General features: G+C 72.4%; 32 protein-coding genes and 2 pseudogenes (2 of these 34 cut by a window edge). 16 read left to right on the forward strand and 18 right to left on the reverse strand.

Going from position 1 to position 57671, the window contains the following annotated elements; translation table 11 throughout:
* Positions 1-885, forward strand: the 3' portion of a protein-coding gene (locus tag ACFYXM_RS02220; protein WP_389286036.1) for a DMT family transporter. It extends 30 nt beyond the left edge of the window; only the last 885 of its 915 coding nucleotides appear in the window; its start codon lies beyond the left edge, outside the window; its stop codon occupies positions 883-885.
* Here ACFYXM_RS02220 and ACFYXM_RS02225 read toward each other — a convergent pair.
* From ACFYXM_RS02225 to ACFYXM_RS02235, 3 genes are all read right to left on the reverse strand, one after another.
* The gene (locus ACFYXM_RS02225; protein WP_389286038.1) at positions 855-2363 is read right to left on the reverse strand and encodes a transglycosylase family protein; all 1509 of its coding nucleotides are present in this window, start codon (positions 2361-2363) and stop codon (positions 855-857) included. The genes ACFYXM_RS02220 and ACFYXM_RS02225 overlap by 31 nt on opposite strands.
* Before the next feature lie 664 nt (positions 2364-3027).
* A complete protein-coding gene (locus ACFYXM_RS02230; RefSeq protein WP_389286040.1) occupies positions 3028-3225 on the reverse strand; it encodes a hypothetical protein in 198 nt (65 codons plus the stop codon).
* A complete protein-coding gene (locus ACFYXM_RS02235; protein ID WP_389286540.1) occupies positions 3218-3811 on the reverse strand; it encodes a TetR/AcrR family transcriptional regulator in 594 nt (197 codons plus the stop codon). The genes ACFYXM_RS02230 and ACFYXM_RS02235 overlap by 8 nt, the downstream gene beginning before the upstream one ends.
* A 194-nt stretch (positions 3812-4005) precedes the next feature.
* On the opposite strand from ACFYXM_RS02235, the gene gndA reads away from it, so the two are divergent.
* The 3 genes from gndA to ACFYXM_RS02250 all read left to right on the forward strand — a co-directional run bounded on the left by gndA (position 4006) and on the right by ACFYXM_RS02250 (position 7627).
* Positions 4006-5448 carry an NADP-dependent phosphogluconate dehydrogenase gene (gndA, locus tag ACFYXM_RS02240; RefSeq protein WP_389286042.1) on the forward strand — a complete coding sequence of 481 codons (1443 nt, stop codon included), beginning with the start codon at positions 4006-4008 and terminating at the stop codon, positions 5446-5448.
* Positions 5449-5762: 314 nt separating this feature from the next.
* Entirely contained in the window at positions 5763-6830 is a 1068-nt protein-coding gene (locus tag ACFYXM_RS02245) for a Dyp-type peroxidase (RefSeq protein WP_389286044.1), read from the forward strand.
* Positions 6830-7627, forward strand: coding sequence for a family 1 encapsulin nanocompartment shell protein (locus ACFYXM_RS02250; protein ID WP_389286046.1), 798 nt, complete (start codon positions 6830-6832; stop codon positions 7625-7627). Before ACFYXM_RS02245 ends, ACFYXM_RS02250 begins: the two co-directional genes overlap by 1 nt.
* A gap of 599 nt (positions 7628-8226) precedes the next feature.
* Here the strand turns inward: ACFYXM_RS02250 and ACFYXM_RS02255 are convergent.
* Positions 8227-8550, reverse strand: a pseudogene (locus ACFYXM_RS02255) (aspartate 1-decarboxylase); the annotation flags it as partial.
* Between the two features lie 1102 nt (positions 8551-9652).
* Between ACFYXM_RS02255 and ACFYXM_RS02260 the strand changes: the two are divergent.
* The 5 genes from ACFYXM_RS02260 to sbnA all read left to right on the forward strand — a co-directional run bounded on the left by ACFYXM_RS02260 (position 9653) and on the right by sbnA (position 18814).
* Entirely contained in the window at positions 9653-12205 is a 2553-nt protein-coding gene (locus ACFYXM_RS02260; RefSeq protein ID WP_389286048.1) for a Pls/PosA family non-ribosomal peptide synthetase, read from the forward strand.
* Positions 12206-12244: 39 nt separating this feature from the next.
* Positions 12245-15499: an amino acid adenylation domain-containing protein gene (locus ACFYXM_RS02265; RefSeq protein ID WP_389286050.1), complete on the forward strand. Its 3255-nt coding sequence runs from the start codon at positions 12245-12247 to the stop codon at positions 15497-15499.
* Between the two features lie 23 nt (positions 15500-15522).
* Positions 15523-16527, forward strand: a complete 1005-nt coding sequence (locus ACFYXM_RS02270; protein WP_389286052.1) for a TauD/TfdA family dioxygenase — start codon at positions 15523-15525, stop codon at positions 16525-16527.
* Positions 16524-17594, forward strand: a complete 1071-nt coding sequence (gene sbnB, locus ACFYXM_RS02275) for a 2,3-diaminopropionate biosynthesis protein SbnB (protein ID WP_389286054.1) — start codon at positions 16524-16526, stop codon at positions 17592-17594. The genes ACFYXM_RS02270 and sbnB overlap by 4 nt, the downstream gene beginning before the upstream one ends.
* Positions 17595-17806: 212 nt before the next feature.
* The gene (gene sbnA / locus ACFYXM_RS02280) at positions 17807-18814 is read left to right on the forward strand and encodes a 2,3-diaminopropionate biosynthesis protein SbnA (RefSeq protein WP_389286056.1); all 1008 of its coding nucleotides are present in this window, start codon (positions 17807-17809) and stop codon (positions 18812-18814) included.
* A 246-nt stretch (positions 18815-19060) separates the two neighbouring features.
* Here sbnA and ACFYXM_RS02285 read toward each other — a convergent pair whose 3' ends face one another.
* Genes ACFYXM_RS02285 through ACFYXM_RS02320 form a run of 8 tightly spaced genes read right to left on the reverse strand, consistent with a single transcriptional unit; the run spans position 19061 to position 44109 of the window.
* Positions 19061-29806, reverse strand: a complete 10746-nt coding sequence (locus ACFYXM_RS02285; RefSeq protein ID WP_389286058.1) for an amino acid adenylation domain-containing protein — start codon at positions 29804-29806, stop codon at positions 19061-19063.
* On the reverse strand, positions 29799-37895 hold the full coding sequence (locus tag ACFYXM_RS02290; protein ID WP_389286060.1) for an amino acid adenylation domain-containing protein: 8097 nt from the start codon (positions 37893-37895) through the stop codon (positions 29799-29801). Before ACFYXM_RS02290 ends, ACFYXM_RS02285 begins: the two co-directional genes overlap by 8 nt.
* A gap of 38 nt (positions 37896-37933) precedes the next feature.
* The gene (locus ACFYXM_RS02295) at positions 37934-39757 is read right to left on the reverse strand and encodes a non-ribosomal peptide synthetase (RefSeq protein WP_389286062.1); all 1824 of its coding nucleotides are present in this window, start codon (positions 39755-39757) and stop codon (positions 37934-37936) included.
* A 5-nt stretch (positions 39758-39762) separates the two neighbouring features.
* Positions 39763-40692 carry a 3-hydroxyacyl-CoA dehydrogenase family protein gene (locus ACFYXM_RS02300; RefSeq protein WP_389286064.1) on the reverse strand — a complete coding sequence of 310 codons (930 nt, stop codon included), beginning with the start codon at positions 40690-40692 and terminating at the stop codon, positions 39763-39765.
* Positions 40685-41761 carry an HAD-IIIC family phosphatase gene (locus ACFYXM_RS02305; protein WP_389286066.1) on the reverse strand — a complete coding sequence of 359 codons (1077 nt, stop codon included), beginning with the start codon at positions 41759-41761 and terminating at the stop codon, positions 40685-40687. The genes ACFYXM_RS02300 and ACFYXM_RS02305 overlap by 8 nt, the downstream gene beginning before the upstream one ends.
* Positions 41758-42924 (reverse strand): acyl-CoA dehydrogenase family protein, encoded by a 1167-nt coding sequence (locus tag ACFYXM_RS02310; RefSeq protein WP_389286068.1) that lies wholly within the window; start codon positions 42922-42924, stop codon positions 41758-41760. Before ACFYXM_RS02310 ends, ACFYXM_RS02305 begins: the two co-directional genes overlap by 4 nt.
* Complete coding sequence (locus tag ACFYXM_RS02315; protein WP_389286070.1) at positions 42908-43177, reverse strand: acyl carrier protein; 270 nt, start codon at positions 43175-43177, stop codon at positions 42908-42910. Before ACFYXM_RS02315 ends, ACFYXM_RS02310 begins: the two co-directional genes overlap by 17 nt.
* A complete protein-coding gene (locus tag ACFYXM_RS02320; RefSeq protein WP_389286542.1) occupies positions 43174-44109 on the reverse strand; it encodes a 3-oxoacyl-ACP synthase in 936 nt (311 codons plus the stop codon). The genes ACFYXM_RS02315 and ACFYXM_RS02320 overlap by 4 nt, the downstream gene beginning before the upstream one ends.
* A 488-nt stretch (positions 44110-44597) precedes the next feature.
* On the opposite strand from ACFYXM_RS02320, the gene ACFYXM_RS02325 reads away from it, so the two are divergent.
* Both ACFYXM_RS02325 and ACFYXM_RS02330 read left to right on the forward strand, forming a co-directional pair.
* On the forward strand, positions 44598-45365 hold the full coding sequence (locus tag ACFYXM_RS02325) for an SDR family NAD(P)-dependent oxidoreductase (RefSeq protein ID WP_389286071.1): 768 nt from the start codon (positions 44598-44600) through the stop codon (positions 45363-45365).
* Between the two features lie 291 nt (positions 45366-45656).
* Positions 45657-46259, forward strand: a complete 603-nt coding sequence (locus ACFYXM_RS02330; protein ID WP_389286073.1) for a hypothetical protein — start codon at positions 45657-45659, stop codon at positions 46257-46259.
* On the opposite strand, the gene ACFYXM_RS02335 is transcribed toward ACFYXM_RS02330, so the two are convergent.
* The 4 genes and pseudogenes from ACFYXM_RS02335 to ACFYXM_RS02350 all read right to left on the reverse strand — a co-directional run bounded on the left by ACFYXM_RS02335 (position 46249) and on the right by ACFYXM_RS02350 (position 51427).
* Complete coding sequence (locus tag ACFYXM_RS02335; protein WP_389286075.1) at positions 46249-47178, reverse strand: NAD(P)H-binding protein; 930 nt, start codon at positions 47176-47178, stop codon at positions 46249-46251. The two genes, ACFYXM_RS02330 and ACFYXM_RS02335, sit on opposite strands and share 11 nt — an antisense overlap.
* Positions 47179-47333: 155 nt before the next feature.
* A pseudogene (locus ACFYXM_RS02340) lies at positions 47334-48112 on the reverse strand (FAD-dependent oxidoreductase); the annotation flags it as partial.
* 290 nt (positions 48113-48402) lie between these two features.
* Complete coding sequence (locus tag ACFYXM_RS02345; RefSeq protein WP_389286544.1) at positions 48403-49197, reverse strand: SDR family oxidoreductase; 795 nt, start codon at positions 49195-49197, stop codon at positions 48403-48405.
* A 382-nt stretch (positions 49198-49579) separates the two neighbouring features.
* Entirely contained in the window at positions 49580-51427 is a 1848-nt protein-coding gene (locus tag ACFYXM_RS02350) for a glycoside hydrolase family 15 protein (protein WP_389286076.1), read from the reverse strand.
* A gap of 365 nt (positions 51428-51792) precedes the next feature.
* Between ACFYXM_RS02350 and ACFYXM_RS02355 the strand changes: the two genes are divergently transcribed.
* The 4 genes from ACFYXM_RS02355 (at position 51793) to ACFYXM_RS02370 (ending at position 55445) form a co-directional block, all read left to right on the forward strand.
* Positions 51793-52470: a GAP family protein gene (locus ACFYXM_RS02355; protein WP_389286078.1), complete on the forward strand. Its 678-nt coding sequence runs from the start codon at positions 51793-51795 to the stop codon at positions 52468-52470.
* A 189-nt stretch (positions 52471-52659) separates the two neighbouring features.
* Positions 52660-52872 (forward strand): ferredoxin, encoded by a 213-nt coding sequence (locus ACFYXM_RS02360; RefSeq protein WP_073781522.1) that lies wholly within the window; start codon positions 52660-52662, stop codon positions 52870-52872.
* On the forward strand, positions 52859-54229 hold the full coding sequence (locus ACFYXM_RS02365; protein ID WP_389286080.1) for an NAD(P)/FAD-dependent oxidoreductase: 1371 nt from the start codon (positions 52859-52861) through the stop codon (positions 54227-54229). The genes ACFYXM_RS02360 and ACFYXM_RS02365 overlap by 14 nt, the downstream gene beginning before the upstream one ends.
* A 31-nt stretch (positions 54230-54260) precedes the next feature.
* Entirely contained in the window at positions 54261-55445 is a 1185-nt protein-coding gene (locus ACFYXM_RS02370) for a cytochrome P450 (protein ID WP_389286082.1), read from the forward strand.
* 190 nt (positions 55446-55635) lie between these two features.
* Here the strand turns inward: ACFYXM_RS02370 and ACFYXM_RS02375 are convergent, their stop codons facing one another.
* A complete protein-coding gene (locus tag ACFYXM_RS02375) occupies positions 55636-55980 on the reverse strand; it encodes a hypothetical protein (protein ID WP_389286084.1) in 345 nt (114 codons plus the stop codon).
* Positions 55980-56252 carry a hypothetical protein gene (locus ACFYXM_RS02380; RefSeq protein ID WP_389286085.1) on the reverse strand — a complete coding sequence of 91 codons (273 nt, stop codon included), beginning with the start codon at positions 56250-56252 and terminating at the stop codon, positions 55980-55982. The genes ACFYXM_RS02375 and ACFYXM_RS02380 overlap by 1 nt, the downstream gene beginning before the upstream one ends.
* Positions 56253-56670: 418 nt before the next feature.
* On the opposite strand from ACFYXM_RS02380, the gene ACFYXM_RS02385 reads away from it, so the two are divergent.
* Positions 56671-57671: the 5' portion of an SDR family NAD(P)-dependent oxidoreductase gene (locus tag ACFYXM_RS02385; protein WP_389286087.1), read on the forward strand. It continues 7396 nt past the right edge of the window; 1001 of the gene's 8397 nt are visible here — the first part of the coding sequence; the start codon lies at positions 56671-56673; its stop codon lies beyond the right edge, outside the window.

Here is a 57671-nt window from a genome sequence, read left to right on the forward strand (position 1 = left end):
TCGCTGGTCTCGGCGGTCGCCTACGCTGCCGGGGCGATCCTCCAGGAGCACGTGGCCGCGACCGGGGACGGCCGAGCGCTCGCGCGCGAGCGCGTCTGGTGGGGCGCCGTGACGCTGAACGCGACAGGAGCGGTGCTCCACGTCGTGGCGCTGGCGTACGGTCCGCTCAGCCTCGTCCAGCCGCTCGGGGCGCTCACCATCGTCTTCGCCCTGCCGATGGCGGCGGTGTTCGTACGCCGTCGGCCGGGCGCCGCGGCCCGGCGCGGGGCGGTTCTGGCGACCGTCGGACTGGCGGGTCTGCTCGCCCTCACCGGGGACGGTGGGGCGCACACGCTGGACGGACCGGACCGGCTGGGGCTCGCGGTTGTGACGCTCGGAGCGCTCGCGGCGCTCCTCCTCGTCTCCGGGGCGGTGCCCCGGCCGGTGACGCGCGGCGTGGTCCTCGCGGTCGGCGCGGGCATCGCGTTCGGCATGGCGTCGGTGTTCACGAAGGAGGTGGCGGTGCGGTGGGGTTCGGGCGCGATGACGGCCGGCGTGCCGTCGCTGGTGGCGATCGCGGTCTTCGCCGGGGCGGGGCTGCTGCTGTCCCAGACCGCTTACCGGGGAGCCGGGCTGACCGCACCGCTGGCCACGGTGACCGTGGTGAACCCGGTGACGGCCGCACTGGTCGGCATCACCATGTTCGACGAGCGGTTCCTGCACGGCACGACGGGCACCGTGCTCGCGTCGGCCTGCGGCGCGATCACCGCGGGCGGGATCGCGCTGCTCACGGTGGAGCGGCCGGGCACGGAGGGTCCGGCGGCGGCACGGGGAGGGCGCGGACGCCCGGCCCGGGGCCGCCGGACACGGGGCCGTCAGACGCTGGCCCCGCCCGCCCTGAGGTAGGCCAGCGGGTCTACGTCCGATCCGTAGCCGGGGCCGGTGCGGATCTCGAAGTGCAGGTGCGGCCCGGTGACGTTGCCGGTGGAACCCGAGCGCGCGATCCGCTGCCCCGCCGAGACGTGCCGCCCCTCCCGTACGTGGAGTGCGGACAGATGCGCGTACTGGCTGTACTTGCCGTCGGCGTGCCGGATGACGATCTGGTACCCGTACGCACCCGCCCAGCCGGCCGAGACGACGGTGCCGGAGCCGATCGCCTTCACCGATGTGCCGGTCGGGACGGGGAAGTCGACACCCGTGTGGAAGCCGCTGGCCCAGGCACCGGCCCGGTGGTAGGGCGTACCGACGCCCGCCGCAACGGGCGCGACGAGGCCCTGGCGCGTCTCGGACCGCGCCGGGTGGCGGGCCTCGGTGCCCCTCGAGGGCGCCTTCGGCTTCGGTTTCGGTTTCGCGGCCGGGTGCGGGGGCTTCGCCGTCTCGTGCCGCTCCGCGGCCTGGCGCCGGGGCTCGGCGGCTCGGCTCGGGGCCGCCGCGGGGCGGTCCGTCGACGCGTCGGCACGGTCCTGCGGATCCGTGGGCCGCCGGTGCGGCGAGACGGCTGCCCCGTCCTGGGACTTCGCCGCCTGGACCTGGGACTTCGCGGGCCGGGCGGCGGGCTTCACGGCCCCGTCATGGGACCTGGCCTCCTGGCGCTCCGGCTCCGTCCTCGTGTGCGACTCGGCCGACGGCTTCGTCTCCGCCTTCTTCGCCCGCGCCGCCGGTGCCGGGCTCGCGGCGGAGCCCGTCCTCGGTGCCCGGGCCGTATCGAGGTTCAGCCGCTGTCCGGGGAAGATGAGATCCGGATCGTCGCCCACCACCTCGCGGTTCGCCGCGTAGAGACGCTGCCAGCCGCCCGCCAGTCGCTCGCTCTGCGCGATCGCGGAGAGCGAATCGCCCCGGGCCACGGTGTACGACTCGTGCTTGCCGGGCACGGTGGTCGGCGTCACGGGGGCGGAGGTCCGCTTCGCCGCGGTCTTCTCCGCCGGCGACTGCCCGGAGGACCGCTCATCGCCGCTCCGGACATGGCTGATGCGCTCCGACTGCGGGGCGATGTCGGGAGACTTCCCGCCCTTGGTCAGCCCGGCCTGCGTCGAGCAGCTCGGCCAGGCGCCGGGCCCCTGTCCTTCGAGCACCTTCTCGGCGACGGCGATCTGCTCGTTCCTGGTGGCCAGGTCCGCCCGCGGGGCGTAGACCGTGCCGCCGTAGGCCGCCCAGGTCGACCGGGAGAACTGCAGACCGCCGAAGTAGCCGTTGCCGCTGTTGATGTGCCAGTCGCCGGTGGACTCGCAGGCGGCGACCTTCTCCCAGACGTCCGGCGACGCGGCGCCCGCCGGGGCGGCCGCGATGAGCGGCAGCGCCAGGCCGGCACCACCGGCGGTGACGGTGAGCGAGGCACGGTTCAGCCGACTGGGCCGATATCTGCGGTGCCGTCCGTTCGCGGCCATGATGTGGCTCCCCCACTGGCAGTAGGACACGTCGCAAGCGCCAACTTATGTGCAGACGAAGCAAGATGACAAGAGCGCCCGGAACGCCCCGACTGTCACGGCCGGTTGGCCGCGCCACCGGTCGGGCCCGGGGCCCGTACCGGCGCCATCGTCAGCCCTCGCACCCGATACGGGAGCGCGAGGGCCGACGGCTGCGCCCGGCGTCCGATTCGGATCCAACAGCCTTTGTCCGAACGTGAGTTGCGGCACCGACGGCACGCCTCGTCACGTCGCGTCGACCTCCCGGCAGGTCTCCGGCTCCGGGAATCTCCGGCTCCGCGACCGGCCACGTGTGCCACCGCTTCGACGCCGCCGCGGCACATCGTGGACCACCGGCCGCCGAGACGACCGCTCCCCAGCACCGGCGGCTCGTGGGCGATCACCCGGCTCAGCCGTTCCGGATGACGCGAGAGCAGGTCGAGGGCGACGACGGCGCTCGAACTGGTGCCGAAGACCGCCACAGGACCGCCCTCCGGCGCCAGCAGTTCGATCAGCCGGTACGCGTCGTCGCAGTGCACCCTCACCCGCTGTTCGACGACCGCGTCGTGGAGGACGCTGCGCGAGCAGCCGCGCGGGGCGAAGGCGGCCGACGGTCCACCGGTCGGCCAGGCGGCCCGTCAGCCGGTCACAGATCCCCCGCGTCGGCGCTCCCGCCGGGCATCATGAGCAACAGCGGCCCCCGCCCGCGCACTTCGTAGTACAGGGTCGCCCCCGGCACCCACAGCAGTCCGGTGCGATCGGGCAGCACGGAGCCGGATGCCTTGCAGTCAAGCGGGGCGGCACCGAACGCGGTGCGCGCCGTACGGGTCGTGCGGTCAGCCATCGCGTTCCTCCTCGCTCACGGCGGACGACCAGTGCTCCAGCAGGAAGTGCAGCGCCTCGACGGCCCGGTCCCAGGACGTGCGCACATCGCGGGTCGCACCGAACCCCCCGTTCGCCTCCAGGGCGCAGTAGCCGTGCAGGGTGCTGCGCAACAGCCTTACCGCGTCCGTGAGATCGGGCTCGGTCAGTCCGTAGGCGCGCAGCATCGCGCCGATGGTCCCGACCGTCCGCCGGTATGCCGAGGTCCGGACCGCGACGGCCGGGTCGATCCGCATCTGCGTCGCCTCGTACCGCCCGGGCCGCTCCAGCGCGAAGGACCGGTAGGCGTCGGCGAACGCGATCAGGGCGTCCTTGCCCGCCCTGCCCGTGACCGCGGCGTTGACGCGGTCGATGAACTCCCCCGCGGCGAGCAGGGCAACCCGGGTCCGCAGATCGTGGAGGTTTCGGACGTGGGAGTACAGGCTGGCGTCCTTCACCCCGAAACCTCGGGCCAGCGCGGAGATCGTGACCTGGCCGAAGCCGACGGAGTCCGCCAGATCCGCCGCCGCCTCCACCACACGTTCGGTCGTGAGACCCGCGCGCGCCATCCGCCACCCCCACCGGAGCACCATGCAGTCCATGCATGCGTAGCTAGACCTTCTAGGCAGTTGCCTAACATACATAGGAAACCCCGGACGGCCCACACAGAACAGGCCCTCGCGCCACTCCGCGCCCATACTGAAGAACCCGGTTCCCGACTACTGATGAACCCGGTTCCCGACACGGATTGCGGAGCACACTGATGAGCGGTACCGCACAGATCGGCGTCACGGGGCTGGCGGTCATGGGCCGCAACCTCGCTCGCAACTTCGCCCGCAACGGCTTCCAGGTCGCCGTGCACAACCGGACGACGTCGAAGACGGACGCCCTGGTCGAGGAGTTCGGGAACGAGGGTTCCTTCGTGACCGCGCGCACGCCGCGGGAGTTCGTCGCGGCGCTGGAACGTCCGCGCCGGGTGCTCATCATGGTGAAGGCGGGCGATCCGACGGACGCCGTCATCCAGGAGTTCGCCCCGCTCCTCGAAGAGGGCGACGTGATCATCGACGGCGGCAACGCGCACTTCGAGGACACCCGCCGCCGGGAGAGGCAACTGCGCGGGCGGGGCATCCACTTCGTGGGCGTGGGCATCTCCGGCGGCGAGGAGGGCGCGCTGCACGGGCCGAGCATCATGCCCGGCGGTTCCACGCAGTCCTACGAGTCGCTGGGGCCGATGCTGGAGAGGATCGCCGCCAAGGCGAAGGACGGCACACCGTGCACCACTCACATCGGCCCGGACGGCGCCGGGCACTTCGTGAAGATGGTCCACAACGGCATCGAGTACGCCGACATGCAGCTGATCGCGGAGGCGTACGACCTGCTGCGCAAGGTGGCCGGTTACCCCCCGGAGCGGATCGCCGAGACCTTCCGCCGCTGGAACACCGGCCGTCTCGACTCCTATCTGATCGAGATCACGGCGGAGGTCCTCGCCCACACCGACGCGGTGACCGGGAAGCCGTTCGTCGACATCGTGCAGGACCGGGCGGAGCAGAAGGGCACCGGGCGCTGGACGGTGCAGATCGCACTCGACCTCGGGGTCCCCGTCTCCGGTATCGCGGAGGCCGTCTTCGCCCGCTCGCTGTCGGGGCACACGGATCTGCGCGAGGCGGCGAAGGACCTGAGCGGGCCGTCCGCCGCACCGCTCGACGAGGCCGCGGCCGCCGCCTTCGCCGACCGCGTGGAACAGGCGCTGTACGCGTCCAAGATCGTCTCGTACACGCAGGGCTTCCACCAGATCAGGGTGGGCAGCGAGACCTACGACTGGGACATCGGTCTCGGTGCGGTGGCGGGCATCTGGCGGGCCGGGTGCATCATCCGGGCCGCGTTCCTGGACCGGATCCGGGCCGCGTACGACGCCCGCCCCGAACTGCTGAGCCTGCTCTCCGACGAGCGGTTCGCCCAGGAGATCGGCGCCGCGCAGGACGACTGGCGCGCGGTCGTCGCCGAGGCGGCCCGGCAGGGCGTCCCGACCCCCGGGTTCGCCGCCGCGCTCGCGTACTACGACGGGCTGCGCGCGGACCGGCTGCCCGCCGCGCTGACGCAGGGACAGCGCGACTTCTTCGGCGCGCACACGTACCGGCGCGCGGACCGCCCGGGCTCTTTCCACACGCTCTGGGGCGGGGACCGTTCGGAGGTCGAAGCGGGCTGACCGGGATGCCCCGCGACGAATCCGCCCAACAGGCCGGCGGCGCGACGTCACGGCGGCGCGGCATCACGGCGGCGCGGCATCACGGCGGCGCGGCATCACGGCGGGACCCGCGGACGGCGGGACGGGGGCACGGCGGGACTCGCGGACGCGGCGGGCCCGGACCGGCGCCACTCGTCCGGGCACTCCGGAGATGCGGAGGGGCCGAAGGTGTGGGTAAGTGGCAGCGGGCGTGTCCGCGCATACGCCCTCGAAGCAGTGCGTGTACATGTCCGCGCACCCGAAGCCGCGCCCACCGCCCTTCCTGGAGCCCCCACATGCCCGACGTCCCGCCGGAATCCGAGCCCGTCGCCGCCCAGCCCGTGGTCGCGCCGCTGACCAGCGCCGCGCTGATCCTGGTCGCCACGGTCGAACCCGGTGGTGAGAGCGTCGTGCGCGAGGTGCTGCCGGATCTGCCGGCGATCGCCCGCTCCATCGGGTTCCGGTTCCCGGACGCCGGTCTGGCCACCGTCACCGGTTTCGGTTCCGACGTGTGGGACCGCCTGTTCGCGGGGCCACGCCCCACCGGTCTGCATCCGTTCCGGGAACTGCGCGGCGCCCGGCACCACGCCCCGTCCACCGCCGGGGATCTGTTGTTCCACGTCCGGGCCGAGCGGATGGATGTGTGCTACGAATGGGCGGCCCAGCTGTTCGACCGGCTCGGCACCGCGGTGCGCGTGGTGGACGAGACGCAGGGGTTCCGCTACTTCGACCACCGGGATCTGCTCGGTTTCGTCGACGGCACCGAGAACCCCGTCGGCTCGGACGCCCGGTCGGCGGCCCTGGTCGGCGCCGAGGATCCCGACTTCGCCGGCGGGAGTTACGTCGTCGTGCAGAAGTACGTCCACGACCTCGCGGCCTGGAACGGACTGAGCACCGAGGAACAGGAACGCGTCATCGGCCGCACCAAGTTCACCGATGTCGAGCTCCCCGACGACGTCAAGCCCGCCGACTCCCACGTCGCCCTCAACACGATCACCGATCCGGACGGCACCGCCCGCGAGATCCTCCGCGCCAACATGCCCTTCGGCAGCTTCGGGCAGGGCGAGTTCGGCACGTACTTCATCGGCTACGCCGCCGACCCGGACGTGACCGAGCGGATGCTCCGCAACATGTTCCTGGGCGATCCGCCCGGTGCGCACGACCGCATCCTCGACTTCTCGACGGCGGTCACCGGCACGCTCTTCTACGCCCCAGGCGCCGGGTTCTTCGCCGACCCGCCGCCGTCGCCCGCCGCGGCCGAGAACCCGGCCGAACCGGTGCCCGTGCCGGCGCAGGATCCGGCCGCGATCCGGCCGGACGACGGATCGCTGCACATCGGCAGCCTGCATGAAAGCGCCCAGTGATGAACAACCTCCACCGCGAACTCGCCCCCGTCACCGAAGCCGCCTGGGCCCAGATCGAGGAAGAGGCCCGGCGCACCTTCGGGCGCCATGTGGCGGGGCGTCGCGTCGTCGACGTCACCACACCGGCCGGACCGGAGCTGGCGGCCGTCGGCGACGGTCATCTGCGCGGCATCGATCCACCGACGCCCGATGTGATCGCGCGGGCCCGGACCTCGATGCCCGTGATCGAGTGGCGGGTGCCCTTCACCGTGACCCGGGCGGCCGTGGACGACGTCGAGCGCGGTTCCGACGACAGCGACTGGCAGCCCGTCAAGGACGCGGCCCGCACCTGCGCGTTCGCCGAGGACATGACGATCATCGACGGATACGCGTCGGCGGGCGTCACCGGACTCAGGGACGGCTCCTCGCACCCGCCGCTGGCCCTGCCGGCCGATGCCCGCGACTATCCGGCCACCGTGAGTCAGGCGCTGACCCAGCTGCGCCTGGCCGGTGTCGACGGGCCGTACCGGCTGCTGCTCGGCGCCGACGCCTTCACCGAGGCGACCGAGACGTCCGACCACGGGTACCCGGTGGCCACCCATCTGGCCCGGCTGCTCGACGACCAGATCCTGTGGGCGCCCGCCGTCAAGGGCGGTGTGCTGCTGTCGACCCGGGGCGGCGACTTCGAACTGCGTCTGGGCCAGGACCTGTCGATCGGCTACCAGGACCACGACGCGAACGGCATCCACCTCTACTTCCACCAGTCGTTCGTGTTCCGGATGCTCACTCCGGAGGCCGTGGTCCCGATCATCGCCTGACGGACCGTCCCGCGGCCGCGGACCTCGCCCGGGGGCAGCCGGGCCGAGGACACCGTCCGGCCGGTGCGCACCCGCGCGAGCGGACCTCGCCGACCTGGCACACGTCGGGCGCGTACCGGCGGACGGGCCGGTACGCGCCCGCTGCGCCGCGCCCGGCGGCGATCAGCCGGGCGGGCGCGGCGACGGCTCCGGCTCCGGCACGGGCTCGGGGTTCGGAGCGGGTGGCTGCGGAATGGGGTCGGGTGCCGGACCGGGCGGTACGGGCCCGGGCGGTACCGGTGGTGGCTGCGGCATCGGCGGCGGCTCGGGCATCGGCCCGGGGGTGGGCGCCGGTGGCACGGGGTCGGGGTACGGGTTGGTCATCGCGGATCTCCGAGCGCTTCGTGATGGATCTCCTTCCACCGTCCCCCGGAGCGGCCGGCCGCGCCCGGTGAGCCCATGCGTACGAGTTCCGAATGATCCGTCCGGGTCGACGGCGGCCTCGGCTCCGCCGCCGCCCGGACCCGACGGATCAGCGCGCGACGGCCGCCGCGGCGGCCGGGCCGGATCGAGGGCTGGAGGCCGGGATGTTCCGCGTCGCGGAGCGCGTCGAAGACCGGGACGTGCACGACGCGCGGCGCCGGCGTACGCGCCTCGACGTGGTCGGCCCGCGCGTAGCTGATGGGAACGGCCGGGTCGCCAGGGTGCACGAGATGCGCGGCGGCACCGTTGACGCCGATGACGACGGAACCGCGCGCACCCTCGATGACGTACCTCCCCGGCCGGGCGCCGTTGTCGATGTCGACGATGTGCACCAAATCGCCGGGCAGCGGGTCCGTCGCCTCCATCAGATCGGCGTCGGTGGTGACGGAACCGGCAGGGTGGAGGCCGGCGTGGGTCACGGTGGCCCGGTGGATCTCGGACGTGATCAAAGTACGCAGAATTTTGAACTCCTTTTACTCCAGTCCGACTTCGCAATCTTGTGGCGTACAAGTTCTCAGCCGGGACCGCTGCAAGATCGCGAAACCGGACTGGAGCAGCGCCGGGTCTCAGCCCTTGCGACCGGGGGACGAACGGCATAGGGAGGAGATGAATCCACATCGAGATGGTGCAGGCCCGCGGCCGTCCGGCGGTACCGAGCCGCCCGAGCGTGAAATCCGCTCGTGCAAGACGGGCCACTACTACCTTCGGGTGATACGAGGCTACGAGCCTTGCCGCTCAAATCCCCCTGTGGGTCACTGAAATGGTGAACGGGCGGGCCGCCCATCCCCAGCCGAGGAAGTTGAGAACAGGGAGCGCTTGCCGGTTCTTCTCCGTGCCCGAGAAGAAGTTCCGGCAGCCAGGGCCCGGGGCCGGGTCCCGGCCTTATGCGCCGCTCCCCGGACTCTCGGCAGTGCCAACAACTGCGTGCTACCACACATGTCGTCGCTTGACGTCGTCGGCAACCGACCTTTCCGGCGGAAGCCGAACACTGGGGCCGGGCGCGTTCCGCCGGTCCCCGTATGTTCCATCGGAGAACAAGGAGGGTTGTACATGCCTCTCCCTCAACCAGGGCTCCACCAACGGCGGAACCCTGGTGACCATCACGGCAACGAACCTGCCCCACACGACCAAGGCGACATTCGGCAAGCGAACTGGCCACCAAGATCACCCAGGTATCCCCGACCCAGGTCACGGCGGTCTCCCCCTCCGGCACCGGCACGGTCGGGGGCATCGTCACCGCCCCGCGCCCCGGCGCAACTCCTCCCGGATCAGGAACGGACCACTCGCATGCAGCACGGCGAGACGCACGCGCAACTCATAGGCGTCCCGCCGGGCAGGGTCCTGGGCGAGGAGTGAACCGGGAGGGCCACTGCTGGGCCAATGCGACCGAGTTCGAGTGGCAGCCCGACGGTGGACAGCTAAGACTGAGGCAGCGGTTCGGGATCCGGACAGCAGATCCCGACCTCGTGATTTCCGGACCACTCGCTCCAGCCACCGAAAAGCGCGAGTACGGAGTGCCCACCGTCATGGCGACGGCACTCGAAAGTTCCTCAAGGAGCTCGCATGGAGGAGAAATCCCTCGATGTCCTGACGCCCGGGCCTGATGAATCCGCAATCGACACCAGCAGGTTCACCAGTCCGGATATTGACATCGAGAAAGCCCTCGCCGAGGTGCTGGCTGACGTCATGTGCGTCGAACGGGTATCGGTCGACAGCCATTTCTTCGACGACCTCGGCGCCAACTCATTGGTGATGGCTCATTTCTGCGCACGAGTCAGGAAGCGGGCGGACCTTCCCTCGGCGTCGATGAAGGACATCTACCGGCACCCGACAATCCGCAGCCTGGCGACGGGGCTCGCGAATGCCGCGCCCGTCGGGCCGTCGGTCCCGCCGCCGACCGAGGTGGTGACCCCAATCGGTACGGTGTGGTTTGCCCTCTGCGGAACCCTGCAGTTCCTGCTCTTCGCAGGATACTCCTTCCTCGCCGGACTCGTTGCCGCCCGAGGCTATGCATGGGTCTCCGCCGGGTCGGGTGTGATCGATGTCTACCTGCGATCGTTCGTCTTCGGAGGCGTCGGCTTCGTCGGTCTGTGCACCTTCCCCATCGCGGCCAAATGGCTCCTCATCGGCCGGTGGAAATCATGCAATTTCCCGGTCTGGGGTCTGACCTATCTGCGCTTCTGGACCGTCAAAGTGCTGATCCACGCCAACCCGATGATCTTCTTCGTCGGCAATCCCCTGTACGTGCTGTACCTGCGAGCGCTGGGCGCACGGATCGGCAAAGGGGTCACGATCCTCTCCCGCAGCGTTCCGGTCTGCACCGACCTGCTCACGGTCGGAGCCGGCACGGTGATCCGCAAAGACTCGTTCTTCGTCTGCTACCGGGCACACGCCGGGCGTATCCAGACGGGCCGGGTCACCCTTGGCCGGGACGTGTTCATCGGCGAGATGACCGTGCTCGACATCGACACGTCGATGGGCGACGGGGCCCAACTCGGCCACACATCCACGCTGTACAGCGGCCAGGCGGTCCCGGACGGTCAGCGCTGGCACGGATCCCCGGCACAGCTCACGCAGCACGACTACCTGCGGATCGGGCCGGCCACCTGCGGCACGCTGCGCCGGGCCGGCTTCGGCCTCATCACCGTGCTTCAGCTGTTCCTCCTGTACGTGCCACTGTCCGTCGGGGGCGCGTACATGCTGGTGACCCTGGTCCCGGCGCTGCACAACCGGCTGGTCCCGGGCACGGCGGAGCTCACATCGCTGGGCCTCTGCATCGACGCTCTGGTCCTGTCGCTGCTGCTGTTCTTCGGCTTGGTCGTCGTGGGCCTGGCCGTGTTGTTCACCGTTCCGCGCCTGCTGAACCTGGTCGTCAAGCCGGACAAGATCTATCCGCTGTACGGGTTTCATTACTCGGTACACCGGGCGATCGGGCGCATGACCAACATCAAGTTCTTCGCATGGCTGTTGGGTGACAGCTCCTACATCGTCCACTACTTGCGCGGCCTCGGATACGACTTGTCCCGGGTCGAGCAGACGGGGTCGAACTTCGGCACGGAAGTGCAACACGAGACCCCGTTTCTGTGCTCGGTCGGGAGCGGAACGATGGTCGCCGACGGGCTCTCCATCATCAACGCCGACTATTCGAGCACGTCCTTCCGGGTGTCCCGGGCCTCGATCGGGTCACACAACTTCCTCGGGAACAACATCGCCTATCCCTCGGGGGCCAGGACAGGTGAGAACTGTCTCCTCGCGACGAAGGTGATGGTTCCGCTCGAAGGCGAGGTGCGCGAGGGGGTGGGCCTGCTCGGCTCGCCGTGCTTCGAGATTCCCCGGACGGTCGAGCGCGATTCCCGGTTCGACCATCTGCGCACCGGCGACAAGTTGCGCCGCAACCTCGCTGCGAAGAACCACTACAACATCCGCTCGATGCTCTTCTTCCTGCTCGTGCGGTGGCTGCACATCTTCGTGCTCACGATGCTCGGCCTGGCGAGCGCCGAGCTGTACAGCTCCTACGGGCATGTGGTGATCGCCGCGTTCCTGGTGCTCAGCCTCGGGTTCACCGCTGTCTATTTCGTACTGGTGGAGCGCGGCATCGCGGCATTCCGCGCGCTGCAACCGCAGGTGTGCTCCATCTACGACCCGTACTTCTGGTGGCACGAGCGCCTCTGGAAGGTGCCCGACACCTACCTCGACATCTTCAACGGCACCCCTTTCAAGAACGTGATCTGGCGGATGCTGGGGGTTCGGATCGGCAGCAGGGTCTTCGACGACGGCTGCTACGTGACGGAGCGGACGCTCACCACCATCGGGAACGACTGCACGCTCAACGCGGGAAGCAAGATCCAGTGCCACTCGCAGGAGGACGGCACCTTCAAATCCGATCGCAGCACCCTCGGCGCCGGTTGCACCATCGGCGTGGGAGCCCATGTCCATTACGGCGTGACGATGGGCGCCGGCTCGGTGCTCGCACCCGATTCCTTCCTCATGAAGGGCGAGGAGGTCCCGCAGCACGCACGCTGGGGAGGCAACCCCGCCACGGAGATGCGAGACGCCCCTCATCAGCCCGAGGCGCTGACGCGGACGGCACAGCGGCTCCGCCGTTGTCGGCGCTGAACAGCACGGTGGCGAAGGCGAATGGAGAGGGACGACCAGATGGGAATGCAAGCGCAGACCGACCGGGAGTTCTGGCGCGATGTGCTCGTCGCCGGCGGATTCACCGAAATCCCGCGGTGGACGCTCAATCCGGTGAAGGGCGTCGGCGAACACGAGGCGCCGGTCCCGGACGATGTCGTCGCGGCGTTGGGCCGGCTGGCCAAGGACCTGGCGGTACCGCTCGGATCGGTGCTGCTGGCAGCGCACGCCAAGGTGCTCGCCGCGCTGTCCGGCGAGCACGAGGTCGCAACCGGATACATCACCGCGGAGGGCGGCCGACCGCTGCTCTGCCGGCTGACGACCGGGCCCGACTCGTGGCGGGCGCTGCTGCTGGACGCTCATCGAATCGTGTCGGACCTGCTGTCGCACAAGGACTACCCGGTCGATGAGCTCAGGTGCGAACTGGGCCTGGCAGAGCCGTCGATCGAGACTGTGTTCGATCCGCACGGCGTGGGCGGCGAAGTCGCTGGCAGCACCAAGCTGTGGGTGGGATTCTCGCAACGCGGCGGCCACCTTGTGCTGCGGCTGCGCTATCGGACCGACGCGCTCGACGAGGACTGCGTCGTCAGGATCGCCGGTTACCACCTCACCGCACTCGCGCTGATCGCCGCCGATCCGGACGCCGAGCACGGGCGGCAGAACCTGCTCTCCGCCGAGGAACTCCATTTACAGCTCGAATCACTCGCCGGTCCACGCCGGGAACTGCCCGACCGCCGGTTCCACGAACTGTTCGAGCAGCGGGTGGCGGCACACCCGGATACCGTCGCCGCGGTGCATGGTGAGCAGCAACTGACGTATCGAGAACTCAACGCGCGCGCCAATCGGGTGGGACGTGCCCTGCTGGCGCGGGGGCTGCGCCCCGAGGATGTCGTCGCGGTGGTGACCGAGCGCAACCTGGACTGGATGACCGCCGTCCTCGCGGTCTTCAAGGCCGGCGGCGTGTATCTGCCCATCGAGCCGCATTTCCCGGCCGACCGTCTCGCGACCATGCTCTCCCGTGCCGCATGCGGGCTCGTACTGACCGAACCCGGCAGCACCTCCACGCTCGACCAGGCCCTCGACTCACTGTCCGGGGTCCGGAAGCTCTTCGTCGGCGCAGCCTGCGAGGAAGACCACGCCGACGATGACCTGGGCCTCCGCATCGCACCGGACCAGCTCGCCTACATCTACTTCACCTCCGGCTCCACAGGTGAGCCCAAGGGCGCGATGTGCGAGCACGCGGGCATGCTGAACCACCTCTACGCCAAGATCGACGACCTGGAGATCGGCGAGGGACAGGTGGTCGCCCAGACCGCGCCCCAATGCTTCGACATCTCGCTGTGGCAGCTGGTGTCCGGGCTCCTGGTCGGGGGGCGGACCCTGCTGGTGGAGCAGGAGGCGATCCTGAACGTCCAGCGGTTCGTCGACAAGATCGTCGACGGCCGGGTCGCCGTCCTCCAGGTCGTACCCTCCTACCTGGACGTGGTCGTGTCCTGGCTGAAGCAGCACCCCCGCGAGCTGCCGGACCTGCGGTGCGTGTCGGTCACGGGCGAGGCGCTGAAGAAGGAACTCGTGCAGCGCTGGTTCGCCGCCCAGCCCGGGATCAAACTGGTCAACGCCTACGGGCTGACCGAGACCTCGGACGACACCAACCACGAGGTCATGGACCGCGTGCCCGACGGCGACCGGGTCCTGCTGGGTCCCGCGGTCAACAACGTGCGCGTCTACGTCGTCGACGAGCACCTGATGCCGGTACCGCTCGGAGCCCCCGGCCTGATCGTCTTCTCCGGCGTCTGCGTCGGCCGCGGATACGTCAACGACCCCGAGCGCACCCGGCAGGCCTACCTGTCCGATCCGCACCGTGAGGGCGCCCGCCTGTACCGGGGCGGCGACTACGGCCGCTGGACGCCCGAGGGAAAGCTGGAGTTCCTCGGCCGCCGCGACACCCAGGTGAAGATCCGTGGCTTCCGGATCGAGATCGGCGAGATCGAGAACACCCTGTTGCAAGTGCCCGGTGTTCACGACGGTGCGGTCGTGGTCACCGAGCGGGCCGACCGGAGCAAGCACCTGGTGGCGTTCTACTCCGGTCGGCGGCCGCTCGAGGCCGACGTCCTGCTGGACCGGCTCGGTGAGTCGCTGCCCGCGTACATGGTCCCGTCGGCCTTTCACTGGCAGGAGACTCTGCCGCTGACGGCCAACAGCAAAATCGACAGAAGGACCCTGCAGGCACTCGCCGGAGAACTCGACATCGTCCGGGACGACTACCACGCACCGGATACGCCGACCGAACAGCAGTTGGCGGCCGCATGGGCGAAGGTCCTCGGCATCCCGCAGGACCGGATCGGACGGCGGGACCACTTCTTCGACCGGGGCGGCACGTCGCTGTCGGCGGTAAAGCTGGCCATCGTCCTGGACCGTGCGGTGTCACTCAAGGATGTCACCCGTCACCCGGTCCTCGCCGATCTGGCCGGACTGATCGACGGCAGGTCCGTGCGGCGTGCCGGGCTGCTTCAGCCGCTGTCGGAACCGGACGGTGCGCGGACCGCGGCCCTGGTGTGCTTCCCCTACGCCGGCGGTAACGCGGTGAACTTCCAGCCGATGGCCGGAGCGCTGCCGGACGGTGGACCGGCGGTCTACGCCGTCGAGCTGCCCGGTCACGACGTGGCTGCCGAGAGCGAGCCGCTGGTGCCGATGACGCAGGTGGTCGAGCAGGTCGTCGACGAGATCACCGGGCGTGGCCTGACCAGGGTCCTGCTGTGGGGCCACTCCTCGGGCGCCGCGCTTGCCGTGGAGACGGCCAGAAGGCTGCGGGAGCGCGGGGTGGACGTCCAACGGGTGTTCCTCGGCGCGCAACTGCTCGGTGACGCCGACGACCGGCGCGCCACCGTCACCGAGCTGACCGGACGGAGCAACGCCGAGATCGCCGCGAGCCTGAGCACGCACGGCGGCTGCCCCTCGCTCGGTGAGCTGGGGGCGCAGCACGCCGAGCACGTCGCCGCCGCCTACCGGCACGACTGCGTGTCCGCACACCACTACTTCGCCGATGCCCTGGAGCGCCCGCCGGCGCAGAAGCTCTCCGCGCCGGTCACCGTGGTCGTTGCCGCGGACGACCCGAGCACGGCGGAGTACCCGCGCCGGTACCTCGACTGGCGGCTTCTGGCCGAGCAGGTCGACCTGCACGAGCTCGCCGACGGCGGCCACTACTTCCTGCGTACCCGTCCGGTCGAGGCGGCGAAGGCCGTGCTGCACGCCGCCGAATTGTTCGCTTCTTCGTGAGTGTCAGCTGAAAGGAAAACGAGATGTCGTTCACATCCACGGCGTTGCTGGTCGACGTGGAACTGGATTCCGGCGCACCCCCGCGGCTGCGGGCCGAGGCCACCGGCGGCGCGCCGGCCTGGGCGGCCGAGCACCGGGACGCGCTGCGCGCAGTCGTCGCCGAGCACGGTTCGGTCCTGGTCCGCGGCCTCGGGCTGCGTGACGCGGCCGAGACCGGAGCCGTCTTCTCACAGCTGGCCACCGGTCTGATGACCGAGCGAGAGGCCTTCGCACCCCGGCAGGCCTACTCCGACGGGGTGTACTCCTCATCGAAGTGGCCGCCGAACCAGCCCATGTGCATGCACCACGAACTGAGCTACACGCTTGAGTTCCCCGGCCTGATGATGTTCGCCTGTCTCACTGCGCCCACCGGCGGCGGGGCGACCGCGGTGGCCGACGCACCGACCGTGCTGGACGCACTGCCCACCGAATTGACCGAGCGGTTCGAGCGCGAGGGCTGGCTGCTCACCCGCAGCTACAACGACGAGATCGGCGCGTCCCTCGCCGAGGCCTTCGGCACCGACGACCGGGGCGCCGTCGAGCGCTACTGCCGCGCCAACGCGATCGCGTTCGAGTGGCAGCCGGACGGTGGACTGCGCACCAGGCAGCGCCGCAGCGCCGTGGTGCGCCACCCGGTCACCGGCCGACGCTGCTGGTTCAACCAGATCGCGTTCCTCAACGAGTGGACGATGGCACCCGAGGTGCACGAGTACTTGGTGGACGTCTACGGCGCCGACGGGTTGCCGTTCAACACCCGCTTCGGCAACGGCGACCCGATCGGCGAGGACGTCGTCCAGCTGCTCAACAGCGTCTACGAGGCGAACACCGCACGCGAACCGTGGCAGGCCGGCGACCTGATGCTCGTCGACAACGTCCGCACCGCGCACAGCAGGGAGCCCTTCGAGGGACCGCGCGAGGTGCTCGTCGCCATGGCCGAACCGGTGCGTCTGGCCGACTGCTCGCCGACCGTGGAGGTGACCACGCGATGACCACCGTCGATTCCACTGCGAGAGAGTCCGCAAGCGTCGCGCCGATCGCCGTGCCACCGTTCGCGGTGATCTCCGGCGCCCAGGTCCGGCGCACGCTGCACGGAGGCGAGAAGCGGATCACGGAGCTGGTCGAGGCCACCTACCGGGCACACGGGGCCGGTGATTCGGTGAACCCGCCGTCGTACTTCCTGCGTTTCACCGACCGCCCGTCCTCCCGGATCATCGCGCTGCCCGCCTCGATCGGCGGGGAGACGCGGGTGGACGGCCTGAAGTGGATCTCCAGCTTCCCGAAGAACGTGACGGCCGGCATCCCCAGGGCATCGGCCGTGCTGATCCTCAACGACCATGACACCGGCTACCCGTTCGCCTGTCTGGAGAGTTCGATCATCAGCGCCACCCGGACGGCCGCGTCGGCGGCGTCGGCGGCCGACTGGCTCAGCCGCGGCCGGCCGCGACCGAAGCGCGTCGGGTTCTTCGGGGCGGGCTTGATCGCCCGCTACATCCACACCTTCCTGGCCGGCACCGGCTGGTCGTTCGACGAGATCGGCGTGCACGACCTGTCCGCCGACAGCGCCGCAGGCTTCCGCTGCTACCTGGAGCAGTCGGACGCCGCCGGCCGGATCACCGTGCACGACACCGCCGAGCAATTGATCCGCAACAGCGACCTGGTCGTCTTCGCCACGGTCGCCGGCCAACCGCACGTCAGTGACCTGTCGTGGTTCGCACACAATCCTCTGGTGCTGCATGTGTCGCTGCGCGACCTCGCGCCGGAGATCCTGCTCGCTTCGACCAACATCGTCGATGACGTCGAGCACTGCCTGAAGGCCGACACGTCGCCGCATCTGGCCGAGCAGCTCACGGGCAACCGGGACTTCCTGCACGGCACGTTGGACGACGTGATGGCCGGACGGGTGACGGTGCCGACGGACCGGCCGGTGGTGTTCTCGCCCTTCGGCCTCGGGGTGCTCGACCTCGCGGTGGGCAAATACGTGTACACCGAAGTGGCCCGCCGCGGAGAGTTGCACGTCGTCGACGACTTCTTCCACGAACTGAGCCGGTTCGGATGAGCGGGCCGAGAGTCCAGGAGACTCCTTCGAGGCTGATCCCGGGAGAGACCACCGGTCACGTCGCAGCAGGTCCTGACACATGAGACAGCGGCCGCTGACGCAGGGCCCCGTCCCGCCCGGTCGGACGCGGGGTCTCGCCCGCACAAGCGAGGACCCGCCCACGGCCGGATGGGAGTTCCAACAGTGCTCTGCTCCAGACAGAGGAGACCATCGTGCCCGTCATTTCCGCTCCCTACGCCTTCAACGAAGAGGATCTCTATGTCGACCTCCGGTCGATCTTCGGGCACTCGCTCTTCCTGAAGTGTGAGGGCTTCAACTTTGCCGGCTCGATCAAGTTGAAGGCCGCGACCGAGATGGTGGAGGCCGCTGAGCGGGATGGAATCCTGACGCCGGAATCGATCCTGGTCGAGTCCTCGTCCGGAAACCTCGGCGTGGCGCTGAGCGTGATCGCGGCGAGCAAGGGCTACCGGTTCCTGTGTGTGACGGACTCCCGCGGCAATCTGTCGACCAGAATGATGATGGAGGCGTTGGGCAGCCAGGTGCACGTGATCGCCGAACAGGAGGCCAACGGCGGTTTTCTCGGCGCACGGCTCGACTACGTCCGCGCGCTGTGCGCCTCCGACGACCGGTATGTGTGGCTCAGCCAGTACACCAATCCGAGCAACTGGAAGGCGCACTACCGCACGACCGCGCCGGAGATCGCCCGCCAGTTCCCGCGGCTGGACGTGCTGTTCGTCGGAGCCGGCACCACCGGGACCCTGATGGGCTGTGCCCGCTATTTCCGGAGATGGCACCGGCGGGTGCGGATCATCGCGGTGGACAGCGTCGGCTCGGTATCCTTCGGCGGTTCGCCGGGCCGCCGGATGATTCCCGGTCTGGGCATGAGCATGCGCCCGCCGCTGCTCGACGAGTCCTATGTCGACGAGGTGATTCGTGTCGAGGAGGCGGACACCGTACGTGCCTGCCATCGTCTGGCCAGGCGCGGATTCCTGTTCGGCGGCTCCACCGGCACGGTGATCAGCGGCGCAACGGACTGGATGGCCCGGCAGGACGCGCGCGAACTCACCGCGGTGGCCATCGGCCCGGACCTCGGCGAGCGCTACCTCGACACCGTCTACCAGACCAACTGGCTGCAGGATCTCTACGGCGAGGACGTACTCGCCTCCGGCAAGGAAGCTGCCGATTCCTGGGCAGTCGCCCCCTCGCCGGCGACAGGGTAGGGCACTGGTGCTTCCGAGGAGCGGTGTTGAGCCATTCGTGTGGTGACCGATGACGGAGGGGGCACCCGCACCTGGCTGCCCACGCCCCGGCCCACCCCCGCCATCGGCACGTCGTACCCGGAGCCCGCCCGGAAGGCCGCACCGGCCCGCTCCCACGACCTGCTCGTCCACCTGCTCCGGGTCAGGGGGCGGAGGTGCCGGCCACGCCCCGGTGACGCTCCCCGCGCGGCGCCCCGGGTCCGGAGTTCACCCGCTGATCAGCGGCGCCCCCGGATCGGCCAGGAGTGTCGTCAGTTTGTCGCTGAAGAGCTGGGCGAGTCTGGTGGCGGTGTCCGGGGCGCAGTAGTCGAGTGCGTGGATCAGTTCGCCGTCCAGGCCGGCGGGGCCGCCGTCGGCGTCTCGTGTGTCGCGTAGTTGCAGCAGCAGGTCCTGGTCGGTGTGGGTGACCGGGAGGACGCGGTGGTCCACCCGGAGACCGCCCGCCCACCGGCCGTCGCAGCGGCCCGGGGGGTCGACGCGCAGGTAGGAGAAGGCCGCGGTGAACAGGCCCCGTCCCTGGTGGGCGCGGTCCCGTGCCAGGCCCTCCACCACCTGTTCGTAGGGGTGGTCCTGGTGGGCGTGGGCGGACAGCAGGCGTCGGCGGACCCTGGCGGTCAGCTCCTCGCCGTCGGGGGCCCCGTCGGTGGGGACACGGAGCACCACGGGGTTGGTGACGCATCCCACCAGACCGTCCGCCCCGTCGTCGTCCCGGCCGCTCAGGGCGACCACCACGGGTATGTCCTCCCCGGCGCCGAGCTGGCCGAGGGCGGCGACCAGGGCGGAGTGCAGCACCATGTAGGGGCTCGCGGCGTAGCGGGTGGCGGCCTTCTCCAGGAGGCGGTGCTCATCCGGCCCCCAGGACAGGGGGACCTGGCCGGCGCGGCCGTCGGAGCGTCCGGTCCGAGGGGGCGCGCCGGGCAGGATCAACTGGTCGGGTACGTCCTTCAGTTCGGCCGACCAGTAGCGTGCCTGGCGGGCGGCGGGGCTGTCGGGGTCGCTCTCGTCCCCCCGGCGCCCGGCCAGCCGGAGCGTGTGGTCGGCGTACTGCGGGGCGGGGGCCGCCCAGCGGGGGGCCGCGCCGTCCAGGCGGGCGGCGTAGGCGTGCCGCAGGTCGTGGCGCAGGACGCCCAGGGAGTGGCCGTCGACGGCCACGTGGTGCACCACGAGCAGCAGCAGGTGGCGTTCCGGGCCGGTGCTCAGCAGCAGGGCGCGGAGCGGCGTCTCGGTCAGCAGGTCGAAGCCGCGGGACAGTTCGGCCTCGACGACCGGCCGCTCCTCGTCGGGGGTGACGTCGAGGTGGCGGAGGGCGGGCGCCGCGTCCTCGCGGGGCAGCACCCGCTGTTCGGGGCCCTGCGGACCGTAGGGCAGTACCGTCCGGAGCACCTCGTGCCGGGCCACCACGTCGCCCAGCGCCTCCTCCAGAGCCGTCCGCCGAAGGGGGCCGCGCAGTTCCAGGGCGAGGGAGGTGAGATAGGTGGGGCGTTGCTCCCCCAGGTAGTTGGCGGTCCACAGGCGTAGCTGGGCCGGGGAGAGGGGGACGTGTTCCGGGCGTTCGGGAGCCGTCCCGTCCTCGGGGCGCCGCGCCGGGGTGGCATCGTCGGGCAGCCGCCTGTCGAGTTCGGCGACGGTGGGTGCCTCGAACAGGTCCCGTACCGAGACGGGGAGGCCGAGGGCGGCGCGGATGCGGCCGGTCAGCCGGATGGCGGTGAGCGAGTTGCCGCCGAGGGCGAAGAAGTCCTCGTCGACGGAGACCGACGGCAGGCCGAGGGTGGCCGCGAAGGCGGCGGCCAACACCTCGGCGCGGGGTGTGCGGGCGTCGGCGGCGGCCGGGCGCCCGGGCGCGGGCAGGGCGTCCCGGTCGACCTTCCCGTTGGCGCTCAAGGGCGGCTCGGCCACCGGTACCACCACGGCGGGCACCATGTGGCGGGGCAGCCGCGTGGCCAGGCGGGTACGGAGCGCCGCGGGGTCCACGGCGCCGTCCGCGCCCATCACGTAGGCGACCAGGGAGCGTTCGGCGGCGCCTTCGCCGCGGACGATCACCCAGGCGGCGCCGACCCCGGGTTCGGCGCGCAGCGCGGCCTCGACCTCGCCCGGTTCGATACGGAAGCCGTTCACCTTGACCTGCCGGTCGGCGCGGCCCAGGAAGTGCAGGCGCCCCTCCCGGTCCCAGCGGCCCAGGTCTCCCGTGCGGTAGGTGCGGGACCCGGCGGGGCCGTACGGGTCGGCGACGAAGCGCCGGCAGGTGGCGGCCGGGGCGTCGTGGTACCCCTCGGCCAGCCCGTCGCCGGCCAGGTGGATCTCCCCGGGCACCCCGGGCGGCACCGGCCGCAGGGCCGTGTCCAGGACGGTGACCCGGCAGCCGGGCACCGGGGTGCCGACCGGCAGGGGTGTGGGGCCGGTGCCGTCGAGGGGGACCTCGTGGCCGAGGGAGAAGGTGGTGTTCTCCACCGGCCCGTAGAGGTGGGTGACCTCCAGCTCCGGGTGGTGCCGGCGCACCCGTTCCACGGAGGCGGGTGAGACGACGTCGCCGCCCGTGGCCAGCCGCCGCAGTCCGTCGAATGCTCCGGGGTCCTGCTCGGCGAGGACGTCCAGCAGTCCGGCGGTCAGGAAGGCCGCGGTCACGCCGCCCTCCCGCACGGCCCGGCGCAGGGCCGCGCCGTCCATCTCGCCGGGCGGGGCCACCCGTACCCGTCGGCCGGTGAGCAGGGGCATCCACAGCTCGTAGACGACGGCGTCCCACGAGTGCGGGGAGTGCTGGAGGACGCACTGCTGGTCCTCGCCCCGCCATGCCGGGTCGAGGGCACGGCTGAGGATGTTGCGGTGGGTCAGCCGTACGCCCTTGGGCTCGCCGGACGAACCGGAGGTGAACATGACGCAGGCCGCGAGGTCCCCGGGCAGGGTGCGTCCCAGGTCGGCGGAGGGCTGGGCCGCGAGGGTCTTCTCGTCCGGTACGGAGTCCAACAACAGCCGGGCGCCGGTCAGTTCGCGGATGGCTCGGACTCTCTGAGGAGGGAAGCCGGAGTGGAGGGGGACGCAGAGGGCTCCCAGTTTCGCCAGGGCCAGGAAGCAGACGGCGACCTCGGGCGAGCGGTCCAGGGCGACGGCGACCGGGGTGCCGGGAGGGACCTGCTCGGCGAGGTGGTGGGCCAACTGGTTCGCCCGGGCGTTGAGTTCACCGTAGGTGAGGGTCCGCGTGCCCTGGCACAGCGCGGTGCGGGTGGGGTGTGCGGCGGCCCGGCCCTCGAAGACCCGGGCCAGATGGGAGTCGTCGTCCCCCACCGGTGACAACGGCCCCTGACCGGCGGCGAGCAGGCCGGCCCGTCGGTGGGCCGGGAGGAGCCGGACGTGTGCCAGGGGCTGCCGCTCGTCGCCCACGAGGGCGTGGCAGGCGGCGACGAAGAGGTCCGCCAGCTCGGTGGGTGTGGCGCGGTCGTCCAGCGCTCCCGGCCTGCTGTACAGCCGGCACTCCACCCGGCCGGCCCGGGGCAGGACCACGAGGCTGAGCGGGTAGTGGGTGCCGTCCCGTACCTCGGTCCCGGTCACCTGAACGCCGTCGGGCAGGCGGGTCCAGGCGTCCTCGTCCAGGGGATAGTTCTCGAAGACCACCGACGTGTCGAACAGCCCGGTGGTGCCCACGGCCTCCTCGATGGCGGTGAGGCCGAGATGCTGGTGGTCCAGCAGATCGGCCCGGCGCGCGTGGACACGCCGGGCCAGTTGCCCGGCCGACTGTCCGGGCCGGACGGTGACGCGGGTGGGCACGGTGTTCAGCAGCAGTCCGACGAGCCGTTCCACCCCGGCCACCTCGGGAGGGCGTTGGGCGACGGTGACGCCGAAGACGACGTCCTCTTCGCCCGTCAGGTGGTTCAGCAGGATGCCCCAGGCGGACTCGACGAGGGCGTTGACGGTCACGCCCCAGTGGGCGGCGCGAGCGGTGAGCGCGTGGCCGAGCCGCTCGGGCAGTTCGAACCGGTGGCTCAGGGCGGCGGGGGTGCCCGGAGCGTGGTCGGCCACCCGGGTGGGTTCGACGCCCGCCAGCTCCGCGCGCCACGCCTCGGCGGCGGCGGCACGGTCGCGGGTGGCCAGCCACCGGGCGTATTCCCGGTAGGCGGGGGCGTGCCGCCCGGCCGCGGAGACCGCGGTGCCGCCGGGGACCGTGGCGGCGTCCAGCAGTTCGCCGAGGACGAGCGGCACGGACCAGCCGTCCAGCAGCAGGTGGTGGTGGGTGAAGACCAGCCGCCACCGCCGTTCTCCGGTACGCAGCAGGGCGAACCGGAGCAGCGGCGGGTGTCCGGGGTCGAACGGCTCGCGTTCCCGCTGCTCCTCCTGGCGCAGCCGGTCGGCGAGTTCGGGACCGGGCACGGCGGTGAGGTCCGCGGTGCGCCAGGGCAGCGGGCCTTCGGCCGCCGGTATCAGGTACAGCGGCCGGTCCCCCGCGTCCGCGGGGAAGCAGCCGGACAGGTGGGGGTGGCGGCGGAGCAGTGACCGGGCGGCCGCGCGAAGCCGTTCCGGCCGCACGTCGCCGGTCAGCTCCAGGCCGAGCTGGACGAGGTAGGGGTCCTGCCGCGGCTCGTCGGCCCGTGGTGCGCCGGCGCCGTACAGGGCGTGGAAGAGCAGCCCCTGCTGGAGCGGCGCGGCCGGCAGCAGGTCGGAGAGCGGCCCGTACCGCCGTTCCCACTCCTCGATCCGGCCCTGGTCGACCCGGACCAGGGGGAAGTCGGAAGGGGTGGACCGGACGGGGCCGGTGCCGGGGTGGTGGTGGACCAGCCGCCCCAGCGCGGTGTGCCACAGGTCGGTCAGTTCCCGTACCTCGTCGGCGGTCAGCACCTCGGACGGCCAGGTCCACTCGGCGCGCAGCCGTGGCCCGTCGGGGCCCCGCTCGGCGAAGACGTCGAGCGTCAGGGCGTGGCCCAGCGGCTGGCGGGGGTCGGCCTCGCCGCGCAGCGAACCGGGCAGGGCGTTCCAGGGTGCGGGTTCCTCGGTGTCGAAGCGGCCCAGGTAGTTGAAGGCCAGCGGGGCCCGGGCCGTCGGCAGTCGGCCGGCCTGGCGCAGCAGCCCGTGGGTGAGCCCGTCGTGGGGCACCTCGTGCAGGCTCTCCTTGACGTGTTTGACCGCCCGGGACAGCTCGTCGCCCTCGGCGCCCCCGCTCACCGGCGGGTCCAGCAGCACGGGGTGGAGAGTGGTGAACCAGCCGACGGTGCGGGACAGGTCGAGGTCGGCCAGCCCCTCCAGCGCGGTGCGCCGCCCGTGTCCTTCGATGTCGACGAGGACCGGGGCGCCGTCCGGGTTGCCCCGCCAGCGGCGCAGCGCGAAGGACAGGGCGGCGAGCAGCACCTCGGGTACGCGGGCGCGGAAGCCCGCCGGTACGACCGTCAGCAGGCCCTCCACCCATGTCTCGTCCCAGGTGGTGCTGAGCCGCCCGGCCCGGTCCACGGTGTCGCGTGCGGGGTCCAGGGCCCGGGCGCCCAGGCGGGCGTGGGGCCGGTCGAGGCGCCGGCGCCACCAGGTCTCGTCGGCACGGACCGGTTCGGACGCGGCGGCCTGGCGCAGGGCCCGGGTCCAGGCGCGCAGCGGGGTCCGTACCGGGGGGAGCGGGGCCCGCTCGCCCCGCAGCGCGTGCTGGTGGGCCCGTTCCAGGTCGGGCAGGAGGACGCGCCAGGAGACCCCGTCGACGGCGAGGTGGTGGATCACCAGCAGCAGGAGGTTGGTGCCCGCGCCCTGGAACCACACCGCGCGCACCATGTCTCCCCGGTCGGGGTCGAGGTGCCGGCGGGCGCTGCGGCGCTCGTGCTCGATCAGTGCGTCCAGGTCCTCCTGGCGGTCGGCCCCCTCCCGGGCGAGGTCGACGCGGCGCAGCACCTCACCGGCGTGGACGGTGCCGGGCGGGCGCACCTCCAGGGTCCAGTGCCCGTCCCGCACGGCGGTGCGCCGCAGCCGCAGGGCGTCGTGGTGGTCGACGACCTGCTGGAGGGCGTCGCGCAGGGTGCCGGTGGTGACCGTGTCGGGCAGCGGGCACACCACGGACTGGGCGAAGCCCTCGGCGCCGCCGCCGAGAGAGGCCAGCCAGTCCACCACCGGGGTGGGCTCCAGCGGTCCGGGGTCGTGGGAGGGCGCGGACGGGGCGGCGAGGGGGCGTACCCGGCCCTGGACGACCCGGGCCAGAGCGCGGGGGGTCTGGTGGGCGAAGACGTCCTTGGGGCCGATCAGCACCCCCGCGCCCTGTGCGCGGGCGGCCAGTTGGACGGCGAGGATGCTGTCCCCGCCGAGGCCGAAGAAGTTGGCGTCCGGGTCGACGGAGGGCAGGTTGAGCAGGGCGGCCGTCAGGGAGCGGAGGAGTTCCTCGGCCGCCGACTGTGCCGCCCGGGTCTCCTCCTGGGGCTCGGATTCCGGACGGTCGGCGGGAGGCGGGGTCCGCCGGTGGGTCCCCCCGTCCCCGGGGCGGGGGCAGGGCAGGTCGGTGAAGGGCGCCTCGGGCCCGTCGAGGGCGGCCTCCAGAAAGAGGTGTACGGATTCCAGCAGTGCTTCGGCGGTGTGGTGGTCGAACCGGTCGGTGGCGTATTCCAGGCAGCCGCGGAGCGTGCCGTCGGTCTCCTCCATGACGTCCCAGAGGAGCGGGAACTTGGCCCGGGAGCGGCGCGGCGGCAGCTCGGTGGCGTCGGTACCGGCGAGCGCCAGCACGGGCCGGTGCCCGGACTGGTGGTTCAGCATGACCTGGAACAGCGGGTGCCGGCCGGGCTCCCGGGGCGGGCCCACCGCTTCCACGATCCGGTCGAAGGGGGCCCGGGCGTGGGCGAAGGCGGTCAGGTCCGCGGCACGGGCCCGGTCCACCACGGCGGCGAACCCCGGTCGGCCGGACAGGTCCAGGCGCAGCGGCAGGGCCTGGGCGAAGTAGCCCACGAGCGGGTCCAGCGCCGGGTCCTCCCGTCCCGCGCCGACGGTGCCCACCACGACGTCCGTGCCCGCACCCCACCGGCTCAGGGCGCAGGCGAGGGCGGCGTGCAGCGCCATGAAGGTCGTGGCGCCCCGCGCGGCGGCCAACTCCTTGAGGCGCCGGCCCAGTCGCGGCCCCCAGTGGAAGCCGACGGCGTCGCCGGGCCGGTCCGCTTCCGGCAGGCCGGGGCGGTCGGCCGGGAGCGGGGTCTCGACGGGCGCGCCTTGCAGGGTCTGCCGCCAGTGGTCGAGCTCGCGGGACAGGAGGCTGTCCGGGTCGCCGGGGTCGCCGAGCCGGGCGCGCTGCCAGAGGGTGAAGTCGGCGTACTGGAGGGGCAGCGGCGCCCACTGCGGTTCCCGGCCGCGCAGGCGGCTCTCGTAGGCGGTGGCGAGGTCGCGGGTGAGGGGGCCCAGCGCGTGCTGGTCGGCGGCGATGTGATGGAGGACGACCAGCAGGGTGTGGTCGGACGGGGAACGGCGCAGCAGCGTCAGCCGCCAGGGCGGGGAGGTCGCCAGGTCGAAGGGCCTGCGCACTTCCTCGTCGTAGATGTCCTCTCGTGTGTCCTCGGTCACCGGGACGACGGTCAGCGGATCGGCCGCGTCGTCCCCGGTCGCGGCCTGGACGCACTGCCGCGGTTCGTCACCGTCGTGGGGGAAGGTCGTACGCAGGATCTCGTGCCGGTGGCGCACGTCCCGGGCGGCCGCGCGGAGCGCGTCGACGTCCAGCGGTCCCTCCAGACGGGCCAGGAGGGGGATGTGGTAGGCGGGGCTGTGCCGTTCCAGGCGGTGCAGGAACCACAGCCCGCGCTGGGCGTAGGAGACCGGCACCCTGGAGGGCCGGGGCACGGGCCCCGGCCGCGGAGCCCCTTCGCCGCCCACCTCGCCGAGCCGTGCCGCCAGTTCGGCCACCGACGGGTGCTCGAAGACGTCCCGCACCCCGAGGTCCCGGGACAGCACGGCACGGACCCGGGTGGCCAGCCGGTTGGCGAGCAGGGAGTCGCCGCCGAGGACGAAGAAGTCCCGGTCCACGCCGACCTGGGCCGGTTGGAGGTGGAGCACCTCGGCGAAGAGGTCCCGCAGCGTGGTCTCGGTGGCGTTCCGGGGCGCGCGGACGTGTCCCGGGTGCTCGGAGCCCGCCTCCCGCAGCGCGCGCCGGTCCAGCTTGCCGTTGGGCGTCAGGGGCAGGGCGTCCAGGGTGACCCAGACGGACGGCAGCAGGTGGGCGGGCAGGACCGCGGCGGCCCGTTCGGGAGCGCGGGCCGCGCTCTCCGGGTCGGCCGCCAGGTGGGCGACCAGCCGCCGGTCCCCCGGCCCGTACTCGGTCAGCAGGACGGCGGCGTCGCGTACCCCCGGCAGCCGGACGAGCGCGGCCTCGACCTCTCCGGGCTCCACCCGGTGGCCGCGCACCTTCACCTGCCGGTCGGCCCGTCCCAGGTACTCCAGCGTGCCGTCGGGCCGGCGCCGGGCCAGATCGCCGCTGCGGTACGCGCGGCTGCCCGGGGCTCCGTCGGGGTCGGCGACGAACCGTCCGGCGGTGAGGGCGGGGCGGCGCCAGTAGCCGTCGGCCACGCCGGGGCCGGAGACGTACATCTCCCCCGGTACGCCGTCCGGGACGGGGCGCAGCGTGGCGTCCAGCAGCCGCACCCGGAGGTCGGGGAGGGCCTCGCCGATGACGCCCCCGCTGCCGTCCTCGGCGGGGTCGGCGGTAGCGCCGACCCGGTGGTGGGTGACGTGCACGGTGGTCTCGGTGATCCCGTACATGTTGACCAGGCGGGGCGTGTGGTCGGGGTGCCGCGCGTACCAGGTGGACAGCCGCCAGGGTTCGAGTGCCTCGCCGCCGAAGATGACGTGGCGAAGGGCCAGCCGGTCACCCGTGGCGGGATGGTCCGCGTCGGCCGCGGCGAGTTGGGCGAAGGCCGAGGGGGTCTGGTTGAGGACGGTGACCCGCTCCTGCACCAGCAGGTCCAGGAAGTCCTCGGGCGAGCGGGCGATCTCCTCGGGGACGACGACCAGCCGCCCGCCGTGCAGCAGGGCGCCCCACAATTCCCACACCGAGAAGTCGAAGGCGTAGGAGTGGAAGAGGGTCCAGACGTCGTCGGGGCCGAAGGCGAAGTGGCGTGCCGTGGTGGACAGCAGCCGGGTGACGTTGCGGTGGCTGACCACGACGCCCTTGGGGGTCCCGGTGGAGCCGGAGGTGTGGATGAGGTAGGCGGGGCAGCCGGGTGTCGGGCGGCGCGGGGCCGCCGGGGGGAGGGCGGTCGGCGGCCCGGTGGGCACACCGTGGCGCGGGTCCAGGGCCAGGCGGGGCGCCCGGTGCTCCTCCAGCATCCCGGTCACGGCGGCGCCCGGGTGGGTGAGGGTGAGCGCGGGGTCGACGTCGGCGAGGATGCCGCGCAGCCGCTCGACCGGATAGCCGGGGTCCAGCGGCACGTAGGCGGCGCCCGCCTTCAGGACCGCGAGCAGGGCGACGACCAGGCCGGTGGACCGGGGCAGCGAGACCGCCACCCGGTCTCCGGGGCCGACCCCTCGTGCGGCGAGGTGGCGGGCCAGCTCCTCGGCCCGCTCGTCGAGTCCGGCGTACGTGAGCCGGTCGCTCCCGGACACCACGGCGACGGCATCGGGGGACTCGGCGGCCGTGGCGGCGAACCAGTCGGTGAGCGTGCCGGTCTCCTCCTCGGCGGCGACCGGTGCGGGCCCGGCCGCGGGCTCCCCCGCGCCCACGCGTCCCTGCGGAGTGGCGGGGTCCGCGTCGCCGAGGGCCAGCACCAGGTCGACGATGCGGTCCAGTTGGGCCCGGGCGGCCGTCCCGGAGCAGCGGGCCTCCGGTACGTCGATGTCGATCCGCACCTCGGGGGCGCCGTTGTCGTAGACACCGAGCGCCAGGTGGTCGCCCCGGCCCTGGGTGACCATGTGGACGGTCGCCGGGGTACCGGCGAAGTCCAGGTCGCGACGCATCGTCATGGCGTTCAGGACCGGTCCCACGAGCTGCCGCCCGCCCCGTACCGCGCCCTGGTCGCGCAGCATGTCCTCGAAGCGGTAGCCCTGGTGGCGCAGGACGCCGAGCGTGGCGGCGGAGACGGCGCCGACCAGTTCCGACAGGGGCGCGGCGGGGTCCACGGCGAGGCGGAGCGGCACGACGCCGGCGGCGGTGCCGAATGCCTCACGGGCGGCCCGGCCGGTACGTCCGGGAACGCTCAGCCCGAGCACGACCTCCCGCTCCCCGCTGTCGGCGTGCACCGCCAGGGCCGTGGCGGCCGCGAACAGCGCGGGCCGGCGCACCCCGTGGCGGTCGGCCGCCGCCCCCACGTCCCGCCAGCGGTCGGCCGGCAGCCACCGGGAGTGGCGGACATGGCCGGTGGCCCCGGCGGCGGCCGGGCCCGTGGCCAACTGCGGTGCCTCGTCCACCCCGCCCAACTGCTCCGCCCACCAGGCGGCGTCCCGCTCGAAGCGTGCGGAGGCCCGGTAGTCGGCGTCCCGCCGCACCATGGCGGCCAGCGTGTCGAACACCTCGGCGTCGCCCGGGTCCGGCGTGGAGGCGGGGGCGGCCACCAGTCCGGTGTAGGTGGCGGCGACCCGCCGGACGAAGTTGGCGGCGGCGGTGCCGTCGCAGATGAGGTGGTGCATCCGCAGGCACCACAGGTACTCGTGTTCCGCCACCCGCAGCAGATGGTGGTCGAAGAGCGGCGCCCGGGACAGGTCGTAGGGACGAGTGCACGTCTCCTCGATCAGCCGCAGCGCCTCCGCGTGCGGCTGCCCGGCCCCGCGCAGGTCCAGTCGGCGGACCGTCCAGTCATCCACCGGCTCCAGGAACTGAGCCGGTTCACCGCCGTCGTCGCCGAAGCGCACCCGCAGGGTCTCGCTGCCCGCGACGACCGCGCGCACCGCCCGGACGAACAGGTCCTCCCGGAGCGGGCCGGTCAGGTGCACGTACTGTGCGACCACGTAGCGCAGCCCCGAGCGGTCCAGGGCCTCGCCGTACCAGATGCCGGCCTGCGCGGCCGTCAGCGGCGTACCCCGGTCAGCCATGGTCGTCGTCCTTCGCTCGGGGGCCCGCTTCCGGGTCCAGGATGCGGGCGATACGGGCCAGCGACTCGGGGCAGGCCAGGTCGCCGTGGCTGAAGTCGACGGCGTGCACGTCGATCCGTCCCTGGACGTAGGGGCGCCACGTCGAGGGGTCGAAGGCGATTGCCCCGGGCCCCTCGTCGGGACGGGCCTGTACGAGGGAGACGTCCCCCGCGTACCGGCCGGGGCGGAAGGAGCGCGCCAGGCGGAGGTTGTTGTCGTACGCCCCGCCCATGGCGATCAGATGGCGCTCGGAGATGTCGGACAGCAGGCTGTCCTCGTCCCGGACGATCTTCAGGAACCGCTCGTCGGTCAGCTCCTCGTCGCACACGCCGTCGGGCCGGATCCCCGCGAAGTCCAGCAGCGCCCCGTACATCATCCGCTCCCCCGCCCTGTCGGACACGGCCGGCAGTTCGGGCAGGTCGGCGACGACGTAGGAGTCCAGCAGGACCAGGCGCTCCACCCGCTCACCCAGGCGCTGGAGTTCGGTGGCCATGGCGTGGGCGACCAGCCCGCCGAAGGACCAGCCGAGCAGTTGGTACGGGCCGTGCGGCCGGATCCGGCGGATCTCGGCCACGTAGTCGGCGGCCATCTCCTCCACGCTCCCGGCGAGCAGGTCCGTTCCGTTCAGTCCTCGGTCCTGCAAGGCGTAGAGGGGCTGCTCGGGGCCGAGGTGCTGGGTCAGCGCCGCGTACATCCAGCCCACGCCGCCGGCCGGGTGGACGCAGAACATCGGGGCCCGTCCGCCCTCGCCGCGCAGGGGCAGCAGGGTGTCGAACGCCGGGTGCATGTCCTGCGCGCCGATCAGGGCGGCCGGCCGGTCCCCGCCCGACGCGGTGCCGGTGGCGGCCTCGTGGGACACCCTCAGGTCGGTCACCGGGGTGTCGGGGGCGGCGACGACCGTACGCAGGATCGTCAGCAGGCGGTCCATCAGCGCACGGGCCTCGTCCGGGGTGAACGCCTCGGTGCGGTGCAGGAGGTTGACGTCGGTGCCCCCGTCGCGGGGCAGCACCATCAGGGAGAGCGGGTGGTGACCGGCGGACTCGGTGGTGGCCCCGTCGACGCGCACGCCCGGCAGGGCCCGCGCCGCCTCCGGGTCCGCCGCCGGGAAGTTCTCGTACACCACGGCCGTGTCGAAGAGTTCGTCCAGGCCGACGGCGTCGAGCAGGCGGGACAGTCCGAGGTGGCCGTGCGGCATCAGGCGGGCCTGCTCGGCCTGGACGCGGCTCAGCAGCGCGGCCACCGTCTCCTCGGGCCGCAGCCGCACCCGTACCGGGAAGGTGTTGATGAGGAAGCCGATGACGGACTCCACCCCCGGAAGGTCCGGGGACCGCCCCGAGGTGATCGCCCCGAACACCACGTCGCCGCGGCCGGTCCGCTCGGCGAGCAGCAGCGCCCAGCAGCACTGGACGACGGTGTTGACGGTGACGCCCAGACGGGCGGCGGTGGCCGCGAGGCGGTCGGTCTCCGCAGGATTCAGCCGGTGGATGAGCCGGTTCGGCCAGGTGGCGGCGGCGCCGCTGCCGGAAGGGGCCAGCAGGGTGGGTTCGACGCCGGTCAGGTGCTCGCGCCAGGCGGTCAGGGCCCGCTCCCGGTCGAGCCCGCCGAGCCAGGCCAGGTAGTCGCGGTAGGGGGTGGGTTCGGGCAGTGCTTCCCCGTTGTACAGCGCGAACAGCACGGGCAGCAGCAGTTGGTTGGACCAGCCGTCGAGCAGCAGGTGGTGGCTGACGACACGGAGCTGGAAGCGCTTCGACCCGAGCCGTACCAGGGTGAACCGCAGCAGCGGGGGGTCGGCCGGGTTCAGGCGGGTGGCCCGCTCCTCGGCGGTCAGCCGCTCGCCGCGCTCGCGCCGGGCCTCGGGGCTCGATGTGGAGAGGTCCAGTTCGTCCAGGACCGGTTCGCGGCCGCTCAGCACCTGTACGGCGGGCCCCGAGGGCGGCCGGACGAAGGCGGCGCACAGGTTGGGGTGGCGGCGGCCCAGGTCGCGGATCGCGCGCCGGAGTGCCGGTACGTCGAGGTCGCCGGTCAGGTCCAGGGCCAGCCGCATGACGAAGGCGTCCTCGCCGTCCCGCTCGGACCCGCGCGGGAACAGCAGCCCCTCCTGGAGGGGGGACAGCGGCAGCACGTCCCGGTGGCCGGGGTAGGCCGTACCGAGCCACCGGCGTCCCTCCTCGGTCAGGGGCACCGGTCCGGTCCCGGTGGCCTCGGACGGGCGGGGCCGGGATGCGGCGGCCACCGCTTCCCGGGGCGAGGGCTCACTCGCCTCGGGCGTGAACGGCACGGACGGGCCGGTGGCGTCGCCCCGGGGGCCGCCGGTGAGACCTGCGGCCAGCCCGGCGGGGGTGGGGCTGACGAACACGTCCTCCGTGGACAGCGCCAGGCCCCGCCGACGCGCCTTCCGGACCAGCCGGATGGAGCGGATGCTGTCGCCGCCGAGCGCGAAGAAGCTGTCGTCGGCGCCGACGTCGGCGCGGTTCAGCACGTCGGCGAACACCTCGCGCAGCACGTCGACCGCCTCCGGCCGGCCTGCCCGCCCCACGGGCCGCCGCTGCGGCGCGGCAGCCGCCCGTCGGCGCAGCGCCTTCCGGTCGGCCTTCCCGTTGGGGGTGAGGGGAAGGCTCTCCAGCACCTCGAAAGTGGTGGGGACCAGTGCCGCCGGAACCTCGCGGGCCAGGGCGGCCCGTACGGTGTCGGGGTCCAGCCGCGCACCGGGGTCGGGCTGGAGGAAGGCGGCGAGGGTGCGGTCCCCCACGTCGGCGCCGTCGGTCGCGGGCACGGCGACCACGGCGGCCGCGGCCACCCGGGGCAGGGCGCACAGGCGTGCCTCCAGCTCCCCGGGCTCCACCCGGTGGCCCCGGACCTTCACCTGGTCGTCGGCACGGCCCCGGTAGGTCAGCACCCCGTCCCGGTCCTGGACCACCAGGTCCCCGGTCCGGTACATGCGGGTACCGTCGGCGGCGAACGGGTCGGCCACGAAACGCTCGGCAGTGTGCCCGGGACGGCCCGCGTAGCCCCGGGCCACGCCGTCACCGGCCACGTACAGCTCGCCGACCGTGCCGGGGGCCACCGGACGCAGCTCGCGGTCCAGCACGTGGCAGCGGTGGCCGTCGACCGGTGTGCCGATCGGCGGGTCGTCCTGCGCGTCGGGGTCGCAGCGCCAGGCCGTGGCGTAGACGGTGCACTCGGTGGGGCCGTAGGCGTTCCAGACGGTGGCCCCGGGGTGACGGCGGTGGATGTCCCTCACCAGGTCGGCGGGGACCCGTTCCCCGCACAGCACGTAGTGGTCGGCCCGCTCGTCGACCCACTCCGCCTGCCGCACCCGGCGGTAGACGGACGGGATGGCGACGATGAGGGAGCCGGACCAGTCCTTCCGTTCGGTGAGGGCCAGCAGGTTGCGCACCAGGTCGACGGTTCCGCCGGCCACCAGGGTGGCCAGCAGTTCCACGACCGAGACGTCGAAGCTCGCCGAGGCTGCGCCGAGCACGCGTGACGAGGCGTCGCCGCCCAGCTCGCGCCGCATCCACGCGACGAAGCCGAGCACGTTGCGGTGGGTGACCACGACCCCCTTCGGCCGCCCGGTGGAGCCGGAGGTGTAGCAGACGTACGCGGCGTTGCCGCCGACCGCCGGGCGGGTCCCCGGCGGCGTCACCCGCTCGGCCCCGGCGCCCTCCCCGGGGGCGGACGGGTCGTCCACCAGCACCACGTCGGGAGCTCCCGAGGGCAGCCGGGCCGCCGACGCGGTGGTGGCCACCACGTGTGCCGGGCGGCTGTCGGTGAGGAGGAAACGGGCCCGTTCCGGCGGGAGGGAGGGCTCCACCGCCACGTAGCAGGCACCGGACTTGAGCACCCCGAGCACCGCGACGGCCAGCTCCACGTCCCGGTCCAGCCACAGCGCGACCCGGTCCTCCGCACCCACGCCCCGTGCCCGCAAGGTCCGCGCCAGCCGCTCGGCGCGCAGATCCAGCTCGCGGTAGGTGAGCCGGTCCTCGCCCGCGCGCACCGCGACGAGGTCGGGAGCGGCGGCGGCCCGGTCCTCGATCGCCCGGTGCACGGTGGCGGGCGCCTCGGGCGCAGCCGTGGCCCGCTCGTCGCGGCGGCCGGGAACGGTCGTGGGCGGATGCGGATCGCCCGGGGCCAGCAGGGCGGTCAGCAGGGTCTCCCGGCTGCCCTCGGCGGCGACGGCGCGCAGCACGTCCAGGTAGTCGGCGGTGAGCGCGGCGGCGGTCCGCTCGGTGAACAGGTCGTCGCTGTACTCCAGACAGGCCGTCATCTCGTCCTGGCCCTCGCGGTCCTCGGTGACGAGGGTCAGGTCGAACTTGGCGGTGCCGGGGGGCATCCCGCTGAAGAGGTTCTCCTGGGTGTGGCCGGTGTCGAAGAAGTCGGTGCGGGCGTCGCCCACGTGCTGCACGGGCGGGAGCTCCTGGTGCACGTAGAACACGTCGAACAGCGGTTCCCGGCCCAGGTCGCGTTCGCCCACCAGCGCGTTGACCACCCGGTCGAAGGGCACCTCCTGGTGTTCCAGCGCCTCCAGGACGACGCCGCGCACCTGCTTGACGAAGTCCCCGAACGAGACGGCGGACCCCAGGTCGGCGCGGAGGGCGACGGTGCTGTTGAAGAAGCCGATGAGGCCTTGGACCTCGGGGCGGGTGCGCCCGGTGGTGGGGCTGCCGATGACCAGGTCGCGCTGGTCGGTGTGGCGGGCGAGCAGCAGGTAGAGGCAGGAGAGCAACACCGTGAAGAGGGTCGCGGACTCCTGCGCGGCGATCCGGCGCAGGCGCCGCACCAGGTCCGCCGGCACGGTGAAGGCGTGCAGTCCGCCGGTGTAGCTCTTGCGGGCGGGCCGGGGGTGGTCGGTGGGCAGCCGCAGCGGCTCGATCCCCGCCAGCCGCTGCTTCCAGTACTCCAGTTCGCCGTCGAGGGCGGCGGAGTCCAGGAGCTGCCGTTGCCAGTGGGCCCAGTCGCGGTACTGGACCGGCAGCGGGTCGAGGCGGGGTTCGCGGTTCTCCCGGTGCGCGGCGTACAGCTCGGGCAGTTCCCGCTCGAAGATCCTGGGCGAACCGCCGTCGTTGACGGCGTGGTGCATGGTCACGTGGACCACGTGCTCCCGCGGACCGGTGCGGATGACCTGCAGCCGTACGAGGGGGTCGTTCTCCACGTCGAAGCGGTGGTCCGCGGCGCGGCGCACCAGTTCACGGGCGGCGGCCCGCGGGTCGGGGCGGTCGCTGACGTCCCGGAAGCGGAAGAACTCCGGGCCCAGTTCGGGCCGGACGCGCAGGGTGGGTACGCCGTCGTCGTCGACGAGGTTGGAGCGGAGCACCTCGTGCCGCCGCGCCAGCGCCTCCCACATGCCCCGCACCGCGTCGACGTCCAGGTCTCCGCTGATCCGGCTGACCATCGGGAGGTTGTAGAGGGTCGTGTCGGGGTCGAGCTGGTGGTGGAACCACATGCGCTCCTGCCCGAAGGACAGGACCCGCTCGTCGGTGGGTGTCACCGGGGGGACGGCCGTCCGGCGGCCGCGGGAGAGCGCGTCGACGAAGCGGGCGAGATCGGCGACGCGGGGGTGGTCGTAGGTGTCGATGAGCTTGAGGCGGTGGCCGAACCGCTCGTCCACGCGCTGGACGAGCTGCAGGGCGATGATCGAGTTGCCGCCCAGGGAGAAGTAGTCGGCTTCGGGGGTGACGGGCGTGCCCGCACCGAGGAGTTCCTCCAGGGTGCGGCACAGCCACGCGGTGGTGTCCTCCGGTGCCGTGACCGGCAATGTCTGCCCGGAAGGAGCGTCTCTGCGCGACGGGGCAGACGTTGCCGGGAGCGGCACCGGCTCCGTCGCCGACTGTTCGACGGGCCGGGGCGCGTCACCGGCCGGGAGCGGTCCGGACTCGGACGCCGGCCGGCCGGCGGGCGTGGCGGCGGAGGTCTCCGGGGCGTCCGGCGCCGTCGCGGCGGGCGGGGCGGCGGTGAGCGCCCGGGCCGGTGCGGCGGGGGCGGGCGTCGCCCAGCAGGGGATGCCGAGGACGGGGTGGCCCGGCAGCCGGCGGCGTCGCGGCGGGCGGGTGGCGGTGGCCGGGGCGGGGGCGACCGCCTGCCAGTCCAGGTCGACGCCGAGGCGGTACAGGGCGCCGAGGACGCCCGGTACTCCGTGGCGCGCGTCCAGCGGGATCACCTCGACGGTGCCCCGCTCGTCGGAGCCGGGCTCCGCCAGGGCGCCCGCCTGCCCGGCGGCCGGGCCGGGCGCCACACACAGCACCGGGCGGCCCCGGGAGCGCAGCTTCGCCACCTCGGCGGCGGTCCGCTCGGGCGGCGTGCCGCCGTCGGCACCCAGCACGGCGGCCAGGCTGACCCCGCAGCGGCGGAGTTCGGCGGCCGTCCCGGTGGCGGCCCTGCCCTCGGCGTCGGGCAGCAGGACGACGCGGGGCGGCCGCCCGGGGGCGTCACGGGTTCCGTCCTGCGCCAGCCAGGTCGCCTCGGCGGCCAGGCGTACCGCGAGCTCCTCGGTGTCCCGGGCCCGTACGGCGACGCGGTGCGCGTAGTGGTCGCGCCCCTGGTTGAGGGTGAACGCGACGTCGGCCAGCGGCAGGCGTCCCGCGCGCAGCGCGGTGGAGAGACGGGCGCACAGCGCCGCCAGCGCCTCGGGGGTGCGGGCGGAGACGCCCACCAGGTGCGGCGCCGGGTCGTCCACCGGGTCGTCGGGCTTCTCCGCGCCGCCCTCGGCAGGCGGCCGCTGTACGACGCAGTGGGCGTTGACGCCGCCGAGGCTGAAGGAGCTGACACCGGCCAGGCGAGGGGCGCCGCCCCAGGGGCGGTGGGCGCCGACGACCTCCACCCCGAGGTCGGCGGGGTCGACGCCGCCGGTCGCCCGGCGGAAGTGGACCGAGGGGTACAGCTCCCCGTGCTTCACGCCGAGGATGGCCCTGACCAGTCCCGCGACGCCCGCCGCGTGGTCCAGGTGGCCGATGTTGGCCTTGACCGAGCCGATCGGCAGGGGGGTGTCCCTGGTGCCGAACACCGCGGCCAGGCCCTCCAGTTCGACGGCGTCGCCCAGCGGGGTGCCCGATCCGTGCCCCTCCAGGTAGCCCGCGTGGGCGGGGTCCACCCCCGCCGCGGCCCACGCCTTGCGGATGGTCCTGCTCTGCGCGACGGCGCTGGGCGAGCTGATCGTGGCCACGGCGCCACCGTTGTGCAGGACCGCGCTGCCGCGCAGCACCGCGTGGACCGGGGCGCCGTCGGCCCGGGCCTGGGCGACCGTGGTGAGCAGCAGCACGGCCCCGCCCTCTCCGGGGACGGCGCCGTCGGCGTCCGCGTCGTAGGCCCGGCACCGCCCGCTGTCGGACACCAGCTCCGGCATCGCGTCGGCCTCCTCGGCCGGAAGGCCGCCCGGACGCAGGCTCACCCCGCCGGCGAGCGCGTACCGGGCGTCGCCCGAGGCGATCTCGCGGCAGGCGTGGTGGACCGCGAGCAGGGAGCTGTTGCAGCCCGTGTCGACCGTGTAGCAGGGGCCGGTCAGCCCCAGCACGTGCGCGACCCGGGCCGGTGTCCCGAAGGCCATGTTGCCCAGGGCGGCGAGCGTGCCCGGGTCCGCTGCGGCGGCACGGTAGGACGACGGGGAGGAGGTGAGGACGACGGCGGTGTCGTGCGCGCCGAGGTGGCGGGCGGAGTATCCGGCGTCCTCCACCGCCTGGTGGGCCAGCAGCAGGGCGAGGCGCTGCTGCGGGTCCATCACGGCGGCTTCCCGGCGGGAGAGCCGGAACAGGCCGTGGTCGAAGGTGTGGATGTCCCGCAGGTGCCCCATGGGCAGGTAGGCCGCCTCCGGGTCGAGTCCCGTCGACTCGGCGCGGCCCTCGGGCAGGGGGCCGACGCTGTCGCGCCCCGCGCGCAGGTTGGCGCGGAACTCCTCCAGGTCGTCGGCGTCGGGAAAACGCACGGCCAGTCCCACCACGGCGATCGCGTCGTCGGGGACCTGGGTGGCGTCCTGGCCGGTCGCGTCGCCGTCCTGCCGCGTCCGTCGTGCTGTCGAGCCGCCTTTGTTCGGCACTGTGTCCCCCACTGTCTCGCCCACCGGAGGTGGGGTCCGCTCTGCTTCGGTGTCGGGCCGTCTCACTGAGGTGTCGGGCGGGCGCCCGCCGCGAGGAGCGCGTCCGCCTGTTCCGGTACGCGGTCCAGGTCGAAGAGCCTGCCCACGCGCAGCACGCCGGGCCAGCGCTCGTCGAGGCACAGGTGCAGCTCCACCACGCTGCGGGAGTTGCCGCCCACGTCGAAGAAGCTGTCCTCGGGCCCGAACTCCTCGTGCCGCAGGACCCGGGCCCACATCTGCGCGACCTCGCGGGACAGGGCCGCCCGCTCGTCCCCGCCCGAGCCCGAGGCCGGGCCGCCGCCGCTCCGCGGCGCGAGAAGGGCGAGCAGCGCGGCCTCGTCGACCTTGCCGGAGGGGGCCAGCGGCATCGAGCCGAGGGTGACGTACTCCTCCGGTACGGCGTCGGCGACGAGGCTCGTCCGGCAGTGGGCGATCAGTTCCCTCGGTCCGGGCAGTGCCACCGCGTCCTCGGCCGGGGTCCAGAACGCGACCAGCCGCAGGGCGCCGTCGTCTCCCGGGACGCCCAGCACACCGGCCTGGCGGACCGCCGGGTGGGTCTCCAGGACGGCCTGGACACCGTGCCGCTCCACGCGGATTCCGCGCACCTTGATCTGGCCGTCGGCCCGCCCGTGGAACTCGATCTCACCCTCCTCCCCGATCAGGACGAGGTCCCCGGTGCGGTACATGCGCGCGCCCGGCCGCGGGGAGAAGGGATCGGCGACGAAGCTGCCCGCGGTCCGTGCGGGCCTGCGGGCGTATCCGCGGGTGACCTGCGGTCCGCCCACGTACAGTTCGCCGAAGGCGCCGGGCGGGCAGGGCTCCAGCCGCTCGTCGAGCACGTACACCGAGGTGGCCCCGAAGGTGCGGCCGAGGGGCACCGTCCGGGGGGAGTCGTCGCGCAGGGTGTGACCGAGGACCGACACGGTGGTCTCGGTCGGGCCGTACTCGTTGCGGAGCCGGGTGGTGGGAAGTACGGCGCGGTGCTGTACGACGAGCGCCGGGGGCACCACCTCGCCGGCGACGACGACCTCCCGCAGATGGGCGCCGGCGCCCGCGAGGTGGGGCAGCATCAGCCGGTAGTACGAGGGCGGGCAGACCATCTGCGTGGCCTGCCGCAGGAGGACCAGTTCGGCGCAGGCCCGGGCGTCGGGCAGGGCGGCGTGGTCCGGCAGCACGGCGGTGCCGCCCGTGCACAACGCGCCGAAGGTCAGCATCAGCGCGCCGTCCCAGGCGAACCGGCAGGCCGAGAAGCGGATCCCGCCCGGCTCGTCACCGCGGGCGGCCAGCTGCGCGGAGAGGTTGTCCCGCCCCACGACGACCGCCTTGGGCTCCCCGGTGGACCCGGAGGTGGTGATGGCGTACGCCGGGGCGCCCGGCGGTACCTCCGTCCAGGGCCCGGGGCCGGCGGCCCCGTCCTGCGGGACGGACCGCCCGGGCTCCGCCAGGTCGAGCACCGCCAACGGCGCGGGCGCCTCGGCGGCCAGCCGCGTCACCGCCTCCCGTACGCCGGGGTCCGCCGCCCCGTCCCAGACCACCGCCCCGCACTCCAGGTCGCGGGTCAGCGCGCCGAGGCGCTCCGCCGGATGGCCGGGCTCGGTGACGCACCAGGCCGCGCCCGCCCGCAGCGCGGCCACCATGCCGACCAGGGTGTGCGCGCTCTGGCGCAGGTGGAGCAGGACGGTCTGCCCCGGGCGCACCCCGAGTTCCCGCAGCCGTGCGGCCAGCCTGTCGGTGGCCGCCTCCAGCTCCCGGTAGCTGAGCTGCTCCCGGCCCACCACCACCGCGGTGCGCTCGGGGTGGCGCCGCAGGGAGCCGCGCAGCTGGTCCACCAGGTAGTGGTCGGTCATGGCGGTCACCGGGTCTCGTAGGAGTGGAAGCCGCGACCGCTCTTGCGGCCGCGGTGTCCCCGGTCGACGAGGTCCCGCAACAGGGCGGTGGGCTCGAAGCGGGGGTCGCCGGTGGTGTCCCGCAGGACGACGAGGGAGTCCAGCACGGTGTCCAGACCGATCAGGTCGGCGGTCCTCAGCGGCCCCATGGCGTGTCCGAAGCAGTCGGTGAAGACGCGGTCCACGGTCTCGGCGTCGGCGGTACCCTCCTCCACCCGCGCGGCGGCGTCGTTGATCATGGGCATCAGCACCCGGTTGGAGACGAAGCCCGGGGCATCGCGCACCAGATGGGCGCGTTTGCCGATGCCTTCGAGCAGGCCGATGACGGTCTTCAGGGTCTCCTCGGAGGTGCGGGCTCCCCGTACCACCTCGACCGCGTCCTTGAGGTGGGCGGGGTTCATGAAGTGGGTGGCCAGGACCCGGTCGGGGCGCCCGGTGTGACCGGCGAGGATCTCCACGGGGATGGCAGAGGTGCAGGAGGCGATGACGGTGTGCGGGGCGCAGGTGGCGTCGAGCGTCCGCAGGATCTGCTCCTTGACGGTCATCCGTTCGGGCCCGCACTCCACCACCAGTGTCACGTCGGCGAGTTCGGCCGCCTCCGCCACCCACCGCACCCGTCCGAGGACCGCGGCGGGCGGAGCCTCGGGCGCGGGCCGGCGCAGCAGCCGGGCGGCCCGGATGCCGGCCCGCAGCCGGCGCTCGCCGTCGGCCAGGGCCGCCGGGTCCGGGTCGTGGAGCGTCACCGGGTGGCCGGCCTCGGCGAAGCTCTGCGCGACCCCGGCCCCCATGGTGCCCGCGCCGACCACACCGATCGGCACCCGGGGCGGTGCGGCCGGGACCGGCTCGCCCCGCTCGTCGGCGACGGCGCGGTCGCCGCGGCGGTCGGTGCTACTCATCGGAGCCTCCAGACGGGATGACGAGCCGTACGTGGTCGGGAACGGCGGGCAGAGCCGCGCCGGGCGGGAACTCCAGCAGCAGGGGCTCGCCCTCCGCGGCCGGGCCGGAGCCCGCCTGCGGCCGGAACCCCGCGAAGCGCAGGTTGACGAGCATCGCCCGGTTCACGGCCGTGGGGACGAACTCGGCCTCGGGCCGCCGTCCTTCGGCCAGTGCCCCGCGCACCACATGGCCGATCAGGGCCGGGCCGATGCCCCGGGACATCACCCGGCAGGAGAGGAGCAGCAGGCGCAGCACGGTCCGGTCCCCCACCTGTTCGGTGACCACCAGCCCGACGGTGCCGTAGGAGCCGTAGACGTCCTGGAGCTGCGCCACCATGACCCGGTGGTCCGGTGAGCGGCTGAGCTGCCGCAGCTCCGCCAGGTCGTAGGTGCGGCCCGTGGTGTTGAGCTGGTGGGTGCGGACCGTCAGTTCGTGCGCCCGGGCGAAGTCCCCCTCGGTGGCCTCCCGCACGGTCAGTTCCAGAGCGAGGGAGGCGAGGAAGTCTTCCGGCGCCCCCTCGTACGTCTCCTGGGCCCGGCGGCGGCTGCTCTCCGCGCGGTACATCTCCCGACGCCTGCGGGACTCCTCCGTGAGGTGCCCGGGGCGGAACTCCGGCAGTTCGGGGAGGGCCGGGATCCGCTCCGGTTCGTAGCAGCGCACGCGGGGGTGGGCGGAGGCGACCTCGGCGCGCTCCACGGGGTCGTTGTCGACGAAGGCGAGGCTGTCGACACCGATGCCGAGCACCTCGCTGATCCGGTGCACCGAGGCGGACTTGGCGCCCCATCCGATCTCCACCGCCGTGAACAGCTCCGCCAGCCCGAGGCGCGCCAGGTGGGCGGTGGCGGTGGCGTGATCGCCCCGGCTCGCCACCGCGTGCAGCACACCCCGCTCGTCGAGGGTGCGCAAGGTGCTCAGGGTGGCCTCGGCGGGCCGGGGGTCGTCCCCCTCCAGCAGGGTTCCGGCCCACAGGGTGTCGTCCAGGTCCCACACCAGGCACTTGACCGTGGCCCCGTGGGTGTCCGCCGTCATGCCGTCGCTCCGTTCGCGCGGGGCGCCGCGGGGACGCCGAGGTCCCTCAGCAGCCGGTCGGCGATGTGCATCTCGGCCACGTGCTGTGCTCCTTCGATGATCTCCATCACCTTGGCGTCGCGGAACAGTCTTCCGACCCTGCTGTCCGGGGCGCACCCGGCGGAGCCGAGGATCTGTACGGCGTCGCGGGTGACCTTCGCGGCCGCTTCGGCGGCGGCGTATTTGGCGAGGATGGTCTCGTGCACGGCACGGCTCGGCTTCTCCGTCCGGGCCCGCGCCGCCCGCAGGCACAGCTCGCGCGCGCCGGCGGCGGCGACCGCCGAGCGGGCCAGACAGGAGCGCACCAGTTGGTGGTCGCCGAGGGGCGTTCCCCCTTGTACGCGGGTCTGGGCGTGGGCGACCGCGTCCCGCAGACCGGCCTCCGCCATCCCGACGCAGCCCCAGGCGACCGTGTGGCGCCCGTGGTCCAGGACGGTGGCGGCGACGTGGGACAGTCCCAGACCGACCGGGGCGACGAGGTGGTCGCGGGGTACACGCACCGCGTCGAAGGCCAGGTGCGCGATCCGCGCGGCCCGCATACCGAGCTGTCCGGTGACGGGCTCCCTGGTCACCCCCGGCAGGTCGCCCTCCACCAGCACCGCCGCCAGGCCCCCCGGAGCCCGGCCCAGCACCAGGAAGACGTCGGCGAACTGCCCGCAGGTCACCCACCTCTTGCGGCCGCTCACCACGAGGTGGTCGCCGTCCTCCTCGACCGTGGTGCCCAGGTGTGCCAGGGCGCTGCCCGCCTCCTGCTCCGTGGCCGCGAACCCGGCGACCACTTCCCCGGAGGCCAGTGCGGGAAGCCAGTTCTTGCGCTGCTGGGCGGTGCCCCAGCGGCGCAGCCCCGCGGCGACCATGCCCTGCACGGTGACCAGTCCCCGGACCGAGCTGCACACGCCGCCCAACCGGGCGCAGATCTCCCCCACTTGACGTGGGCCGGCGCCGGCGCCGCCGTACTCCACCGGTACGTCCGGAGCCAGCAGCCCGGACCGGGCAAGGTCGCGCGCCACCTCGGCCGGCAGCCCTTCGGACCGGTCCCATTCCGCCGCCGGCAGCGCCCAGCGCCCGGCCAGCTCCTCGGCCGCCCTCTCCAGGGCCGTCGCGGTCTCAGGCGAAGGAGTCATCGCCGGGCACCCGCTCGAAGTGGCCCTTCTTGGCCCGTACGAACCGGGCGATTCGCGCCGCGGTGCGGAAGCTGTCGAGGTCCAGGTCCTCCACCTCGACGGTGACCGCGAAGCGCTCCTCGACGAAGGTGACGAGTTCGAGCGCGAACAAGGAGTCCGCCAGGCCGAGGGCGAAGTAGTCGTCGTCCGGCTCGACGGGCCGCCGCAGGGCCTGGGTGAGGAACTCGGTGATCTGGTCGGTGATCTCGTTCACGCCGTGGACTCCTGGGGGCCTATCCGGACCAGCAGCAGGCTCCAGGCCGCCACCGGACTGACATTGATCAGCACGGCGTGGTCGCCGTCGGAGAGCCGGCCGTCCTCCAGGGCCGACCAGAGATTGAGGAAGACGTCGTTGGGCCCGAGGTGGCCGTGGGTGCGCAGGTTCTCCCGGCAGGAGGGGAGAAGCGCGAGGTCGAGGGATTCCTCGATGAAGGTGTGTCCGCCGACGGACAGGTTCTGGCTCACGAATCCGCGTACGTCCGCGCGGGTGAGCCCGTTCCGGCGCAGCAGCCGGTCCAGCAGGGACCTGAGCCTGTTGCGGGTCTCGACGGCGAGCCGGAAGGAGTAGGTGCGCCGGTCCGTGCACTCCTCGCGCCACTGCGACGGGTGCCGGTCCCGGTAGTCGACGTGGAAGAGGTCCCAGTACCGTCCGTCGGTCTCCTGCACCTGGTCGCGGATCCGGATCCGCCCCTCGCGGCCCAGCAGCAGGGCCTGCCCGCCGTCGCCGTTGACGGTGACCGGGTGCCGGTAGCGGTGCTCGGAGACGGGCTTGCTCCCGTGGGCGACCAGCACCGGTCCCAGCTCCGGATCGGCGGCCAGCAGCCCCCGGGCGGTGAGCAGGGCCGGGGTCACCGAGACGCAGCCCAGTCCGCCCACGGTGAAGGTGAGCGCGTCGGTGGCGCCCAGCAGCTCCTGGAGACGGGTGGCCTCGGAACTGAGCAGCGTCCCCGGCGCACGCTGCTCGATCACCAGCAGCGCGCCCAGATCGGCGGCCGCGACCCCGGTGTCCTCCAGCGCCCGGCGGGCGGCCCGTTCGGCCAGGGTGGTCGCGTCGGCTTCGTCCACCCCGACGGTGTCGATGCCCAACTGCGTGCATGCCGCCCGTTGTTCGGGGGGCAGTGTGGAGAGCATGGGCAGCTCTGCCACTTTCGGCGAGACCGGGGGAAGGCAGGAGGCCACCGTCCTGACCGCGAGCGGCGCGAACGGCGCCCGTGCGCCGGAATGGGTCACTGGCTCTCCCTCCGTGAGGTGGCTGGCTTCCACCGTCAATTCCAGTCACGCCACCACACCCCTTCAAGGAGTTTTGGGCATGGCCGAACCGCGGCGGCGCGAGGAGGGGGTGCCGCGCCGGGCACGTCGGCGACCGCCGCGGATGCGTGGCGATGCTCGGCCACCCAGGACGCCTTCCAGCCGCCGGCCTCGGTGGCGCGGCCCCTTCCATGGGCCGTGAGGACCACCCAGTGACTCCGTTCGACGGATGCGGCGGTCGGGTCCGATGCGGTTGGCGTACGGCCGGGGAACTCCTCGCGAGGGATGCGGAAGATACGCACCCGTCCGAAGTGGAACCCGCCGCGGTGCGGGTTCCTGACCCCTTGTCCGCCGTTCACCCCTGTGACGGCAGGAAGGACATCGACGTGTCCGACCCCGTAGTCCTCATCACGGGCGCGCTCACCGGTATCGGCCGCGCCACCGCCCTGGCCTACGCCCGTCAGGGCGCGAACCTCGTGGTCTCCGGCCGCCACGAGGACGTGGGCGAACCGTTTGCCAAGGAGCTCTCCGGCCTCGGCTCCCCGACCGAGTTCGTGCGTGCCGACGTCCGCTTCGAAACCGACGTGAAGGACCTGGTCGAGCGTGCGGTCGCGCGGTTCGGGCGGATCGATGTGGCCTTCAACAACGCCGGCACCGAGGGAACGACCGGCCCTGTCACCGAGGTGACCGACGAGGGTTACCAGGCCACTTTCGACACCAACGTCAAGGGGACTCTGCTGTGCCTGAAGCACGAGTTCCGGGTCATGAGGGAACAGGGGAACGGCAGCATCGTCAACGTCGCCTCCGTCTTCGGCCTGATGGGTTATCCCGGGGCGACCTTGTACGTCGGGAGCAAGCACGCCGTCGTCGGTATCACCAAGGCCGCCGCACTCGAAGGAGCGGCTCACGGTATCCGGGTCAACGCGGTCGCGCCCGGCTTCACCCGGACCGGCATGTACGAGCGGTTCACCGGCGACGACTCGGTACGTGACGCGGTCGACTCGGCACTGCCCATGCACCGGGCGGGCACTCCGGAGGAGATTGCCGAGGCTGTCCAGTACCTGGGTTCCGACAAGGCGAAATACGTCACCGGCCATGTCCTGACCGTCGACGGTGGCCTCATGGCGGGCGGGCCCCTGTTCCCGAGCTCGTGAACCGCGAGGCCCTGCACCAGCCGCTGAGGCCCGTGCCCGGCGCACCGGGCCGAGTTCCCACCTGTTCGCCACCGACGACCGCGTGGTCCCTTCCCCGGGCCGTGCCCCGCGCACGCGCGAGCGCTGTTCCCGGTGCGCGCCCACGCGTTGCCCGCCCGGTGCACCGATGTCCCGGACGATGAATTCCTTCGCGGATGCTCGGACTCCCACGCCGGTGCAGGCGTCACGCAACGCACCTGCCGGGAACTCGGTCACTCCCCCGCACGCGGGACGAGACACAGAGGTGCGGTCGTGAAGCAGTGGACCAGGCGCGAGGACGAGCGGCTGCTGACCGGACGGGGCCGTTATGTCGCCGACATCGAGGTACCGGGGTGTCTGGACGCGGTGTTCGTGCGCAGCGACGTGGGCCACGGCACGGTGCGGGACGTGGACTGCCGCGCCGCTCGTGAGATGCCAGGGGTGGCGGGAGCCTGGTCGGCCGCGGACCTGTCGGCGTTGCCCTCGTGCGGGCCGACCGCGGCCCGCCTCCGGGATCTGCCTCCGGTTCCGTACACGTTGCTGGCCGGACTGTCCACGGCGAGGTCCGTGGCCGGGCGGGAGTGGGATGGGCTCCTTCGCCAGCCGTACCGCCCAGGTGGCCGGCGCGATGCTGCAGCACACCGGCGCCGTCCTGGGCCTGGTTCAGGGCCGCGGTCAACGACTCCGTCTCCCGCCGCCGACCGATCGGGGCCAGGACCCGCCTGTCTTCCGCCACTCTCGCCCCCGGGTAGGTCTGCTCGCTCTGAGCCGACCAAGGTTACCGCCCGTCAAATCCTGTGTCCTGCGGGTGATCCCCTTCGCCACGGCCGGTTCCTCGAGCCGCCACATGCGGTGGAGCTCGGCTTCAGGAGCTGAACAGGCTGGGATTCTTACGGACGTATTCAGCCACTCCTGCGGGAGGCCGCCCGGTGACCTGCTCGACCCCTTCTGCCTTGCGGTCGTATCGATTCTCCGCGTGGAGGCGAGCCATGGTGGTGATGTGCTGGAAGGCATGGTCGGGCAATCCCAGCGGTCTGAGATCGTCGTCGATCCATTCCTGCGGGGGAATGTCGGTGTACTCGACCGGTCGGCCCAGAACTGTCGTGACCTCCGCCGCCATGGCGGCGACATCCTCCGAACGCGGGCCGGTCAGCTCGTAGATTTTGCCGATGTGCGGGGCCGGGTCGGCCAGGATCTCCTCCACGACCGCGGCCACATCACTGGCTGCCACGGGGGAGGTCTTCGCCCGGCCGAAGGGCAGTCTGATGGTTCCGTTCTCCGCGATCGAGGAGAAGCCGGCCCGGAACAGAGGGTTCTCCAGGAACACGGTGGGCCTGATCTGGACAACGGGCAGGCCCGACCAGTCGAGGACCTGCTCCACCAGCCACTGCTGCCGCTGCTGCACGGACTCGGAGCTGCTGGTGAGGTCCATCTCGGAGACAGTCAACTGCGACATGTTCACGAATGCTTCCAGGCCACCGTCCGCACGCGCGACGGCCGCCGCCGTCAGGGCGGCCTGCAGGTACTGCGCCGACACACTCATGCCGAAGTACATGCGTGCACAGCCGGCCAGGGCATCGGCCACGTCGCCCGCGCGCGTCAGGTCGCCGACGACGACCTCGGCGCCGGTCGCCCGCAGCGCCTGCGCCCGCTCGTCGTCGCGACGCACCATGGCCCGGACGGGCAGGTCACGTCGTCGAAGTCCCTCGACCACGGATCGTCCGACCGCGCCGACACTGCCCGCCGCGCCCGTCACCAGAATCGGCGGCACACCGACTTCTCGGGTGCGATTCATAGCCGCAGCCTGCGACGCGCACGACTACGGCGCAACCGGAGCCCGGCGAGCCCCGATGCTCGGCGGACCCGGGCGGCGAGCGTGCCGAGGTCCGATTCGGCGTTCCGACGCCCGGTCGACGCGCCTGCCGTCCTCTCAGGTGCGGTCGCGGTCGTGGCGGCGAGGAGGAAGAGCCAGATCTCGCTGACGGTCGGGAAACAGGCGATCGCGTGCCGCAGCCTTTTGAGCGGGACCTCGCCGGCCACGGCGACGGTCGCCGAGTGCAGGAGTTCGCTGATTCCCGGTCCGACGAAAGTCACGCCGAGGAGGAGCTCCCGGTCCAGGTCGACGACCATGCGAGCGTGCCCCTGGTAGTTGTCGGCGTAGAGGTCGGCTCCCTGGGCTGCGTTGAAGTCGACGTCGACGGTCGTGACGCGGTGACCGGCGCGGGCCGCCTGCTGCGCCGTCAGGCCGACCGCCGCGGCCTCGGGGTCGGTGAAGAAGACCTGGGGGACGGCGCGCTGGTCGGCCGTGGTGGCATGGTCGCCCCAGGGGCCGTCACGTCGATGCGGCCGTGACCGCGAAAGAGGTCGGCGCCGATGGACTTCACCCACTCGGCCTGTCCCCTGTCGTCCCAGCCGGCGACGTAGTGATCGCGGCGGGCGAAGACCTGGCCGGTGTCGAGTCGGCCGGTGACGGCCTGCCGTGCGCCGTTCACCCTTCGGGCGTCGGCGATCGCGGTGCCCGGTCTCAACAGCGCCTTGCTGGGAACACAGGCCCAGTAGGAGCATTCTCCGCCGACCAGCTCGCGCTCCACGACGGCGACGGTGAGGCCGGCTGCGCGGGCGCGGGCGGCCACGTTCTGGCCCACCGGACCCGCCCCCAGCACGACCACGTCGTAGGCATGGTCTTCCTGGTTCTCGCGCCCTCCGTTGTTCTTGCGTGCTTCGCTCATCGCTTCCTCGCGTCCGGTCGGGGCTGACCAATCCACACCCCCGGCTCATGTAACCGCGCGGTGCGCGCACGACGTCATACCTTGGCCGCAGGAGTCACCGACAGCGGCCATCCGTACACCCCTTATGGCCGCATGCCCGCCGCGCCCCACCCCGGGCGTTCCGGCGCCTGCCGCGAAGACCACGACTGTCCGGAACACCCCGGATTTCATGGCGGCGAAGCCTACCGGTGTCACCGCGCGCCGCCATGGACCCCGCCCGGCCACAGAGCTCGCCGGCAGCGGAACCGAGCTCACCCACCCGTGGCGAAGCCGGGAAAGAGTGTCATGCCGCCATCGACGTAGAGCGTCGCACCCACAACGTAGTCGAAGAGGTCGGAGGCCAGCGCCGCCACGGCCGTGGCGATGTCCTCCGGATCGCCGACGCGGTTGTAGGGGATGAAACGAAGCAGGTCGGCTTCGGCCTCAGGGGAATCCCAGGCGCTGCGATTGATCGGGGTGCGGATCGCCCCAGGAGCTACGGCGTTGACCCTGATCTTGTGGGGTGCGAGTTCCTGAGCCAGGGTTTCCATCATCAGCATGACACCGCCCTTGGAGGCCGCGTAGTTGACGTGCCCGGCCCAGGGGATCATCTGATGGACCGAGCTCATGCAGATGATCTTCCCTGCGGACTTGGACACCTCTGGGACGACGCCACGGCGCAGGAACTCCTTTGCCGCCTCCCGGGCGCACAGGAACTGGCCGGTCAGGTTGACGTCCAGGACCTTCTGCCACTGCGACATGGTCATGTCGATCGCGGCGGCATCGCGTTGCAGGCCGGCGTTGGCCACGAGGATGTCGATCGTGCCGAGTCGGTCGACCATCCTGGAGACCATCTCGACCACCTGGTCCTCCTGGGAGACGTCCGCCTCGTGGGCGTAGGACCGCACGCCGAGATCCTCGATCTGCCGCACCACGTCCTGGGCCGCTTCGCCACCGGCGACATAGTTGACCACGACATCGGCACCCATTCTCCCCAGGCCGATGGCGGTGGCCCTGCCGATGCCGGAGTTCGCTCCGGTGACCAGCGCCCTCTGCCCCTTGAGCAGCGGATACGAGCTGCTCCCGTCCCCTTCACCGACACTGCTGCCCACCGTGTTTCTCCTTCTCCGTGCTGATCTCACGGAACGGAAGCACCGGCATCGGGATCGGGGCGGGAGACGACGCCCGCACCTGGCCCGTCTGCAGCACAACTGTCAGGCCAACGGCGCAGCCCTCCCCGCCGTCCGCCCGCGGACGCCGGCCGTTGCCGTACGGAGCGTCCTCGGTACTGATCGACGACCGCGCGGCTCCACGGCACACAGCGGAAGAATGTTCTGCCGAACAATGCTCCGCTGGGGGCGGACGGCCGCCCGTGTGCGCGGGCGCCCCCTGCCCGTCATCGTCGATGGCTTCGGGGACCGGGCCGGACGCGACGACGGGCCCGGTGGCTCACCGTTCTTCCCAGGAGGTGTCGAAGGGCTCCGCGCGCTGCCGGTCGAGGGCATCGTCCAGCGTAGTGGCGGCCATGATCAACGACAGATGGGTGAACGCCTGCGGGAAATTGCCCAGTTGCTCACCGCTGGGGCCTATCTCCTCGGCGAACAGACCGACATGGTTGGCGTAGGTCTGCATCTTCTCGAAGGCGTAACGTGCCGGGCGCAAGCGCCCGGCACGGGCGAGGGCGTCCACGTAGAGGAAGGTGCACAGGCTGAAGGTGCCTTCGGAGCCACGCAGTCCGTCGGGGGAGGCCTCGGGGTCGTAGCGGTAGACGAGGCTGTCCGACACGAGGGTGCGTTCCATGGCGTCGAGCGTGGACAGCCAGCTCTCCGTCTTCGGGGTCAGGAAGCCGACCCGGGGGATGAGCAGCAGCACGGCATCGAGGACTTCGCCTCCGTAGTGCTGCACGAGGGCCTGGTTCTTCTCGTTCCAGGCACGTTCCATCACCTGTTCGAGGATGGCATCACGAGAGGCGGTCCACCGCACCGTGTCGGCGGGACGGCTGTACTCGGCCGCGAGGCGCAGCCCCCGGTCGAACGCCACCCAGGACATCACTCGGCTGAAGGTGAAGTCCTTGCGCCCGCCGCGGGTTTCCCACACGCCCTCGTCGGGCCGGTCCCAGGAGTCGGCAAGCCAGTCCAGTGTCCGGGCGACGTTCTTCCAGCCGTGATAGCCGGTCCGCATGGTGATCTCGCCGCCCTCGGCCAGGGCGTAGAGCGCCTCGCCGTAGATATCCAGCTGCAACTGATCGGCGGCGCCGTTCCCGGCCCTCACCGGATACGAGCCGCGATAGCCCTCGAAGTGCGTGAGCTCCTCCTCCGGCAGCCGAGGATCTCCGTCGACGCGGTACATGATCTGCAGCGGTTCGCCTCCGGTGCCCTCACGAGCTCGGAAGCGGTCCCCCAGCCAACGGGTGAAGTGCGCCGCTTCTTCGACGTACCCGAGGTCGAGCAGGGCCCGCACCGACAAGGAGCCGTCGCGGATCCAGGTGTACCGGTAGTCCCAGTTGCGTTCCCCGCCGATCTGCTCGGGCAGCCCCATGGTGGCTGCGGCGATCGGAGCGCCCGTCGGAGCGTAGGTGAGCAGTTTGAGCGTGATGGCCGATCGGTTCACGACACCCGGCCAGCGCCCGCGGTACCGGGAGGCCTGGACCCAGCGCTGCCAGAATTCCGCCACGTCCCAGAACTGCCTGATCACGCCGTCCGGTGTCGGGGGAGCCGGGGGCCGACTGTCCGCGGTGTCGACGGTGAACACCGCGGCGGCCACCTCTCCCGCGTTCAAGGTGACGACGCCCCGCACGTCCTTGCCGTCCGGCTGCAGGGGAAATGTGCTCTGCGCATACGCGGTGACACCCGGGGCCCGGAAGGTGGCGGTGCCGTCGCGGAGGTCGAGCTCGTGCTCGGCCCGGCCGTAGTCGAACCGCGGCCGGCACTCCAGCACGAAGCGCATGCTGCCACGTACTGCCCGCACTCCGCGGATCAGCGTATGCCGGTCGGTGGCCCTGCCGGTCCGGCCCGGCGGCATGCAGTCGAAAATCTCCCCGACCCCGTCGGGAGACAGGAAGCGCGTCACCAGGACCGCGGTGTCGGGATAGTAGAGCTGCTTGCACGTGGCGCCCGTGACCTCCGGGGCGAACAGGAAATAGCCGCCGCGATCATGATCGAGCAGGGCGGCGAATATGCTGGGCGAGTCGAACCGGGGGGCCGCGAACCAGTCGATGACCCCCTGCGAAGAAACCAGGGCTGCAGTCTCCAGGTCGCCCACGATGCCGTGGTCGGCGATGGGCGGGTACCGGTCCATCGTCCTCTCCCCTTTCCGGGGTCCCTCTTCCACTGTCGTCCTGGTCTGCCAGGGATGCCAGGGATGGCACCACACGGACCGGTTACATGAGCGGCGCTCGGGATGCGGGGTCGCCGATGCCCTGGCTCAAGAGGTCCGGGCCGCTGGGCACGGCCGCGCCGCCACGGGTGCCTTTTCCTTCCGACCGGGTCGAGGACGCTCGCCGGGCCGCCTCGCCAGGTCGTTACTCACCCGGTCGATGCCCATACCGTGCGTGAAGGGCGACGCCGCGCAACGATGGCCGTGGTCCCGGGGTTCGGCGAGTGGTCAGCCGCTTCGGCCGGCCGATCCCCCTGCCCGATCCCCCTGCCTGTGAGGAGTCCGCCTTGGGACATGCGGTCGGCGATGTACTCGGCCTCGCGGCCGGTGTCACGATCAGCCCACTCCCTGTCGTGGCCGTCATCCTCCTTCTCACCACCCCGCGGGGGCGTCTGAACGGCGCCCTGTTCTCGGTCGGCTGGATCCTGGGCCTGGCGCTGCTCGGGGCGATCATGCTCGCGGTGGGCGGCCCGGGCGACGCCTCCGCGAACAAGCACCCGGCCGCCTGGGTGGGGGCCCTGAAACTCGCCCTGGGCGTGTTGCTCGTCCTGCTCGCCGCACATCAGTGGCGACACCGCCCCACCGACCCGACAGAGGCCCGTCTGCCGAAGTGGATGGCCGCGATCGACCGTTTCACTCCGCCCAAAGTGCTCGGGCTGGGGCTGCTGCTGTCGGCAGCCAACGCGAAGAACGGCCCCCTGACCATCGCCGCAGGCGCCTCGATCAGCGCAACCGGAATCTCCGTACCGCAACAAATCGGGGCACTCGCCATCTTCGTGTTCATCGCCTCACTCGGAGTCCTCGCGCCGCTGGCCGTCTATCTGTTCGCGGGAGAGCGCGCCAAGAGCATTCTCGGCACCTGGCGGAACTGGGGCGCCCAGCACAACGCCGCCGTCATGGCCGCCCTCTTCTTCGTCCTCGGACTCAAGCTGCTCGGCGACGGCGTCAGCGTCCTCGCCACCTGAGTGGGCCGTGTGTGTGAGAGGGGGCATGCCCGCGCACACCCGAGCCTCACCGGCGCCGCGTTCGGCCTCGACGGGCCACGGGCTGACAGCCGACCCGTCAGCGCCCCGCGAGCAGTCACCGTGCGAGCCCGCGGTGCTCGGCTCATGCTGGAAGAAAAGGGGGGTGCGGCGACAGAGGAAGTGGTGGGGATGCGAACCGTTGTGGACCTCACGCGCTGTCAGGGCTATGCACAGTGCGTTTTCCTCGCACCGAAGATGTTCGAACTGCACGGCGAGGAAGGATTGCTGTACGCCACAGCCGTCCCCGACGACCAGGCCGAACACGTGCGTCAGGCCGCGGCGGCCTGTCCTGTCCAGGCCATCCTCGTCGGTGAAGAGGTGAATCCTGATGGCCGCCGGTGATCTCCATGAGGGCCGGATCGTGGTCGTCGGCGCGTCCCTGGCCGGGCTGAGGGCCGCGGAGACGCTGCGCGAGGAGGGCTTCACCGGCTCCCTCACAGTGGTCGGGGACGAGCCCCACCCACCCTACGACCGGCCGCCGCTGTCCAAGCAGGTGCTGCTCGGCCGCGCGACGGCGGACACCACCGAACTGCCTGTGCGCCGGGACCCGGAGGCCGATTGGCGGCTGGGAACGGCTGCCACCGGGCTGGACCCTCTGGAGAAGCGGGTGCTGCTGGCGGACGGGGAGTCGCTGCCGTACGACCGGCTGCTGATCACCACGGGGACCCGGGCGCGGCCCTGGCCCAACCCGGCGGAGGGCGCCCTGGACGGGGTGTTCACCCTGCGCACGTGTGAGGACGCCGCAGGACTGGCCGAGCGACTGGACGCCGGGCCGAGGCGGGTGCTGGTGATCGGTGCCGGTTTCACCGGCTCGGAGATCGCCTCGGCCTGCCGGGAACGCGGACTGGACGTCACGGTCGCCGAACGCGGCCCCGCGCCCCTGGTGGGCGCACTCGGCGGCACCCTGTCGAAACTCGCGGCCGTCATGCAGCGCAACCACGGCGTGGACCTGCGCTGCGGGGTCACCGTCACCGCCCTGCGCGGGAACGGCGGCTTCATCGGCGCGGACCTGTCCGACGGCACGCGTGTCGACGCGGACGTGTGCGTCGTGGCGCTGGGGGCGGTACGCAACGTCGAATGGCTGGCCGACTCCGGGCTGGCGGCGGGCCCGCGCGGAATCGCCTGCGACGCCGGGTGCCGCGCCTTCAACATGTACGGCATCGTCACCGACGACGTCTTCGTGGCCGGCGACGTCTCCCGCTTCCCCCACCCGCTCTTCGGCTATCAGATGCTCTCCCTGGAGCACTGGGGCAACGCGGTCGAGCAGGCCGAAGTGGCTGCCCACAACATGATCAACCCGGGGCCCAGGCAGCGCCCGCACCTGGCCATCCCGACGTTCTGGTCGACCCAGTTCGGGCTCAACATCAAGTCCGTGGGCGTACCGACCTTCTCCGACCACGTGGTCATCGCCCAGGGCTCTCTGGAGGCGCGCCGTCTGGCGATGGTCTACGGCTACCAGGGGCGGGTCACCGCCGCGGTCACCGTCGACATGGCCAAGTCGCTCGACTACTACCGGCACCTGATAGAGACCGCGGCCCCGTTCCCGCCCCCGCCCGGCGCGCTGGACCGTGCGCTCGCGGCCGACGTCCCGATTCCGTCCGACGTGCCGGATCCAAAGGGACTGTCCCACGGCCCCACCGTGGCGCTCACCGGGTACCTGCCCGACCGCCGACTGACCGTGCTGCGGCCCTCACACTGACCCACGTCCAGTCCCATGACGAGGAGCCACCATGGCCTCCGAGACTCTGCTGGCACGGATAACCGACTACGCCAGCCGCCCCGACCCCTACCCGCTGTATGCGGAACTCCGCGCGGCCGGTCCCGTCGTACGGCAGGCGGACGACAGCTACCTGATCGGCACGTACTACGAGGTCGCCGCACTGCTTCACGACCCACGCATGAGTGTCGACCCCCGTACCCGTGGCGAAGTGACACACAAGCCGCCGTTCCTGCGGCTCGACGACCCGGAGCACCACAGGCTGCGCACGCTGGCCATGCGGCCCTTCGGGCCACCGCACAGCCCGGGCCGGGTCGACGCCATGCGCGGCGAGATCGAACGGCTCACCAAGGACCTGGTGGCGTCCTTCGAGGCAGGGCGGCAGATCGATGTCGTCGACGACTTCGCCTACCCGCTGCCCGTCACAGTGATCTGCCGTCTCCTCGGCGTCCCCCGCGAGGACGAGCCGCTGTTCCGGGCCTGGTCCGACGCTCTGGTCGCAGCAGCCGACGTCCGGCCCGGCCAGGACACCACCGAGGCGGACCAGGCAGGCGAACAGGCACGGGTCGAGATGGGCGGATACCTGGTCGGCCTCGCCGAACAACGCCGCGGCAGTCCGGGCGACGACATGCTCTCCGCCTTCGTCAACGAGCCGGATCCCGACCTGCGGCTCACCCAGGAAGAACTCGCGGAAACGGCCGTACTGCTCCTCATAGCCGGACACGAGACCACCGTCAACCTGATCACCAACGGGGTGCTCACCCTGCTGCGCCGGCCCGAGCACCTGGACCACCTGCGCCGCGACCCCGGCCTGCTGCCGCGAGCCGTGGAGGAACTGCTGCGCTACGAACCCCCCGTCCACATGCGCGAACGCATCCCTCACTCCGACATCGACGTCGCCGGCACCACGATCCCCAAAGGCGCGTCCGTCGTCCTCGCGCTGGCCTCGGGCAGCCGCGATCCCATGAGGTTCCACGAGCCCGACCGATTCGACCCCACCCGCCCGGACAACCAGCATCTCGGCTTCGGCAGCGGCATTCACCTGTGCTATGGCGGTCCCCTGGCCCGTATCGAGGCCCAGGCCGCACTCGGCGCGCTGATTCCCCACCTGGGCGCGGCACGTCTGGTCCAGGACCCGCCTCCCTACCGGCAGAACGCCATGCTTCGCGGTCCCCGGCACCTGCCCGTTCAGCTCTGATTCCGGCCCGTGCCCATGTGACGGCCCGTGCCCATGTGACGGTCCGTGCCCATGTGACGGCCCGTCCCATGTGGCGGCGCGTGCCCATGAGACCGGGCAAGCTCGACGCCTGGGGCGCCCTTTCACTGTTCCGCCGACGACGGTCCCGATGTCGACGCCCGGCCATTGCCCCGGGCGGTGAATCGGTCCGTCAGAAGGCGTGCCGAGCCTCGACGAGGGGCCGGTGCGTCCACCCGGACCCCCTGGACCCCTCGTCGCGCCTCATCCACACCAGGTGGCCGCCGCCCGCGTGCGCGGCCCGGGCGATGCGCTGCACCAGCTCTTCGCAGAGGTCCGAGGCCTCCCCCTCCTCGATGCCGTGGGCAGGGAGCCCGGCCCGCACGTCCTGGCGGACCACCTCCGGGCTGCTGAGGGTCACGTTCAGGAACGAAGGCCGCTTCACGTCCCACCACACCTGCACGATGGTGTCGGCCCGCACCAGCCGTACGCCGAGAGCCTGGCTGCGCAGTTCCACCCAGACATCCGCGACCGCCATCAGTCCCGGCCTCCGGACGATCCGCCGGATCTGCGCAGGCCGATCGCGTCGGCGCCATCCGGGGCTTCGGCGGCATCCGGGGTGTCGCCGACCGGGCGGCCGGCCCCCGGCTGCACGTGCCCGGCCCCGCCGTCGCGGAGCTCCGGCACGTCGAGCACCGCTCCCGGCAGCGGCCCGCCCGGGGAAGCGAGCTCCCGCTCCCGCGGCTCCCGCGTGCCCCGGCCGTACCGGCGGGACTCCTCCCGCCCGAACTGCTGCCCGTGGTCCGTCATCGGCACCTCGTCCCGTCTTTTCGTCGGCCGGCCAGAACCTCCCCTTCATACCGACCGCGCAGGACCCTCGTGGCGCTCTGGGCACCCGGGCGGCCGTCCCGATAGTCGGCGCCCCTCCCCCGGTTCCTGGCGCGGACCGGGCCCGGATCAGCCCTGCGAGTGAACAGGTTCCCCCAGGAAGCGCGTCGGGAGGACGCATCTCAGCAGCGCGTCGAGGCCGCGGCGCGCCTGCCCGGTGATCGCGCGACCCGTCCCGCCTGGGGCCCACTCGCGTGGCATCGGCCCGGAAGGGACACCCCTACCGAGAGCCTTTCGGGTGACCGGGAGGGGACCCGAGGCGGTCCACCCGTCGCTGGTGGGGAACCCGGTGAACCGTGCCGCCGTCCTCAACGGCGGGTCGTCTCAAGGAGGTCATGCGGTGGGCACGCACGCCGACATCGTCAAACCATTGCCGGAACTGCTCGGGAACCACGCCCGGCACCTCGGGGACAAGGTCTGTTTCCAGGACCGGCTCACGCGTGTGACCTACCGGGAACTGGAACGGAGGACCGCACGGCTGGCCGGTCACCTGGCAGGACTCGGCCTGGCGCGCGGTGACCGGGTGGCCGTTCTGCTCGGCAACCGTGTCGAGGCGGTCGAGAGCCTGCTCGCCGTCACCCGGGCGAGCGGCGTGGGCGTGCCGCTGGACCCCGGGAACTCGGAGCAGGAGCTGACCCGCTTGCTGGACGGCAGCGGGGCACGCGTGCTCATCACCGATGACGCCTGCCTGACGCGGCGGCGAACGCTGCCGCTGCGCCCCGGACTGACCGTGGTGGTGGCCGAGGGCGGCGACGAGGACGGGGCCGGGAAGTCGCCGTCGTACGCGGACTTCGAGGAGCCGGCGGACGGGACGGGCAAAGCCGGGGGCCGGCCCGACGCGGTCGCGGGCGGCGTTCTGCGGTACGAGGAGTTGGCGGGTACGGAGCCGCGCACGCCGGCCCGGGACGATCTCGCACTGGACGAAGTGGCCTGGCTGCTCTACACGTCGGGCTCCTCCGGTGCTCCCAAAGGCGTCCTGTCCACCCAGCGCAACCGCCTCGCACCGGTCGCGACGGGCCTCGTCGGCGTCCTGGGCCTGTCCGAACGGGACCATGTGCTCTGGCCGTTGCCCCTCCATCACGCGATGAGCCAGGTGGTGTGCCTCCTCGGGGTCACGGCGGTGGGGGCGAGCGCGGTGCTGCTCCCCCGCTTCTCGGTGGCGGGAGTGCTCGGCGAACTGCGCCGTGGGGACGCCTCGTTCACCTTGCTCGGAGGGGTCCCGACCACGTATTCGGCGCTGCTCGACGCGGTCCGGGGCGAGGAGAGCGGCACGGACGGCGGCGGTCTCGGCACCCCCGCGCTGCGGGGTTGCGTCAGCGGTGGCGCCGCGGCGGGGCCCGG

Origin of the sequence: Streptomyces sp. NPDC002476 (assembly GCF_042889785.1) — a bacterium.
In the GTDB taxonomy this organism is placed as follows: Bacteria; Actinomycetota; Actinomycetes; order Streptomycetales; family Streptomycetaceae; genus Streptomyces.

What these genes read in the sequence shown, in the direction of transcription:
- ACFYXM_RS02350 (WP_389286076.1), bottom strand. Translation starts at nt 51,427, where the DNA reads ATGGACCGGTACCCGCCCATCGCCGACCACGGCATCGTGGGCGACCTG.
- ACFYXM_RS02310 (WP_389286068.1), bottom strand. Translation starts at nt 42,924, where the DNA reads ATGACTCCTTCGCCTGAGACCGCGACGGCCCTGGAGAGGGCGGCCGAG.
- ACFYXM_RS02285 (WP_389286058.1), bottom strand. Translation starts at nt 29,806, where the DNA reads ATGGCTGACCGGGGTACGCCGCTGACGGCCGCGCAGGCCGGCATCTGG.
- ACFYXM_RS02230 (WP_389286040.1), bottom strand. Translation starts at nt 3,225, where the DNA reads ATGGCTGACCGCACGACCCGTACGGCGCGCACCGCGTTCGGTGCCGCC.
- ACFYXM_RS02235 (WP_389286540.1), bottom strand. Translation starts at nt 3,811, where the DNA reads ATGGCGCGCGCGGGTCTCACGACCGAACGTGTGGTGGAGGCGGCGGCG.
- ACFYXM_RS02335 (WP_389286075.1), bottom strand. Translation starts at nt 47,178, where the DNA reads ATGAATCGCACCCGAGAAGTCGGTGTGCCGCCGATTCTGGTGACGGGC.
- ACFYXM_RS02270 (WP_389286052.1), top strand. Translation starts at nt 15,523, where the DNA reads ATGTCGTTCACATCCACGGCGTTGCTGGTCGACGTGGAACTGGATTCC.
- ACFYXM_RS02250 (WP_389286046.1), top strand. Translation starts at nt 6,830, where the DNA reads ATGAACAACCTCCACCGCGAACTCGCCCCCGTCACCGAAGCCGCCTGG.
- gndA (WP_389286042.1), top strand. Translation starts at nt 4,006, where the DNA reads ATGAGCGGTACCGCACAGATCGGCGTCACGGGGCTGGCGGTCATGGGC.
- ACFYXM_RS02360 (WP_073781522.1), top strand. Translation starts at nt 52,660, where the DNA reads ATGCGAACCGTTGTGGACCTCACGCGCTGTCAGGGCTATGCACAGTGC.
- ACFYXM_RS02370 (WP_389286082.1), top strand. Translation starts at nt 54,261, where the DNA reads ATGGCCTCCGAGACTCTGCTGGCACGGATAACCGACTACGCCAGCCGC.
- ACFYXM_RS02260 (WP_389286048.1), top strand. Translation starts at nt 9,653, where the DNA reads ATGGAGGAGAAATCCCTCGATGTCCTGACGCCCGGGCCTGATGAATCC.
- ACFYXM_RS02305 (WP_389286066.1), bottom strand. Translation starts at nt 41,761, where the DNA reads ATGACGGCGGACACCCACGGGGCCACGGTCAAGTGCCTGGTGTGGGAC.
- ACFYXM_RS02295 (WP_389286062.1), bottom strand. Translation starts at nt 39,757, where the DNA reads ATGACCGACCACTACCTGGTGGACCAGCTGCGCGGCTCCCTGCGGCGC.
- sbnB (WP_389286054.1), top strand. Translation starts at nt 16,524, where the DNA reads ATGACCACCGTCGATTCCACTGCGAGAGAGTCCGCAAGCGTCGCGCCG.
- ACFYXM_RS02375 (WP_389286084.1), bottom strand. Translation starts at nt 55,980, where the DNA reads ATGGCGGTCGCGGATGTCTGGGTGGAACTGCGCAGCCAGGCTCTCGGC.
- ACFYXM_RS02245 (WP_389286044.1), top strand. Translation starts at nt 5,763, where the DNA reads ATGCCCGACGTCCCGCCGGAATCCGAGCCCGTCGCCGCCCAGCCCGTG.
- ACFYXM_RS02225 (WP_389286038.1), bottom strand. Translation starts at nt 2,363, where the DNA reads ATGGCCGCGAACGGACGGCACCGCAGATATCGGCCCAGTCGGCTGAAC.
- ACFYXM_RS02380 (WP_389286085.1), bottom strand. Translation starts at nt 56,252, where the DNA reads ATGACGGACCACGGGCAGCAGTTCGGGCGGGAGGAGTCCCGCCGGTAC.
- ACFYXM_RS02265 (WP_389286050.1), top strand. Translation starts at nt 12,245, where the DNA reads ATGGGAATGCAAGCGCAGACCGACCGGGAGTTCTGGCGCGATGTGCTC.
- ACFYXM_RS02300 (WP_389286064.1), bottom strand. Translation starts at nt 40,692, where the DNA reads ATGAGTAGCACCGACCGCCGCGGCGACCGCGCCGTCGCCGACGAGCGG.
- ACFYXM_RS02365 (WP_389286080.1), top strand. Translation starts at nt 52,859, where the DNA reads ATGGCCGCCGGTGATCTCCATGAGGGCCGGATCGTGGTCGTCGGCGCG.